The organism is Enterococcus sp. DIV0970a (assembly GCF_051711265.1).
Classification (GTDB): Bacteria; Bacillota; Bacilli; order Lactobacillales; family Enterococcaceae; genus Enterococcus_D; species Enterococcus_D casseliflavus.
This window is the reverse complement of record NZ_JBIOMF010000001.1, coordinates 2,119,737-2,177,407: the sequence shown is the minus strand read 5'-3', so window position 1 is coordinate 2,177,407 and position 57,671 is coordinate 2,119,737. Positions and strand designations below refer to the sequence as shown.

Sequence of the window (57,671 nt, the reverse complement as noted above, 5' to 3'; positions counted from 1 at the left end):
CCAGTTTTGTCATAATCCAGATACATGGAAGATTGGCACTGGTGTCGAACGAACGACTGATGACGTCTTAGAAGAGGCATTGAAATATCGTGAATTCTGGGGACAAAAAGGTGGGATCACCGTCAGTGGTGGGGAACCATTGCTTCAAATGGACTTTCTGATCGATCTGTTTCGCAAAGCCAAAGCAGAAGGGGTCAGCACGACATTAGATACTTGTGGAAAACCATTTACACGGGAAGAACCATTTTTTAGCAAGTTTCAAGAGCTGATGACCGTTACTGACTTGTTATTGTTTGATATCAAGCACATCGATAACAAAGCCCATAAAGAGCTAACTACTCAATCCAATGATAATATTTTGGATATGGCGAATTATCTTTCAGAGATCAATCAACCTGTCTGGATTCGTCACGTGTTGGTTCCTTTTAGAAGCGACTATGATGAATTTTTGATCCGTTTGGATGAGTTTATCAAAACACTGAAGAATGTCGACAAAGTAGAGATCTTGCCTTATCACACGATGGGGAAATACAAGTGGGATGAGCTTGGTTTGAAATATCCCCTTGAAGGGATCGAACCACCAACAGAAGATCGGGTGAAAAATGCCAAGCGTTTGCTTCATGTAGACGACTATAAAGGTTACTTAACCCGTTGATCAAAACAGGAAAGAAGAGATTGCTATTGCTTCTTTCCTGTTTTTTTACTATGATTAGAAAGTGAATATCAATTGAAATAGGAGCGATGAAGAAATGTCGAAAATATTAGTATTCGGTCATCAAAATCCTGATACCGACGCCATTGGTGCAGCAATTGCCTTTGCAAATTTACAAAATCAACTTGGAAAAGATTGTGAAGCAGTAGCGCTTGGTACACCGAATGAAGAGACACAATTTGCGTTAGATACCTTTGGCCTAACTGCCCCTCGGGTGATCGATTCAGTGGCAAAGGAAACCCAAGAAGTAATGTTAGTGGATCATAATGAATTTCAACAAAGTGCAGCGGATATTACGTATGTCACTGTATTGGCAGTAGTTGATCATCATCGTATCGCTAACTTTGAAACGGCAAATCCACTGTATTATCGTGCAGAGCCGGTCGGTTGTACAAGTACGATCGTGTTGAAATTATACAAAGAAAATCAAGTTGAAATTCCAAAAGCGATCGCAGGAATCATGCTCTCAGCGATCATCTCTGATACATTGTTGTTTAAATCACCAACAGGTACCGACGAAGACGTAACAGCAGCCAAAGAACTAGCCGTTATAGCAGATGTAGAACTGGAAGTCTATGGATTAGATATGTTAAAAGCTGGTACGAATCTTGGAACGAAATCAGCAGCAGAATTGCTGGACCTAGATGCCAAAAGCTTCCCAATGGGCGGGAAAAACATCCGTATCGGGCAAGTCAATACGGTCGATTTAAAAGAAGTCTTTGACCGTCAAGCAGAGTTGGAAGCGGCTATGAAGGATTCAATGGCAGCAAATGGCTATGATCTGTTCTTGCTGGTTGCCACTGATATCTTAGATAGTAATTCTGAGCTGCTAGTCATTGGTGAACCAACTGCCCCAGTAGAAGCAGCCTTTAAAACGACATTAACCAACAATCGTGCGTTTTTACCTGGTGTCGTTTCTCGTAAAAAACAAATCGTACCTCAATTAACAGAGGTTTTTGAAGGATAATTAAGCTAACTGTCTGAATGCTGGTGAGATCTGTTTTGGTAGATCAAACCAGCATTTTTCATGATTGTTTGGATAAGGAGTACACGCAGTGAAATTTTTTTATAGTCCCCACTTTCGCTCATTGCAACCGATACTGGAATCTTCGAAATTCCATGAATTGGTAGAGGAGCTATTAAATAGCCAAGAGCCGCCAACGCTACGAGCATTAAAAGCGAAGTTTACAGATGGTTCATTTGATAAAATTCTTGACCTCTTGATCGCAGAAAAGTTAATCGTCCGTCAAGAACGACGCTATTATTTAGGCTTCCCCATCTATACTGAACATGATCAACAGCAGATACAAGTAAGTGATGATTTCTATCAAGCAGCGTGCCATTGGTCAACACAAGAAATCGCTGGTTTTATCAAAAGCTTTGCTGCGTCAAGTGTTGAAAATAAATACTTTTATGGTTGTCAGAAAGGGGTTGAACAAGGAGCTGTCTATGCATTGAGCCATGAACAATTTCAGTTGATCTCTTACTCAGAAACACAGTGGCCACCAACACTGCCTGCTTTTTTTGAAGCGAATGAACAGTTGCGCACCCTTGCGATCTTTGATGAATTAATGGATTTGATCGGTGATGTCGATCCAGTCTATTACTTAGACCAAGTGAGTGTGATCCTTGAACGCATTCGTAAAAACAAAAAAGTCCGTCCGAGTATTTTTCTGGAATCACTTCAACGGGTCGAGATCATAAGTCCTGAGCTACATTTGTTGCTGGAAGAAATAAATTGTGATAATCTAAAAAACGAACGTTATCTGTCTTCTGAAAAGGATCTGTTCGTCCAACGCCTTGTGATCGCTCACTTGGCAAACAAATCAGGTTCATACAATACACTTTATTTCAATAATAATTAAAATTTCTAATAATTATGTTATTTGTTTTAAACTTTCTGACTATTCAAAAGCTGCTAGATTCGATTCTAGCAGCTTTTTTTCTTATTTCTTCAAATGATAATTTGATGAATAAAAATTAAAAAACAACAATCGTTTTGTTTGGAGTTTTGATTTCTTGATGATATGATGATTCTAGAACTTTGAAAGGGGATATAAAAATGGAAGGATATAAAACGGTTGATTTTGAACAGTTGGAACAAAACAAAACGAAAGCAGAAATGATCACGTTCGTATCAATGTCAGAAATAGAAGCTGCTCGGCAAGCAATTACAAAAGCGGGGATCGATGAAACGCGTTTTTCTGATGGCGATCTCATTCTTGCGTTAAAACAACAGGAACGGTTTGGGGCAAATACGATCGTTTCCGTGATCATTGATTGGCTCATCAATCAAAACTATCTGGTGAATCCAGCTCATGCCATGCGTTACTTAGCAAAGAAAATGGCAAATGGGCCAGTGACGAGTTACAAATTATTAAGTGAGGGTGAGTTTGATTGTGACGGGAACTATTACTTGATTGCTCGAACAAACACATCCTCATCGGCAAATAAAGTCTATAAAGTTTACACGGATGGACAAGTAAAAGAGCTTTGGCAGGCAAAATAAGTACAGATGATTTCGGCTCTAGTGAATAAGGAAAACGGCTGTGTAAGCAGTAGTTAGCGGAAAAAGGATTTTTTTAGATTGAAGGTTGTGAAAGACGCGTGAAACTAAACATTCGAATCGGCTTAGCTGGCAGTCATCTTCTGATTGGTGCATTCAGCTTGCTCGGCGCTCTGCTGACGCTTTATAAAGTACCGACAAGTTTTGGTGCGATCCAAGCCTTGTTAGGTGAAATTTATTATACCGATACGGTATTTGACCGATTTACTCAGCTCTTCTTGTTGGGGATCATCAGTCTTTATACCGTGGTGACCAGTTTTTATGGGTTTCGATTTTGGTGTTTTTGCTCCGCCTCTTCTGCATTTGGGACACTGTTGGCATATTTTGAATTAACTGAAACACTTCCAGTGATGGTAGTTTTCATTCTTGTTTTAGCAAGTTTGTTTCAGTTATGGGTAGTCACATACTTCATTTTCCAAAAGCTAAAAAGTAGAGCTGAAACAGGTTGAACAGATACGTTCAAGCTGTTTTTTTCTGTCAAAGATTATTTGCTGGCAACTAAGGTTATTGCGTTACTAGCGCAGTGTTTTATGCTATGCTAGATATAGAGATGTAGTTGATTTTGAAACGATTTCTAAAAGATGAAAGAGCGTAACAAGTTCGTTGGCATTTCAGTCAACGATCAAAATGAATTTGAGGAGGACTGATGAGAGAGTGGTTACCAAACAACAGGTACTGACTGCGGAAAAAGACTTTCTGAGTGGTGAAAATTTTTATGTACAGCATTTCTTAGGCGCCCATCAAGTAGATGATGGCTACGTGTTTCGCGTTTGGGCACCAAATGCTCAGCAAGTTTGGCTTGTTGGCGACTTCAACCAATGGACGGATACCTTGCCGATGAACAAAAGGACGGAATCCGGTGTTTGGGAAATTGAGACCAACCAAGTAAAAGAAGGACAGCTTTACAAATACAAAGTAAAACAATCAAATGGACGAGAAGTATTGAAGATCGATCCTTTTGCTGTCCATTTTGAAGCTCGACCAGGAACTGCTGCCGTGTTGCATTCGATCCCACAAAAAAAATGGCGGGATGGGTTATGGCAAGGACGGAAAAAAAGACAAAAAACATTTAATCGACCTCTTAATATTTATGAAGTTCATGCCAGCTCCTGGAAGCACCACGAAGATGGCACCCCTTATCGCTTCTCCGAATTAAAAGATGAACTTATTCCTTACGTGAAAAAAATGGGCTACACCCATATCGAATTTATGCCTTTGATGGAACATCCCTTAGGAACCTCCTGGGGCTATCAATTGACTGGTTACTTTGCACTTAGCTCCTATTATGGGACACCAGAAGAATTTCAAGACTTTGTAGAGGCTTGTCATTTGGAAAATATAGGTGTCTTCGTTGATTGGGTGCCAGGACATTTTTGTGTCAATGATGACAGTCTTGCCTATTATGATGGCACGCCGACCTTTGAATACATGGATGAAAACCGTGCGAAAAATGTTCGCTGGGGTGCGATCAACTTTGATCTAGGCAAACCGCAAGTCCAAAGCTTTCTGATCTCAAGTGCATTGTTCTGGATCGAATTTTACCACATTGATGGTATTCGGGTAGATGCCGTTTCCAACATGATCTATCGCGATTATGATGAAGGTCCATGGGAACCGAATCACGAAGGGGGCAATCGGAATTTTGAAGGGTACTATTTCTTACAAAAGCTCAATTCAGTCATCAAGTTAGCCCATCCTGCAGTTGTCATGATTGCAGAGGAAAGTACTTCCGAGACCAAAATAACAGGAATGGTCGAAGGAGGCGCTCTCGGGTTTGACTACAAATGGAATATGGGCTGGATGAATGATGTCCTGCGTTTTTACGAAATGGACCCGATTTTCCGTAAAGATCATCTAAGCCTTTTATCTTTTTCTTTCATGTATCGGATGCAAGAAAATTATATCTTGCCACTCTCCCATGACGAAGTGGTTCATGGCAAAAAAAGTTTGATGCACAAAATGTGGGGAGACCGCTACAAACAGTTTTCACAACTACGAAATCTCTTTACGTACATGATGATGCATCCAGGGAAAAAACTGTTATTCATGGGTAGTGAATGGGGACAGTTTTTAGAATGGAAATATGATCATGGTCTTGAATGGGTCGATTTAAACGACGCATTCAATGCAAAAATGCAGTTCTTCACCCAGACCTTGAATGAATTATACAAAGAAGAACGAGCCCTTTGGGAATTGGATGATCAAGAAGATTCATTGATGGTGATCGATGCAGACAACTTAGATGAAACGACATTGACTTTCTTACGACAAGGAAAAACGAAAAAAGATTTCTTGATCGTGGTTGTCAATCTGACACCAGTGGAGCGTCACGATTTTGCGATCGGCGTGCCATACGAAGGAACGTATCGCGAGATTTTAAACACGGAACGGGATGTATTTGGTGGAACTTGGGTGGCGAATAACCCAGACTGCCAGACCAGTAATACCCCTTTTAAGCAATACGACTATCAAATCAAAACAATTTTGCCTGCACTTGGGGCTTTAATCATCAAACCAGAAAAAATCAAAATGACTCGAAAAAAAGCAGTAAAGAAAGCACAAAAAAAAGAGTAGAGGGGGAACGGTGAGTAGATCACCAAACAAAATGAAAACAGAGATGTTAGCAATGATCCTCGCAGGGGGACAAGGGACTCGATTAGGGAAATTAACAAAGAATATTGCTAAACCAGCGGTTCCATTTGGTGGCAGATATCGGATCATCGATTTCACGTTGAGTAATTGTGTCAATTCAGGAATCAAAAATGTGGGTGTTGTCACTCAGTACCAGCCATTAGCACTAAACAACCATATCGGAAATGGTGCAAGCTGGGGATTGGATGGAATTAGTACCGGTGTGACGATCTTACAGCCATATTCAAATTCAGAAGGCGAAAAATGGTTTGAAGGAACCGCCCATGCGATCTATCAAAACATCGCTTATATCGATGAGATGGACCCGCAATATGTCTTGATTTTATCAGGGGACCATATCTACAAAATGGATTATGAAGAAATGCTGGAAAAACACAAAGAAAATGATGCTTCATTGACGGTTGCAGTTCTCGAAGTACCGATGAAAGATGCCTCGCGTTTCGGAATCATGAACACCGATAAAAATGACCGTATCATCGAATTTGATGAAAAACCAGCCGAACCAAAAAGCAATCTCGCTTCAATGGGGATCTATATTTTCGATTGGAGTCGTCTGCGCAGTATGCTGTTGAGTAACTATACAAAAGACGGCGAAATGGTCGATTTTGGGAAACATGTCATTCCTTCTTATCTCGAAAGCGGCGACAACGTTTTTGCCTATCGCTTCTCTGGCTATTGGAAAGACGTAGGAACGATCGATTCATTGTGGGAAGCCAATATGGAATTTATTGATCCAGCAATGGAGTTGAATATTCGGGATAAAAGTTGGCAAGTATTTTCTAAAAACCCAATCGCACCACCACATTTTGTGACTGAGACCGGGGCTGCGAGAAACTCTCTCGTGATGGATGGCTGTTATGTTGCAGGGGAAATCGAGCACAGTATTTTATCAGAAAATGTGCAGGTGAAAGAAGGATCGACGATCAAGGACAGCGTGATCATGCCTGGAGCGGTGATCGGTAGAAATGTTAAATTAAACCGAGTGATCGTTGGGGAAAATGCAGTGATTGGTGACGATGCAGAGATCGATGGAACAGACGAAATTGCCGTAGTCGGCTATTCTGAAATTTTAGGGGTGACGATTGATGAGAACTAATAAAATGTGTGCGATTTTAGGGAATCTGCAACGATACCAAGACTTGATGCCATTAACAGAAAACCGTCCGCTGTCGACTTTATTGTTTGACTGCAAATATCGCTTGTTAGATTTTAATCTTTCAAGTATCGAAAATGCCAATATCAAACAAGTCTATATGATTTTCAATGAAGGAGAAACGCAGTCGGTCTTCGATCATATCGGTGGCGGAAAAGAGTGGAACTTGGACGGCGTACAAAACCGTTTCTTTATTCACCTGTTCCAAGACTCATTGAAAAAGCAAGCAGAAGGACAAGAGTATTATTGTAATGTCATCGACTATTTGGAAAAATCCAAATCGGATCATACCGTATTTATGGGCAGCAAAGTCTTATGCAACATTGATTTGCGTGCCTTGCTGAAAATCCATCAGCTACAAGGCAATGAAATGACCGTCGTATACAAACGCATCAGCAGTGACAATGTTTGCGAAAGTGATCTGTTGTTCAATGTAGACAGTGAAGGTCACTTAGAAGAAGCGATCCAAGCGAAAAAAGGTGAGGTCAGTGACCTTGTCAACTTATGTACGGATATTTTTATCATTCAAACAGATCGTCTGATCGCTGCGCTAAAAGAGGGGCAAAAAGTTGGCGCAACGGCAGACCTCGGTCAATTTTTACGAGAAATGATCGCTGTTGAAAATACAGGTCTATATGAGTACACTGGTTACTTAAGTAACATTTATGACATCTCTTCTTACTATCAAACAAATATGGATATGCTCGATGTGCATAAATTTATGTCGTTGCTTTATTCGAATCAAAAGATCTATACCAAACTGAAAAACGAAGTGCCAACGTATTATTCAGAAACATCTGACGTGAAAAATAGCCACTTTGCTTCTGGCTGCATCGTGGAAGGAACGGTCGAACAGTCACTCGTTGCCCGCCGCACGAAGATCCATCCTGAAGCAAAAGTCAAAGGAGCGATCATCTTCGGAAATAATGAGATCAAAGCAGGTGCCGAAGTCTCTTATGCGATCCTAGATAAAAATGTGACCATCGCAGAAGGTGTCAAAGTGCAAGGAACCAAAGAAACGCCAATCGTCATTAAGAAAAATTCTCATGTCACCCAAGACGTTATTGGAGGGGCAAGCGCATGAAGGTTCTGTTTACAGCAGCGGAATGCGCCCCATTTTTTAAAACAGGCGGATTAGGGGATGTTGCAGGGGCATTACCAAAAGAATTGGTCAAAAAAGGCGTCGAGACGATTGTGGTCTTACCCTATTTCACGAAAATGCCTGCTGAATACCAGGAGCAAATGGAAGATTGTTTTTCCTTTGAAGTGGCGGTCGGTTGGCGCAAGCAATATTGTGGGATCAAAAAATTAGTTCTAGGCTCTGTGACCTATTATTTCATAGACAATCTCTACTATTTTGGCCGCGAACGGCTCTATGATTTTTATGATGATGGGGAACGCTTTGCTTTCTTCCAATTAGCCGTGATCGAAATGATGGAACGCATTGAATTTATTCCAGACATCGTTCATGTCAATGATTACCATACGGCGATGATTCCCTTCTTGATCAAAGAAAAATATCATTGGATTCAAGCGTATCAAAACATACGCACCGTTTTGACGATCCATAACATTGGGTTTCAAGGGTGGTATAGTCGCGATATTTTACCAGATCTTTTTGGTATGGGGACTGAGAGATACGATGATGGCACACTACGTTTAAACGATTGCTTGAACTTTATGAAAGCAGGAATCTTGTATGCGGACCGCATCACGACGGTCAGTCCTTCCTATAGTGAAGAAATCAAAACCTCTGAGTTCGGCTGTGGGCTTGAAGTGATTTTACGTATGGAAAGCGGCAAACTCAGCGGTATTTTAAACGGAATTGATTACGAAATGAACGATCCAGAAACCGATCCTCATTTGGACTATCCTTTCAGTGTCGAAGATTTATCAGGAAAAGCTAAAAACAAGCGAGCGCTACAAGAACAATTTGGTTTGCCTACCCGTAAAGATGTCCCATTGATTTCTGTTGTTAGCCGTTTGACCACTCAAAAAGGGTTCCATTTGGTCCTTGAAGAAATGGAAAATCTCTTGCAATTTGATGTTCAGTTCATCTTACTAGGGACTGGCGAACATGATTTTGAAGAAGGCTTTCGCTATTTTGCTCAGAGATATCCTGACAAATGTGCTGCCGCGATTTCTTTTGATATTGCATTGGCGCAAAAGTTATACGCAGCAGCGGATCTTTTCTTGATGCCTTCCGCCTTCGAACCATGCGGACTGTCACAGATGATCGCGATGCGTTATGGTACATTACCGGTCGTTCACGAAATCGGTGGCTTGAAAGATACGGTAGATTCCTATAATCCGATCACGAAACAAGGTACCGGCTTTGGCTTTCAAGAGTTTTCACCATTTTACTTGATGAATGCCTTGAAGCAAGGGGTCGAATTGTATCAATCTGATCAGGCAACGTGGAACGTATTGGTCAAGCAAGCAATGGCAAAAGATTTCAGCTGGAATCAAAGTTCCGATCTTTATATCCAGTTGTATAATACTATCAAAGTTTGATTGTTTTAAGACAGAAGAATCCTTGTCTGCAACAGAACTGCTAGTTGTATGACTAGCAATTTTGGCGGCAAGGATTCTTCTTTTTTATAAATTGAATGCAAAAAGGAGTGTAACCCTATGACAAAAGAACGACTGCGTGAACTGCTAGAAATCAGTGTTCATGAACTCTTTGCGATTGAAGTGGATGAAGCTTCACCGCAGGAATTGTTTCAAGCACTAGCCAATGTGGTGAAGCAAATGTATTCAGAAGACTGGCGTCAAACCAGAAAAAATCTCTTGCTGGAGGATCAAAAACAAGCGTACTATTTTTCAATCGAATTTTTGCCTGGCAAAATGCTAAAAAGCAATTTGTTGAATATGCAGCTGTTGGAGCAAGCGGAAGCCGTTTTTGAAGAGTTAGGCGTTTCCCTTGATGACGTTGCGGATACAGAAAAAGACATGGCTTTAGGAAACGGGGGCCTCGGTCGTTTGGCCTCTTGTTTTATGGACTCGCTGGCTTCATTAAGCTTGCCGGGAAATGGGAACGGGATTCGCTATCGCTATGGATTATTTAAACAAAAATTTATTGACGGCCATCAAGTAGAATTACCAGATGATTGGTTACGTTCTGGGAATGTCTGGGAAGTCCGCAAAGAAAGCAAAGCGGTGCCTATTCGATTTGGTGGGCAGGTCTATCTCGTTACGGGAGAGGACGGAAAACTAGCGCCAGTCTATGAAGGCGGCTTTACCTGGCGGGCAGTTCCGTATGACACCGCGATGGTTGGCTATCAGAATCAACACATCAACACACTGCGCTTGTGGAGTGTCGAAGTGCCTGCTGAAGATGAGGCGCATTATGCGACATTGGAATCACGGCAAGCCTTAGAAAATTTGACTGCTGTTTTATATCCAGATGACTCAAACGAGATCGGCAAACGCACACGATTGATGCAAGAATACTTTTTTGTTTCTGCAGGCATTCAAAGTATCATTCGCTATTATAAAAAATCGAATCTGCCTTTAGCGATGCTCAGTGAACGAGTAGCAATCCATATCAACGACACGCACCCAGCGCTTTGTGTCCCAGAACTGATGCGTATTTTAGTTGATGAAGAAGGCCTTGCTTGGGAACAAGCGTGGGCGATCACCGTGAAAGTCATGAGTTATACGAACCATACGATCATGGCGGAAGCCTTAGAAAAATGGCCAGTTCGCATGATTGAAGAAGTGTTGCCGAGAATGGATCAGATCATCAAAGAAATTGATCGGCGCTTTGTCGAAGGAATGCAAGGGGTCCATCCGCAAGCCTTACTGGATCGGACGCGAATCATTATTGATGATCAAGTCCATATGGCACATCTAGCCATCATCGGCAGCCATAGTGTCAATGGGGTAGCCAAGCTCCATTCTGATTTACTAAAATCAGTGGTACTCCATGACTTCTATCTCATTTATCCTGCCCGTTTCAACAATAAAACCAACGGCATCGCACAACGGCGTTGGCTTCAGCTAGCCAATCAACCATTAGCCAAAGTGCTGGATCAGTCGATCGGTACGAGTTGGCGCAATGACCCCTTGGATCTGCAGCTGCTCAAAAATTATTATGATGACGAAACCGTTCTGCAACAAATTGCCGACGCAAAAATGAGTAACAAGCGTGCACTGGCACAGTACATTCAAAAAGCAACGGGCATTACAGTAGATCCAACGGCAATTTTTGATGTGCAGATCAAACGCCTGCATGCGTACAAACGACAACTGCTGAATCTAATGTATATCTTGAAGCTCTACTTTGAGGTTAAAGAAGATCCGACTGCAGCGTTTCATCCAAGAGTCTTTATTTTTGGTGCCAAAGCAGCACCAAGCTATCACTACGCAAAATCGATCATTAAAGTAATCAATGAAGTGGCGAATCTGATCAATCATGATGAAACCATCAATGATAAAATCAAGGTTGTATTTTTAGAAAATTACAACGTTTCATTAGCAGAAAAAATCATTCCAGCAGCGGATGTCAGTGAACAAATTTCGTTGGCTTCAAAAGAAGCGTCGGGAACAAGTAATATGAAATTAATGCTGAATGGGGCAGTAACGATCGCCACTTTAGATGGTGCGAATATTGAGATTCGAGATGCGATCGGTGATGAAAACATTGCGATCTTTGGGCTAACGGAAGAAGAAGTGTATCAGTATTACGCCCAGCGTAATTATTCTGCCTATGCGTATTATGAGTCAGATCCAGTACTTCAACGGGTAGTCAATGCCTTTATAGATGGGACGATCCCGAATATCCAAGTAGAAGGTCGCGAGATCTTTGATTCACTTTTGAAATACAATGATGAGTACTTTTTATTAAGAGATTTCCACGCCTATTGTGACGCGCAGCATCGGGTAGATAGTGCCTATCAGGATACGCAGCGCTGGCGTAAAGTCAGCCTAATGAATATCGCGAATGCAGGCAAATTTTCGGCAGATGAAACGGTGCGAAATTATGCTGCAGATATTTGGCAGATCGATCCATTATTTGCACATGTCAAAGAACCGAATGCAGCAAGCTTGACTGAGACGGTGCCTCCAGCCGAATTTAGCTGAAGTGTCCTCATCTGAAATGGTGTAGTCTTTCGTGAAATTCTCCTTAATTTATGGTATGATGAAAAAAATGCATGTAAGAGGATGAGTACAGTGGCAAATTATTTAGATGTGAAACGAAAACACTTCCGTTTTCCTGCTTATGATGATACAGATGGTGTGAAGCTGCAATCCGAGCATCGCCCCGCATTCAGTAAAGCAGATGATTGGATTTTAACCGAAATCAAAGATTCCGTGAGTCATTCTCACAAGGAAGAAAATCACTCTTTGCAGCGTAAAGTGCAGTCCAGCCAACGCGATCGGGGGCACAATGTTCGTCAAAAAGAAGAGCTTGCCAATCACCGTGCCAACTTGCCTCAGTACGGAAAACGTCCGGTGAAAGAACAGATGCCAACAGGAAAAACCAATTTTTTTGGCAAAGAGGCGAACCATTCTTCTTATCAAGTGACCAGTAAGAAGGAAAAAGCTGAGGTTCCTGTTTCTTCGAAAAAAGAATATTCGGGGCGCTCTTACTTCGTACCTAAATATATTCCTGCATCAATTATTCCAGATGAGCAAAAACCTGAAATTACGCCGAACGATTTGATGGATGCAATGGCAAAAAAACAAGAAAGTTATTTGTTGTTTGATACGGAACCAGCAGCTTATCAAGTCAAAGAAGAAAATGATCCAACCGTCAAAAAATTCAATCGCCATCCCTCTGTTGGGATGACGCGCAGTGAGTTTCGCGCCAATAACAAAAAAAATGGTGAGAAAAAACGTTCCGTTTTAGATCGATCATTAAAAGGAATGATTGAAGACGATCAACAAGAAGAATCTTCAAATGGCTATTTTCGTTCTAAATAGTAGTGACAGTTACTCTTAATAGAAGTGGTCCTTTGATCATAACGATGAATGATTTCAGCTAGATGGCTAACATCTAGCTGTTTTTTTTGTGTGCCGAAACTGCCGATTTCACAAAATGCTTAGTCGAATTACATTTTTCACCGGCTGAGGAATATTCTGATTTTACTAAGCGATAGCGTGGGCTATAGAATAAAGTGAAACGATCAAAACCATCGTTATTTATAATGTTTGTTATTTTAATTGGCGATTTCTTTTGTCATTTAAAATCGATGGCAGGTCAAACGGTAACAGGATTGTGGTTTTCTAATCAGCTGTAATTGAAAAAGGGAAGCAAGCGTCCTGATGGCTAAAGCTGCTCTTTGGGAAGGACTGATCCATGATCGATTTCAAGGGAAAGATACGCTGAAAGGTGGGGCATCAACAAATGAACAAGAAAAAGAGAAAGGTATATTTCACTATCATTATTGGCTTACTTGGAGGACTCTACTTTTTTTCAACCATGAGTGTGTTTTCTTCAAACATTTTCTTTGCTGCTCAGCTGGAGGAAGAAATGGTTGCGAGTGAAGCATTTGAACTGATACGAGAGAAAGAAGCCGAGGAAAGAGTTGCCATTTATTTTGATGAATCAACGAAAGCTGGGACTGTAGGAGACATGTTGCTAGTCGCATTTCATACGGACCGTCCCATTAGTGAAATAGCGATCCGATTGCCGCAATCTGCGGTTATTGCTGAAGAGGAGTTGCCAAAGGGAGTCAAAATTACACCAACCACTGAAGAGAATGGGTGGAAACTAACGACCGATACCCCTAGAAGTGATTTCTTGGTTCCAGTGGTAGTTGATACAGCAGGGTCGTTTCCATTTGAGGTAGCAGAATCAATGATAATACTTGAGATAAAAGAAGCACGGGAGACAAACCCTACGGATACACAAGAGGATGACCAAACTGATTCGAGTGACTCCACTGATCAATTGGATCAAGAGGATCAAGTAGCAGAAGAGAAGGAAATAGAAAGCCAGCTTCCTGAGGCATCAGATTCTGATCCTGGCAATCTGTATCTTTTAGGCGACGACGTAAAAAAGAGAGGGGTTGCTAACTGGGTCGAATTTATGGCTGCAATGGTCGATCCGACGGTCAATTATATTTATTTGACAGCCAGTTTTCAAACGAACGATAATCCTCGTTTAGGTATTACGGGAATTGACGGCTGGAGCAGCAGCGCCAATCCTAATGGCGGATTAGCCTATGTTTATATCAATGCCTCGAGAGTTTCAAGAACGTTAATCATTGATGGTCTCGACACCTATCAGATGGATCTTAGAGCCGTTGCGATCTGTTTCCGCGATTCGAGTGTCAATCCTGATTCCCCATGGGACATTACCTTGCAAAATTTGGAACTCTACCATGGAAACTTTTGGGGGGCAATTGAATACCATGATTTGAACATGACAAATCAGCAGCGTTCAATCATTCGGTACCACAATCTCAACCATACTGGCAATCAGTTGTTTTACGGTTTGCACTCTCGAGCAAGCTTTTCTGGACATTCGGTTTCACACCAAACGCCTAGATATACATCAGACTTCAATGCTTCTTGGATGATTCACTCGAACATCCAAGCGAATTTTGAAATCAACCAAATAGAGCTTCGTGAGGGAGCAAACGTCGAAATGTCGACGATCAGCTCAGGAAATCTTGATTTTTATAATACGAATGCGCGTCTCGTACTAGGGGATAATGCTCGACTCTCATTAAATGCCAACGGTTCAGCTGGTGAAGCAGGTGGTGCCAATATTCGCTTTATCGCTGGCAATGGACGCATTGAGTTAGGAAAAGGTGCGGAATTGGCATTAAATACACAAAACAACAGTCCGGCAGTCATCACATCAGGCACGCCTCATGATATTCGCTTAATGGAAAAAAGTCGCTTGTCGGTTACTGCTGCAAACCGAACATTGTATAGTCATATTTTCTGGTTGAGTGCCAATACTCATGTAACCTTAGAAGACAGCAGCACCTTAGAGGTTGAAGCAACAAATCAAAATACAACCGCAAATATCTTCCACTTCTCTGGCACGACTGGCAATCTCAATGTTGGCAAAGATGCTACCTTAGATATTCGTTCGGACAGCCCTCAACCTGTCCAACGCCTACTTTTCTTTAGCGGTGCCAACAATCCCGCAAGATTGACGATCGACGATGCCAAGCGTGTCAATTTGCAAAGAACCCGCCCGATAACGACCACAACAAATGGTCTAATTGAAGGGGGAGGAATCACTGCAAAGAACCAGGCGATTCGCCAGTGGCGGCATGGAAATACAGGAGACCCATCTGATTTTCAGTGGCAACCGATTCTGTCCATGACTGCGGCGATTTCAGGAACCAATACCAATGTGACCAATGTATCTTCACTGAATGAGGAAACAAGTCGAGGGGTTGCCGCGCAGTTTGCTTCTCGTTCACAACGTCTATTATTTGAGAGAATACCAGACATCACGGTGACCATCGATCCTTTGACAGAAGATAGAACCTTACCTAATGCCTATACGATTTCGGGAACTGCCAATCCTGGTAGCTACCTTCGATTTCAAAGAGAGGGGCTGATGCCAGAACCGACGCTTGAAACGACAGTCGATAGTGCTGGCAATAGCGGGTATTTTCACACACAAGCGGATGAAAACGGGCACTATCTACTTGATCTATCTGATTTAGAACCTTTCCAGTATTTTACACAAGGTGAGGTGGTCACCGCACAGGCATTTCTTGATGGTAAATGGGCAGAAGCATCAACCACTGTGGAACCCATTGGTGACGTTGACCCAAAAGATCCCCTTGATCCTGATCAACCGATTCTTCCTGAAAATCCACCATTGATACCAGAAAATCGCGGGTTTGTCAGCATAGACTTTGTTTCACAATTCGATTTTGGTACAGTACCGATTCGCTCGTCGACAAGCCGCTATCCGGCGCGTTCGCAACGAATTTCTTCAATGGATGATCATGAATCAACCGAACGACCAAACTATATTCAGGTTTTCGATCGTCGATTTCTCCCAAATGGCTGGACCTTGAGTGCCCGTTTATCTGAGGAAGGGTTCGTTAGCACGGATGCGTTTAAGCACAACTTAAAAGGAGCGAGTGTGCATTTGAATAATATTGAAATGGTTACCTCTAGAGAAAATCCCTCTGAAGCACCAGACTACTTTGAAGCAATTGAGCTGGGACCGCAGAACCAAGTGATTGCACGTGCCAATGAAAAGCAAGGGGCGGGAACTTGGATTCAACGCTATGGAAACGAGCATACCATGCAAAAAAGTGTCGAGCTGGAAATCCCTATTGGCGCGAGGCCACAAGCAACAAGTTATCAAGGAACCATCCATTGGGAGCTGAGTTTCGTACCTGGTGCTGACGAATAACCCCTTGGAAAACAAGTAAGCATGTTCTGCAATCGTGAATATGATCGAACACTGTAAAAGTTGATCGGACAAAAAGAAGTCCATTTGCCATTGGGCTTCTTTTTTGTCTGAAACAGACGAGTGGTTGTTTATACTGTTTCCCCAACTTTGGTGGATACGCTTTTCAATCAATAGAAGGGAGTGAAACCACAGGCAATGGATCGATGAGCAAAATCATGACACAGTAGTCATCAACGAAATCACCTAAGCACTTTGCCTTCTGCAGAATAAATTTAATTTAGTTATTTTAGTAATTAAATCCTGCTCAAATATTTTAATTTTCGCTTGCGTTTTGATATGCTAAGAACAAGGGGGAATCAAAGATGGAAGTTGATCTACAAATGCTGGCGATGATTTTCTTTATCAATCTCGCCTATGTTACATTGAACACACTGCGATTTTTATTGACAATGAAAGGGTATCGCGTGATTGCCCCATTAGTGAGTATGATCGAAATCACGATCTATATTTTAGGCTTATCTATGGTATTGGATCGTTTGGATAACCCACTGAATCTCTTGTTCTATGCATTAGGTTATGCTGCAGGAGTCAGTATTGGTATCAAAATCGAAGATAAGCTGGCTCTGGGCTATACAATGGTCACAGTGATCCTACCTAGTAATACAGATGAAGAAAAGAGTTTGCCGAAGATTTTGCGACAAGAGGGCTATGGTGTGACACAAAGCTTTGGTGAAGGATTGGAAGGCCCGCGACTGATTTTAGAGATTCTTTCCCAAAGAAAAAGTGAGAAAAAGCTCTATCAAACGATCAAAGCGGTGGAAGAGCGAGCGTTTATCATCAGCTATGAACCCAAGTATATCTCGGGTGGTTTTTGGACCAAAAAAATCAGTCGTAGAGAGGCGAAGTTGAAAAAGCAAGCACCTGTTGATTGAGGAACTAGAGGCAGCTTGATTCATTCGTGAAGAATAGTTGCATAATAAGCAGGGAGTTTATTGATGAGAGGAAGCGTTAGGTGTGGAAAAGAAAGCAAATGGCATGATGGCGGTCATCGCTGCACTGATCTCAAACATTTTGGTGGCGATCAGTAAGTTTGTCGGTTATGCCTTGAGCGGTAGTGCGGCCATGCTGAATGAAAGCATTCATAGTGTCGTGGATTGCAGCAATCAGATCTTTTTATTGATCGGTGATAAACGGGCAACAAAGGGACAAAGTGAACTGCATCAGTTTGGTGAAGGTCGGGCGAAATATTTTTTCAGCACGATCGTTGCGATGATGCTCTTCTTTGGTGGGGGCGCACTAGGCGTGATGGAAGCAGTGGAAAAGCTGCTGCATCCCGCCCATGAAGTCGGCAATACCTGGTTAGTGATCGCTATCTTGATTTTCGGGATGATCGTTGAAGGAAGTTCGTTGTGGATCGCAATCAAGGAGATCCGCGAGCTAAACGTGGAACATCAACCAATCTATCGTTTTTTGAAAGAAAGTCGGCATAGTGAGATTTTGATCATTTTCACAGAAGACTTTTGTGCGGTGATCGGTCTGATGATCGCACTGATCGGAACGGTTTTAACAATGATTACCGGGAACGCATTTTTTGATGCCTTCAGCGGCTTATTGATTGGTCTTTTATTGATGGTAGCAGCGATCTTCTTAGCCCGCGAATTTTACAGTCTACTGATTGGGGAAAGTGTTACCAAACGTGATTTAGCGGTGATCAAACAAGCGTTTGAACGTCCCGATGTTGATCGCTTGATCGATGTGAAAACAGTCCATTTAGGGCCAGCAGAAATTTTGATTGCAGCGAAAGTCGATATTGCCGCAAAACAAGAAGAGGTCGGCTATGAGATCATTAATGAGATCGAAGCCGAGATCCGACATCAAATGGCAGATAAAAAAGTCTATATTTATATTGAAACGGATGAGTACGATCCTCACTACATGGAGAAGCGGCGCAAACTTGTGCGACCTCCCCACTGATTTAGCTAGAATAAAGCTGTTTTTTTTGATACAATAGACAAGGATTATCACATAGTGAAGGAGATTTCAAAATTATGATCAATGCAAGTGAATTAAGAGCTGGAATGACGTTTGTTCAAGACGGCAAACTTATCAAAGTATTAGATGCCAGCCACCACAAACCAGGTAAAGGAAATACGGTTATGCGTATGAAATTACGTGACGTTCGGACTGGTTCGACTTACGATACAACCTTCCGTCCAGAAGAAAAATTTGAAAAAGCGCATATCGATACGAAAGCTGTACAATACCTATATACAATGGACGATACCGCATTCTTTATGGATCTGGAAACCTATGAACAATATGAAATTCCAGTTGAAGTGGTTGAAGAAGAAATGAAGTTCATTCTAGAAAACATGGAAGTAAAAATCCAATTCTTCGGCAGCGAAGTGATTGGCGTGCAATTACCTTCAAGCGTAATCTTGAAAGTTGTTGAAACACAGCCATCGATCAAAGGGGCAACTGTGACTGGTTCTGGTAAGCCAGCAACGATGGAAACGGGCTTAGTTGTCAATGTTCCTGACTTTGTTGAAGAAGGCGAAATGCTAGAAATCAATACAGCTGAAGGTACCTATTTAAAACGTGCAAAATAGCAAAAAACCGCGACTTGTTCGCGGTTTTTTCTTTGCTCTTGTTGTGTTCAGAAGTGGCTCATTGTCCCATTGCCGATGTTTTTTGTAAAGGATAGATACTATAAGGTTTACTGATAAAGTAGGCGACGGAGCAGACGATCACAAAGAAGGGTAGATTTTGAAAGCCAAAGACTTCTCCACCAATAAAGATCGGTGCAAATAAGGTGCTAGTGGCGCTGCCAAAAACACTGGCATAGCCTAGTGCTGCTACCAGTTCGATAGGCAGTCCGAACAGTGGCGCCAACACGACCCCCAAAGAAGAGCCAATCGCAAACAAAGGGGTGACTTCTCCACCCAAAAAACCAATGCTGATGGTCAATACGGTCAACACCAACTTAAGCAGCCAATCATAAGAATAGATCGGTTGATTCGTGAAACTCGCGCTGATCAAATTTGTTCCTAAGCCTGAATAACGCCCTTGATACAACAAAACAAAAAGCAAGACTAACGCCAATGCGCCAATCCCAATACGCCACAGTGGATTCGGGAAGCGCCGCTTCATGATGCGTTTCATCGTTTCTAAACAGCCCGCAAAGCTACCGCCAACCATACCAAAAATCAACCCAATCACAAGTAATTTCAGAAAAACAGGTATCGTCAAATCGACGGATTGAGGCAACATAAGACTAAATTTTTCTAAGCCTAACCATTGAGAAGTCGTACTAGCAGTGAAAGCAGCCACCAAAGCAGGTAAGAGGGCATGATGACTGAATTTACCGATGATAAGCACTTCCAATGCAAAGAACGTCGCAGCGATGGGGGTTTCAAATAAACCAGCAAATCCCGCAGCCATCCCAATCATGATCAGGGTGCTGGCGTACTTTTCTAGTCGCAGCCAATTTCCTAAACGATTGGCGATGGTGGCACCTAACTGAACCGCAACTCCTTCTCTGCCTGCGCTTCCTCCAAATAAATGCGTCAGCCAGGTTCCCACCATTACAAAAGGAATCAAACGCAACGGAATATCTTTTTCTTCCTCCTGCCCAACTAAAAACACTAAGTTCATTCCTTGAGGACTCCGATCGCCATACTTTTGGAAAAGGTAAGTAAAGCAAATACCGATAATTGGTAAGAAGAGAATCAATGGCAAAAAATGACTTTCACGGAAGGCACTTAAGAACAGCAAAATTTTACCAAAGAAAGTGTCAACAGCTCCAGCAAGCACCCCAATCACCAGACTGAGCAAACCTAATGCAGTCAGTTCAAAATACGTTGTTTCTTGTTTCTTCATTTCTATCACGATCCTTTAAAAAAGATAGGAATAATGCTCTTGCAACTATGACGAACGAGTGAAAATAAAAAATGACTACTACACACTAAAAAAAGTGGTAGAAGTCATTAGCAAAATTGCGGTTTCAGTAAGAACTGAGGGAGACATTCATTCCCTATTAGCATCAATATTATCTGATAAAACCCTCGTTTTGTCAATGGATGCTGGTCGCGAAAAGCAATCCAACGAATACTTATCTTTTATACATACTTATGGTAAAATTAATTTCATAAGATTTACATGTGAATTGAGCGTCGGAAGAGTCAATGGCAAGAAAAGGGATGAAAGGACGATCCTTCTACTGGTTGACCAAGGGAAAAACAGTAGGTAGTGAGGAATCGAAGGGGAAGAAAGAATGATTGCATTTATGACAATCGAAAAATGGCTGCAAAGTGAGCGTTTTTACTATGTGATCCTACCAATTCTCATGGTGGTTGGTCTGATCGCATTATTAGGGTTTCTAATGGTTCTGCTTTATCGAGAAAACCGTAACCCGAAAGTGACGCTATTACTTGGCGGCATAGTCGTTGCGTGTCTGCTAGGCTTTTTTATTGGAGATCAAGTGTATGGTGAATTCAAAACGTATAATGCGCTGATCACACCGAATATCCGAGACCGCGAAAAAATGTTTTTAGGCTATAAATATTACGAATCTGATACTACAGCAGTTTATCAGCGCATCCAAAGCAATGAAGCGATTGAAACTTTAGGGATCTATCAAGCAGTACCAGTGGAACGGGCGATTGAATTTCTTGGATCTGCTCATAACTCCGTATATTTTAAAATGGGCGCCCAGGTTTACTATGCTCGCTATCAACAGACATTTGTGGAAGAGAAAACAACTGCTAAGCTGCAGGGGATTCAATACCATTTGACTGATCCTTCCTTTGAAACGATCGGCTTCTATTCCGAAACCAACAACTATTTAACGGCAATTACGATTCCAAAGACCCAAGAAACCCTCGAATATCAATCCGTTGATTCTGTGATTCCGAAAGAATTTGGGAAAAGTCAAACCCAATGGGCGTTACCGAATAGGAATGAATAACCATAAAAGAAAACTACCTAAGTAACGAAAGAAAGTTCTCTCAATAGGGAATCTTCCGTGCGCAGGTAGTTTTTTTGTATGTTTAGTCAGATAACATTGCTTTTCCTATGACTGATCAGGTAGTCCTCTTTCTTTTTGCGAGACAATTTTTTGAAGGCGGCTTCTGCTTGAGTGGCTTCACTGCGAGTGGAAAAGCTTTCTGCATGAATCATTTGCAAAGGTCTGCGACTAGCAGGACGGGTATATTTTGCCCCGATCCCTTTGTTGTGCTCAAATAAGCGGCGACTCAAATCTGTGGTATAGCCACCGTAGAAGGACTGATCGTTGCAACGCAAGACATAAAAATAATGATTCTCAGCAGCCATAGAGCATCGCCTTCACTTCTGGACTATAGGCACCCGTTTCATCATAGGTAATAAGCGGCGAGTCAATTTTAAAGCCATCCGCCTTGCCGTCCTTGATTCCTTCAATCAATAAAATATTGGCCTCTTTGCCCGCTTTCGGATAGACGAAGCGGACGCGTTTTGGGGCGATTCGATGGGTGCGCATATGGTCCAAAATATCGAGAAAGCGATCCGGGCGATGAACCATCGCAAACCGTCCATTCATTTTTAACGCTTTACTGGCGGTTTGGATCACTTCATCTAAAGTTGTGGTGATCTCGTGACGGGCGATCGCTAAATAGGGATTCGGGTTTTTGATCGCCGTAGGTACATTTTTAAAATAAGGCGGATTGCAGACCAAAAGATCGACGGAATCAGGTTTGATTTTTTGAAAGAGATTCTTCAAGTCCATAGGATAGACCGTCAGCTGGTCTTGCAAGTCGTTTAATTCGATACTGCGTTGCGCCATATCCGCTAAGCGTTCCTGCAATTCGACCTGATAAATATGAGCAGTCGTTTTTTTGCTGATAAATAAACCGACTGCGCCATTCCCTGCACAAAGGTCAACGATCACACCTCTTTTTGGCACTCTAGCGTAATTGGCTAATAAGACAGCATCTAATGAAAAAGAAAAAACTTCGGAACTCTGAATGATCTTGATGTCATCGGCATACAATTGGTCGATGCGTTCGTTCGGTTGCAACATGAAGCATACTCCTGTTCTAAATTCATTTCAATGTATTATACTACGATTAAGAATAATGGGAAACGCTAAAAAATGCTTGTCATTTAAACCGTTTTTTTGCATACTTGAATAGGAGAGAAATAGAAAGGAAAATGAGTATGTTTTTTCGCTTTATGCGCGGTGTGGTTCGCGTAGTATTATTTTTGATCAACGGCAATGCTCGTTATCAAAACAAAGAGGTTTTACCTAAAAATGAAAACTATATTTTAGTGGCTCCTCACCGAACCTGGTGGGATCCATTGTACCTAGCAGTGGCTGCTCGGCCAAAGAAATTTAGTTTTATGGCGAAAGAAGAGCTGTTCAAAAACCCGATTTTACGGTTCATTTTGATCCATGCCAATGCTTTTCCAGTCAAACGGGACAAACCAGGACCGAGTGCGGTAAAGACGCCAGTCAAAATCTTGAAGGAAACCGATCTTAGCTTGATCATGTTTCCAAGTGGTACGAGACACGCAACGGCTTTAAAAGGCGGCATGGCGTTGATCGCAAAAATGGCTAAGGTCAAGATCGTTCCCTCTGTTTATCAAGGACCGCTGACATTAAAGGATTTATTTAAACGCAAGCGAGTAACCGTCCTCTTTGGGGAGCCAATCGATATCAGTGACATCAAAAAGATGGACAAAGAGGGCTTGGCGGAAGTCGAACGGCGCATCCAAGGTGCATTTGACACACTGGATCAAGCGATCGATCCGTCATTTGTTTATCAAATCGATGAGTCCAAAAGAGAAGATTAATACCTAAGAAAAGCCGCGGATCCTTTTGTGATCAGCGGCTTTTTTCTAACGATTTAATTCAACAATTCGAAAGCAAATTTGGTCCATGGTTTCAAATATTCCAACAAAGGCAACTCCTCTTTGGGGATAGTGCCGACTTTGTTTTTTCGCACGTCTTGGTGAGGGGTCAAAACGATCTGCAATTCGTTTTTGTACTGACCAAAGGTATCATTGCCGATAACGATGTCCCCATAAGCAAACGGTTCTTGGTTTGTATGAGGGAGGTTTTCGATGGGACGGTATTTCACCCGTGACTGTGTGGAACGAGCAACTAACGCATTACTATCACCGCGACGAAAATGATTGGTTTCAGCTAATATCCTCCGTTCGATTTCGCTGGCGTCTGCTTCTACGAAAACGCCAAAGGTCAGCTTGTAGCGATCGATCGCCGCCAGAGCTTTCAGTTCTGCATCCGACGCATAGGCATTGCCAATAATCACCGTATCGATCAACCCAGAAGCAAAAAGCAGCTTCCCTTGCAGCGCCAATGGTAAATCTCGACAAGATTCTAAGGTCGGTAAGCCATCATTGACTTCCCAAGGGCCAATTTTGGCTGATTGACTAGTGATGAAGGCGGCTGTTTTCAACCCATATTTTTTAAAACGTTGACTGCAGCTGCGGAAAAAAGCCTCCGTTAAGCCTGTGCCTCGTTGGGGGTAAAAATTGTGGCAGCCATATAAAAAAGGTTCATTTGCTTGATAAGAAAGGATATTTTCTAAATAATTCACATCATTACTCATATTCAATTCAATCGCCAAGCCAAATGGATTAAAGGTCAGCTGGGCTTCTTTATTGCCATCAAATCCTTGATCCAAGCGGATACCGTCCGCACCTAATTCTGCAAAGAAGCTAAGATCGTCATAAGAGATCGCCAAATCACTAAAAACAGCTGGCGAAATATCTAATATCGTTTCAAAGCCAAGGTTCTTGGCAAAGCCGATAATCGAAGAGAATTTTTTTCTGACGGTCTCTTTGCCTTCACTGACTTCCAGCATACTTATAAATAAGCGAGAGTAACCAAGGGCAGCAGCTTTTTTTAAATAGTCTTGATCCAGTAAAGGATCGCTATGGTCGGGGTAAATCGAAAGGCCAATTTCTCGTTTCAATGGTTTTCCTTCTTTCTAAAAAACCGCACGAAGCACCTCTTGGCATTGGAAAAAGCTGCTGAGTAAGGCTTCTTCTGTTTGTCTTGGTGGGTGCTTCGTCCGACCTTTATAAACAAATTATTGTGCGACTGGTTGATTTTCTTTTTCTAATTCGTTTTTGTCATAGATTTTTACGAATGGGTAATAGATCAGGATCGATAAAAGAATCAAAAGAACATTCAGCACGATGGCACGCCAATCGCCGCCAGTTGCTAAGAAAGCACCAATTGGTCCAGGCAATGTCCAAGGGGCATTGACCGTGACGGCATTGACTAAACCTGCTGAGGTGGCGACCCATGCAATGACACCATTGATTAAAGGCGCAATGATGAATGGTGGGATCAAGATTGGATTCAAGACGATCGGTGTACCGAAAATCAGTGGTTCATTGATGTTGAAAATTGCTGGAATTAAGGCTGTTTTTCCTAGTTTTGAACCGAATTCTGATTTGGTGCGAAACGCTAGCAAAATCGCCAAACCAATCGTTGAACCAGCCCCACCAATCCAGATAAACCATTGATAAAATGGTTCGGCTGCGATATTGGGAATCATATCTCCTGAAGCAAGCGCAGTTGTATTCCCTTCTAACAACTGCAACCATAATGGTCGAGCCAATGATCCAACGATAGAAGCACCATGGATCCCGAATGACCAGAAGAAGGTCGTCAAGAAGGTGATCAATAGCACACTTGGCAAGGTGTCTGCGGCACTGACTAAAGGATCGACGACTTTTGCCACGATCGTGTGCCAGTCAAAGCCGATATAGTAAGTGATCGCGCCCATTCCTAAAATAATGACTAAGGTAGGGGTCAAGGCTTCGAAAGAGCGAGCGACTGCAGGTGGGACTTGTTCTGGCATCGTGATTTTAAATTTCGATTTGTCCGTTAACCGATAGATTTCAACGGCAAGAATCGAGGTGATGATCGCCACGAACATACCAGCACTCCCTAAGTTGGCCATTGGCAAGACAAAGCCGACCGTTCCAGCAGCATCCAAGGCTTCTGCTGGGATATTGACCGGGGTGAAGGTCAGTAAGAATGCGGTCGTAGCTAGGATCCCGCCAGAAAGACCATCAAGCTTATAAGAGCGAGAAAGACTGTATCCAATCCCGAATGCCGCATACAAGCTCATAATGTACATCGTCATTCGATAAGGCAATAAGATCGTTGTGGCATTACTAGACAAGAATTGATAGATGCCCCAACTTTGAGGCAGCGGTGGAAAGGCTAAAATCATAAAGAACGAACTGACGATGATCAATGGCAAGGTTGAGACGATTCCGTCACGAACCGCCCGCAAGTGACGCTGGCTGCCAAGTTTTTCCATCGGTCCTGCCAAATGGCGCTCGATGAATTGAGTGAATTTATCTAACATGGTTTATTCTCCTAAGGTGTTTTACATTTTTGCTTCCCATGGATTCGGAATGATTTTCCCTAAAATCACGCCTTGGGCTGCCCCGGTTGCTGCAGGGGCATTGTTGACATGGCTGTGAAGGGTTTCATTTCCTAAGATGGCAAAAGCCACCGCTTCTTTGGCATCGTTGGAACCGCCAATGTCATCTTGTGTTCCAACGGCTACTGATTCTGGTAAATAGCCTTGGATCATCTCAATCAGCAGATGATTGTGGGCACCGCCGCCCGAGAGAATCACTTCCATATCGTTTGTTCCCAACTGAGGAAAAATGAACCGTTGGTAACTGTCAGCAATGGAAAAAGCGGTGAAATCGGTTAAAGTCTTCACCAAGTCTTCAGGTGCTGCTTCGGGATACTTGGTCAATAACTGCTGCACGAAATGTTTTCCAAAAAGCTCACGCCCGGTGCTTTTCGGCGGTTGCTGGGACAAATAAAAATGAGTTCTTAATTCCTTTTGCAAGGTGGGTATAATTGCTCCCGCACGGGCTGTTTCACCAAACGCATCATAAGGCTGGCCGAATAACTGAACCATTAATTCATCGATGACCATGTTTCCTGGACCTGTATCAAAGGCATACAGCTCGTTTAAGCTGCCACTTTTTGGTAGTACAGTAACATTGCCGATGCCGCCAATATTTTGCAGCAAACGATTTTTGCTGTCTGATTGATAGAGCAGATAATCTGTATAAGGAACAAGAGGGGCGCCTTGACCGCCAGCAGCCATATCCATCACTCGAAAATCGGCGACGACTTTCGTTTGTAAGCCATAAGCGATAATCGAAGGTTCGCCAATTTGCAAGGTGCTGTTTTTCACTGGATCAGAATCGGGGGAGTGCCAGATCGTTTGTCCGTGGCTGGCAACAAAATCAATGCTTTTTTCTTCAATACCAGCTTTTTGGCAGAGGATTTGACACGCTTTCAAAAATTGATACCCTAGTTCAGTATTTAATTGGCAGATGAGGGGAACATTTGATTCCACCGGATCACAAGCGGTTTTTATTTGTTCCTTCAATTCTTCACCAATGGGTAGTGTGATCATTTCCAACAGCTGTACGTCTGTTTCGGTGCCGTAGCCATTGATTTTTACTAAAGCAGCGTCGATCCCATCCAAACTGGTTCCTGACATGAGTCCTATTGCAAGCATAGCGTTTCTCCTTTCTTTTAGAATAGTGGTGAAAGCGATTGTTGAATTCGATTTCACACTCATTGTAAATGAAGTGTAATTATATTTCAAGATATAAATTTATAATTGAAAAAACATTTCAACATAATGATGTCAGGTGTTCACTCTTTTTATCAAAAATGGGTGGTAAGTGAAATTTCGCTGGCAGAGAGATGTCTAACGATCAGGGAAAGTGGTATAATGATTGGAAGGATATTTTTTAAGAAGGTGAAGAAATGCGCTTTATACATACAGCTGATTGGCACATCGGAAAAAAACTACATGGCTATGATTTGCTGGAGGACCAGCGAGCAATTATCGATCAAATCATTGCGATCGCTTTAGAAGAAAAAGTCGCTGCCATCGTCATTGCAGGTGATCTGTATGATCGTTCCGTTCCCGCTGTCGATGCAGTCAAATTATTGAATGAAAAAATCGCAGAAATCAATCTAACGAATGAACTGCCTTTATTGGCTATCTCAGGAAACCATGATAGCCCAACGCGGCTAGAAACCGGTAGTCAGTGGTTTCAACAAACACGCTTTTACCTGTCCACCAGCATCGAACAAAGTTTGCACCCGGTTGAGTTTGACGATACACAGTTCTTTTTACTGCCTTATCTTGAACCGATCGAGGCGCGCTTGTTTTTTGATGAACCATTAATGAAGATTTCTGATAGTGTCCAAAGAGTCATTGAGGAGATGACCAAGAACTTTGACTCGTCCAAAAAGCAAGTGCTAGTGACCCATTTTTTTGTGGCGGGTTCTAGCCAAACAGATTCAGAAACAAAAATTCAAGTTGGCGGATTGGACAGCGTACCGACCACCGCTTTTGCGCCATTTGATCGAGTCGTTTTGGGGCATTTACATGCCAATACCGCCCTGAAACATCCGAAAATCGGGTACAGTGGCTCTCCGCTGAAATTTTCCCTTTCTGAACGGACGAACCAAAAAGGGGTCTATCTTGTGGATACTGTAAAAGACACCAATGAATTTATTCCCCTCACACCAAAAAGGGATATCCAGCAACTGACGGCTTCCTTTGAGGAGTTGATCGATCCGGTTTTTTACCGTGATCTAAATCGTGAGGCGTTTTGGCATTTTCTGCTGACGGATCGTGCTGTGATTCCAAATATGATGAATCAGTTGCGAAAAATCTATCCATTTATTTTGTCTGTCGAACGGTTGAATGGACGAGAACAGACGAAAAAAAGACAGCTAACCACACGAGAAACCGACCCGCAGACCTTGATCAGTCATTTTTTTCAAGAAATGACGGGAGATTCATTGCTCGATGCACAAACCAAATGGATCGAACAAGGATTAAATGAAGCATTTGTCGTGGAAAAGAGGGAATAGCCATGCAACCGAAGTCTTTACAAATGAAAAATTTTGGTCCATTTATTGATGAAAAATTGGATTTTAGTCAGCTGCAAGCTGGCGGTTTGTTTTTGATCAGCGGCAAAACGGGTGCAGGAAAAACGACGATTTTCGATGGCATGACGTTTGCCTTGTTCGGTGAAACATCGGGGAATCTGCGCTCAGGCAAAGAAATGCGCTCGATGTTTGCTTCACCAACCGAAGAGACCAGCGTCACGTTTACTTTTGAACATCAGCGTTTTACCTACCAGATCCAACGGAAACCGGAACAGACGTTAGCAAAAAAACGTGGTGACGGGGTCACCAACCAAACGGCAAAAGTCCAGTTGACGATTTTTGACGCCGAGGGCAAAGAGAAAAAGCAAATCAGTAAACGGACAGAAGTTGATGCGTTTATCAAAGATCTGCTGCAGCTGGATGCCAAACAGTTTTTTCAAATCATGATGTTGCCGCAAGGAGAATTTCGTAATTTTTTGATTGCCAGCAGCAATGAGAAAGAACGCGTTTTACGGAATTTATTTGGCACGGAAATGTATCAACAATTTAATGAATGGTTGAAAGAGCAAGTCAAAGCACAAAGTAAAAAGCTTGAGCATCAGCAGCTGCTCGCCTCACAAATCATGGAGCGCTTTGAATGGGAAGAAGCGCAGGAGGTTTTAACGGTTGCGGAAGGTCTGACTTTGTGGACGCAGGATTTAGAAAAACAACAAGCGCAGCTTCAGCAATTATTGCACAAAAAAGACCAAGCGATCCAAGAAATGAAAGCTGCGCAAGATGCTTTTTACCGTGCAAAAGAAATTGAAAATGCACGGATCGAATGGCAAGGTCTACAAGAAAAAGCCCGAGAGCTGCATGCTAAAAAAACCGAGATTGCTCAGAAAAAAGCACAGTTGAACCAGTTGGTGTGGGCGCTTGAACATCAAGAAATCATGCAGCAAAAAGAAGAACGAGTGAAAGAAGCACAGCAAGCTGCTCAGCAAATCAACGAAACAAAGCAACAGCTGCAAGAAATTCAGCAGCAACAAGTAAGCTGGCAAGACCAACGAGCGTTGATCGACGGCATCAAGAAAAAACAGGAAGCTGCTAGTCAAAAAGTTCAACGAATCCAGCAGCAGATCCCGCTAGCACAGCGTACACAAGCGCAGCAAGAAGAAGTGGCGCAACTTGAAAAAGCCGCACAACAACAGACCACCGAATTAACGAAGATAAACCAAGCGCAAGCAAGTGCCAAAGCGCAAGCGCAGCATCTGGTAGAAGAAATCGAAACCTTGCGAGGGTTTCAAACAGAAGCGGTGAAATTGGTAGAAACGCAGGCTCTGGTCGAAAAATGGCAGCAAGCAAAAGCGCAGTTTCGTGAAGCTGAGCAAAAAGCAGGGGAACAGCAACAAATTCATTCGGAGTTAGTTCTTGAACAACAGCAATTAGCAGCATCCTTGCTGGAGCTGCAAAAAACGTTAAAACAAGAAACCAGTCAAAATGCTCGAATGCAAATTGCTCGGCTTCGTCTTTTGCTGGAAGAAAATGAACCCTGTCCGGTTTGCGGATCCTTGGATCATCCGAATACACAAGAGCACACGACCTATCGCATCGAAGACATCATTGCCAGTGAACAAAGACTTGAGCAAACACAAGAAAAATTGACGAAGATCCAGCAGCAAGTATCGGCAAATCAAACGCTGCAGGAGCAAGCCACATTGCGAATCAGCGAATGGCAAGCCACCAGTGCTGCTGCGCAGAAGCAAGTGGAATTCGCTTGGACTACAGTTCAACAGGCATTTGCTACCTTGCAGCCGTTAGAACACCAAGAGGCGATTACCGAGGAAACGACGGTAGCGGAATTAAAGAAACGGCAATCTTTCAATCAACAAAAAGCCGCATCTTATGAAGACGCACAGACGAAACATCAGGCAGTAAATGAGAAATTAGCAACGTTAAATGAGTCCTATCAGCAAGTCAGTGAGCAAGCGAAAAAAGCCCAAGAAGCGCGCCAGCTTGCTGAGGGGAAATTGGCTTCTTTACAGGAACAACTTGCAGGCGCAACTTATGAACAATTACAAGCCGATTTAACAAAAACCAATGGTTTACTGATGGAATATACGCAACAAATTGAGGCTGATACCCGACAAGAAGCGCAGCTAAAAGAACAGCAAGCGATTCTTTCAGAGAAGCTGAAAAATCTGCAGCAATTTTTTGAAGAAAAGCAAGCGGCTAAGACAAAAGCAGAACAACGACTGACGCAGCGACTCCAAGAAGTTGGTATGACTGAAGAAACGATGCGGGAATTGATTGCCCAAGCCGCTCAAACAACCGTTCTCTCAGAAGAAATCAAAACCTATGAGCAAGAAAAGGTGTTTGTTCAGCAACGGCTAGCATTGTTAGATGCACAGTTAAAAGAGCAAGCAGCGATCGATTTAAACCAATTGGAAGCTGACTACCTTCAGTTGCAGACTGTGATGGAGGAACTACAGCAAGAAACAATTCGCAAACAGGAGAAAGTCAACGGCAATCAACGGTTGTTTGACGAGCTGCAGGTCATTTATCAGCAAAATGTCGAAGAACTCGCCCAATTAGGCCAACTTCAGCAGTTGGCAGAAACCATCAACGGTGAAAACGTCAAAAAAACCAGCTTGGAACGGTATGTACTGCAGCAATTTCTGACAGAGATCTTAGAAGTCGCCAATGAACGCTTGGCTCGGTTGACTCGTGGCCGCTATCAATTTGAATTAGCGGATAAAGTCGGGAGCTATCGAAGCTCAACAGGCTTAGAAATTGACATATATGACGATAATGCGGGACAAGTCAGAAGAGCTCATACACTTTCAGGCGGCGAAAGCTTTATTGCTGCCTTAGCGTTGGCGATCTCTTTGGCGGATGTGATCCAGCAACGAGCTGGTGGGATCGAGATCGAAGCCCTCTTTATTGATGAGGGCTTTGGATCGCTTGATGAAGAATCATTGGAAATGGCGATGGAAGCATTAGAAATGATCGAAAATGAAGGGCGCATGATTGGGATCATCAGTCATGTTCGAGAACTGCGGGCAAGAATCCTGCAGCAAGTTTTCGTAGAAACTAACGGCAGCGGGCAAAGCCGGATCCGAATAAAAGAATAAGGAGAGGAGGGCTCTTATGAAGTGGAGTATTCCAGAAAAAGTAATTGAGCGTGGCAGAACGTATGTCAACGAAGATCGCGTCTTATCTGTCACACCAGACAAAGAAAAAAATGTGTGGCACGCAGAAGTATTGGGGACAGAATTGTATTTAGTGACCTTAGATGCTACAGCCAAAGAGGTAGATTATTGCCAATGTCCGTACTGGGAAGAGCATCATTATTGCAAACACACGGTGGCAGTCGAACTTTATCTACGCAAACAAGGGAAAACACGAAAAATCAATGAGCAAACCCCCATCAAAAAAGCCTTTTCTGCTTCAGAGATGTTTTCCAACGGCTTTGCCCGCTTAGGGAGCGAAAAAGAAACCAGCCAACCCTTACAGGTTGAATTTCGGATAGATACCATCGCCACCAATCCTTACCATCAAGAAATGGATATCTTAGGGATTTCCCTCAAAGTCGGCCATCGTGGCACCGCACGGACCTATGTCGTTAAAAACATTTATAAATTTTTGCAGATGTACCAAGAAAACAAGCAGTACGCAGCGAATAAGCAGCAGACCTTCTTTCTATCTGCGGATGCCTTTGATGAGAAAAATCGAGCCTTGTTGAATCGATTGGCAGGAATCGCGCAAACGCAACAGTTAATCGGGCAAGCAGGCATTCAGATCAGTGGTAAACTTGACAAAAAGTATTTGCTGCTACCAGTTGAGTTCGGCAAAGAATTGTTGTTACAGTTAAACGAAGTCTATACGCAAATAACCATTGGTGAAACAAAAGTCAATGAAGCCGATTTTCGGATCGGTGAACCTTTGTCGTTTTCAGTCACAAAACAGGAGGATCATTTTCCGCTGGAATTCGTGAAAGATTTTGACCATTTACTTAGCTATTATAATTGGGGTCTGCTGGATGGAACCTTTTATGAACTGACTGTCGAACAAAAGGAAATCTATGTCACGATGCAGCAGCTGTTTAAACGATTTGAACAGCCAGTCATCGACTATCCGAAAGAAGAACTAGCGAATCTTTTTATGAAAGTATTGCCTTATTTGCGAAAAATCGGGCGTGTCCAAGTAGCACCTGAAGTTCAAAATGAAATCGAAGAGTCTGAATTGAAAGCTGTCTTTTCGTTACGGAAAATCAAAGGACAAGTCGATTTACAAGTAGACTTCACTTATGGAGAAGTCGTTTTTTCAAGTGATGAAAAACATCACTATATGCCAGAAAATCATCCCGAGATTTTACGTGATTTTCAACAAGAAGCACGAATTGAAGCGATTATTGAAACCTTTGGCTATCAAGCGAGCACTAAAAATTGGCAAAAAAGCTTACCTGCGGGGGAACAACTTTATACCTTTTTTACAAGGGAGATCCCTGTTTTAAGGCAATTAGGTGAAGTCCGTATCGGCAAGAAGCTGCGGGAACTTTACCTTGACGCCCAACACCATCGACCAGAAATCGTTATCGAAGAAAATGGTTCTTGGTTGGATATCAAGTTTGATGTCAGCGGCATTCAAGAGTCAGAGATCAATGAGGTCTTGCGCAGCCTGTTACAGTCTGCACAATTTTATACCACTGAAAATGGGCAAGTCCTTTCATTGGAATCGGAAGAGTTTCAAGAAGCAAGTGCTGCCCTGAAAAAATTGCGTCTTTCACTAGAAGCGAAGGATGGGGCGATCCAAGTTCCTTTGAATCAAGGGCTGCTCCTGCAAGAGCAGTTTGCTGATCAAGCCAGCTTTAGTGCCGGTTTTCAGCAAATGACGGAAGACTTGATCCATCCAGAAAACTTTGAGGCGCAACTGCCAGAAAACTTGCATGCTGAGTTGCGGCAATACCAAGAAGTTGGCTTCCGTTGGTTAAAAATGTTGAGCCATTATCAATTTGGCGGTATCCTTGCCGATGAAATGGGGTTAGGGAAGACCGTTCAGACGATCAGCTACTTACTTTCAGAAAAACAAGAGAAACAAAAATTGAATGCATTGATCGTGGCACCGGCGAGTCTAACATTCAACTGGCAACAAGAAATCAAACGGTTTGCACCGACGATTTCCGCGTCTGTCATCAGCGGAACGAAAGAAGAGCGCGAAGGGCAGATGGCGCAACTAGCGGACGTCCGAATCACTTCTTATGCAAGCTTGCGGCAAGACATTGATGCCTATCAAGCACTAGATCTGACTTGTTTGATTTTAGATGAAGCGCAAATGGTCAAAAACAGTGCAACCAAAACGGCACAGGCCTTGCGCTCCTTGGAAGTTCCGCAGCGGTTCGCCCTCAGTGGCACACCGATCGAGAACAATTTGGAAGAGTTGTGGTCTTTGTTCCAAATGATCATGCCGGGCTTTTTCCCAAACAAGCAGAAATTTAAGGAACTGTCCACGCAAGAAATTGCGAAAATGATCAAACCCTTTATTTTGCGAAGAGACAAAAAATCCGTGCTGCATGATTTGCCGCAAAAATTGGAGACAAATTATTACAGTGTTCTTACAGAAGAACAAAAGAAAATCTATTTGGCGTACTTGCGGCAAATGCGTGAAGAAATCGCGCAAATGGATTCTACGTCTTTCCGTAAAAATCGAATCAGTATCTTAGCTGGTTTGACTCGATTGCGGCAAATCTGTTGTGACCCACGATTATTCGTGGAGGACTATGAAGGGTCTTCTGGGAAACTTGAACAGGTCAAAGATTTACTCTTAGCAGCCAAAGAAAATGGCCGTCGTGTCCTACTATTTTCTCAGTTTACTAGCATGCTTTCGATCATTGAAGAAGAATTAGCACAAGAAGGGTTTGAGTCCTTTTATTTGCGAGGCAGCACACCGCCGCAAGATCGTTTGACGATGGTCGATGCCTTCAATAGCGGAGAAAAGGACGTTTTCTTGATCTCGTTAAAAGCAGGAGGAACTGGACTGAATCTGACCGGCGCAGACACCGTGATCTTATACGATTTGTGGTGGAACCCGGCGGTGGAAGAACAAGCCGCTGGACGAGCCCATCGGATCGGTCAAAAAAATGTTGTCGAAGTCTGGCGAATGATTGCTGAAGGAACCATTGAAGAACGAATGGATGCGTTGCAACAAGAAAAACGTGAGCTATTCCAAAAAGTGATCCAAGGCAATGAAACACAGCTTCAACAAATGACGGAAGAAGATATTCGCTTGATTTTGAGTATCGGCGAAGAAAGTTAGCCAATCAAAAAGATGGACCTGCCGCAGGAGCGAAGGTCCATCTTTTTTTAGTTATACATGTATGCAGGCACTTGCATCAGTGTGTCAATACTGTCTTGCAGCTGTGAAAAAGCAGTGATCGATGCATCTGGTAAGTCTTCCAATCCACTAGGCGCTTGACGGAGACGATGATTGAACCACAAGGCTTGCCAACCGGCTTTCTTACAGCCAACCACGTCATTATCAAAATTATCACCGACGTACAATGTGGTTTCCGGATCAAGAGTAAAGGCGGTTTCTGCCAATTGAAAGATTTCAAGTTGGGGCTTTTGATAACCAGTTGCTTGTGAAATGATCATATGCTCTGGTTTGATCCATCGAGTCAGTTGCAACTGATCCAATTTCTTTTGCTGGTGGTCGGTGGGACCATTGGTAATAATTCCTAGTTTGACTGGCAATGTGGACAAATAGTTCAAAGTTGACTCAACTTCAGGATGTAGCGTGATGGCATCTAGTTCTTGTTCATAACACAGCTGAAATTTACAGCTTTCTTCCATTGTAATAGGTAAGTACCCTAAATCCGTTAATGAATGCGTCAGTCGAAAATAGCGAAAATGATCTAGCGTCCATTCATTTGCCAATACCCGTCCAAACTGCTCATCACTGTGCACCCGAAACCGTAAGTAAAGAGCAGTTAAATCTTTGTGGGCTAATTGTGGGAAACATGAGGTTACGGCATTACGAAAAGGTTGTTGCTGGTCATATAAGGTATCATCGACATCAAAAAGAATACTAGTGATCAAAAAAGACACGCCTTTCAGAGTTAGTGAAAATTTTCAGTTTGTTTTCGAATCAATCATAAGCCATTATTCCTGTAAAAAAAAGAGGGAAATCCCTGTAAAATAAAGGTTTTATTTACTGTTTTTAGAAATCCGCGTCTTTATAGGTTTTCAAAATTATAGTGAATTTTACCCATTTTCACATGTTTCTCATTTTGCATTTCTACTGAGAGTTGCTTATAATGAAAGCTATTGAGGAGGGGGAAATGTGTTAAAAAGGTTTTTTCGTTATTATCGACCGTATCGGTCACTATTTATACTCGACTTTACTTGTGCGGTATTTGCTGGTTTATTGGAACTAGCCTTTCCAGTTGCCGTCAACCAAGTAATCGATAAGATCATGCCCCAGAACAACTTTCGCCTAATACTGTTGGCATGCTTAGGATTGTTCTTGTTTTATGTGATCAATACTGTGTTGCAATATATCGTGGTTTTTTATGGTCATAAACTTGGGGTCAATATTGAAACTGATATGCGTCAAGAGTTATTTCGACATCTGCAAACGCAATCTTTTGAATATTATGATAATCAAAAGACTGGCAAGCTGATCAGTCGTTTGACTACGGATCTCTTTGAGATTTCTGAAGTCGCTCACCATGGGCCAGAAGATGTTTTTATTACCATCATGACTTTGGTCGGTTCATTCCTATTGATGTTAAATATGCATGTTCAATTAGCTGTGGCAACATTTGCGTTGATTCCCTTGATCACGATCGCCTTGGTTTTTTTCAATAAGAAAATGACCAAAGTCAACACACAGATCTATGATAATATCGGTGAGTTCAACGCCGGAGTGGAAGCATCTGTCAGTGGCATTCGAGTGACACAATCATTTGCCAATGAAACGTTTGAACATAAACGCTTTGACGGGTTAAGTGAGATTTATCGACAGTCTAAGATCCTTTTTTATAAGGTAATGGCAATCAGTTCAGCGTACAATTATTTCTTGATTCGGTTGATCAACTTGTTTGCTCTGATCTTTGGTGCCTACTACGTGATTCGTGGTGAACTGACGAACGGTCAGTTCGTAGGGTTTATTTTATTGTCAAATGTCTTTGTTAGACCAATCGAGAAGGTTAATACGATGATCGAAAGCTATCCGAAAGGAATCGCTGGCTTCAAACGCTTGACCGAAGAGTTGGATAAAGAACCGACGATCAAAGACAAGCCAGGCGCACGGGCAGTAACTTCCTTAAAGGGAGACATCGTCTACCATGATGTTTCTTTTTCCTATGCGGATGCGACGAAAGTCTTGAATCACATCGACTTGTCGATCAAAGCGGGTGAGACGATCGCCTTCGTTGGGCAAAGTGGTTCAGGGAAAACAACGTAATGCAACTTGTTGCCGCGGTTTTATGAAGTCACGGAAGGCGCCATTACGATTGATGGCATCAATATTCAGGAGATGACCTTGGCATCTTTACGTCAGCAGATTGGTACGGTGCAGCAAGATGTTTTTCTTTTCCCAGGAACGATTCGAGAAAATATTGCTTATGGCAAACTTGATGCAACAGAAGAGGAGATTTTAAAGGCAGTCAAATTGGCACACTTAGAAAAAGTCATTGATCAAATGACGGATGGCTTGGATACGGTCATCGGTGAACGAGGCGTCAAATTATCCGGTGGCCAAAAGCAGCGAGTAGCGATTGCTCGGATGTTCTTGAAAAACCCGCCGATTTTGATTCTAGATGAAGCAACTTCAGCGTTAGATACCGAAACGGAACAAGTGATCCAAGAATCATTGAATTCTTTGGCAGATGGGCGTACAACCTTGATCATTGCCCATCGCCTCGCGACGATCAAACATGCGACACGAATCATTGTCGTTAGTGAGAAGGGGATCTTAGAAGAAGGAACCCATGAAGAGTTGATGGCGAGAAAAGGGCATTATCGTGCATTGCATGATGCTCAATTCGCTCGTGACCGAGACCCAGCACTTGCTTAGAAGAAAGACATAGTAAACGATCAGTTCAAGAATAGTACAGTCTATTATGCTTTGTCAGTGACCAAGCAACAAATTGGCTGGCTTCTTGGATTGATCGTTTTTTACTGAGTTTTTTGTGAGAAACCCTTTTCATTTATAAGCAGATGTTCATTTCTGCTGCTGTTTTATAGCAGATTATGACAGAAATGCTTCTATGGTTTTCTGATTAAAAAGGAATGTGATACAATAAAACAAAGAAGAAAGAGAGTGGTTGCGATTACTCGTACAAAAAAATAACATCCATTTTCATTGTAGCGCGATCGTTTCTCGGCTAAGGAAGGATCGTGAAAAAGTTCTTTTGAAAACGATTGAGCGATGGCCTTGGTTTTTCTCTCATTTTTTGATTACATCTGTAATTGTCGAAGGGAAATTAAAAAACGTTGCCTTCTGTTAAAAGAATATTTTAATATTCTGACATCTTTTTGATACACCTTTGACACACTGTTGTATAAAAGGAGTAATATTAAAAAAAAATTTGAGTTTTCTCATTTAAAAACAAACTTTTTGAAGGAAACCTTTTGCCTTAAAGGTTTCGCTTTTAATATAACTTTCGAGTTTTATTAAAAAATATGAGATTTAGACTAGATTTTTTTTAGTTAAACCTGTATAATTGAAATCAAGCGAGGGAACAGGACTTGCTTGATTGAAAATTAAAAAGGAGAGATGCACGTTGTTGACACTATACACTTCCCCAAGTTGCACATCTTGTCGCAAAGCTCGTGCGTGGTTACAAGAGCACGAAATCCCTTTTGTTGAAAGAAATATTTTTTCAGAACCGTTAAATATTTCTGAGCTTAAGGCAATTCTACAAATGACAGAAGATGGCACAGAAGAAATTATTTCCACCAGATCCAAAGTATTCCAAAAGTTGAATATGGATCTAGATGACCTGCCCCTAAAAGATTTATTGACACTTGTTCAAGAAAACCCAGGATTATTGCGTCGTCCGATCATGATTGATGAAAAACGATTGCAAGTTGGGTTCAACGAAGATGAAATTCGTCGGTTCTTACCTAGGGATGTTCGCCAACTCGAACTAAGACAAGCGCAATTAATGGCAGGATTATAAATTTGACTTCATCGACTCGCTTTCTCTTTGAAAGTGAGTCTTTTTTTGAGTTTTTACGTTTTTCTTAAGAGGATATTCGTTTTCTCTTTACTTTTTATCAGGTTTCGATACAATGAACCTATAGTGAGTAGCAAAAGTGAGGTGTAGCTAATATGGAAATGGAACATATCAATGAGAACACCATTCGTGTATTGATCAAAAGTGAAGACTTAGCTGCGAGAGGCATCACTTTTCTTGACCTTCTAGGAAATCACAATGAAATTGAAAACTTCTTTTACAGTATTCTTGAAGAAGTTGATATTGACGAAGAATTTAAGGGCAGTGAAGCTGTAACTTTCCAAGTCTTGCCTAAAGGCGATGGGTTAGAATTGTTTATTAGCAAAAATCTTCCACCAGAAGGAATGGAAAATTTTGATGAGATGAACGATGAAGCGAATGAAGACATTACCGACATGTTGAAAAAGCATGTGGCGGCTCAATTACAAGAGTCAGAGCAAGCAGAAGACATCGGCAATCGTTTTGTATTCGAGTTGTTGCGATTCGAAGATTTGATTCAATTGGCATCCGAAGTATATTTGGATTCCGTTGCAACCAATCTTTACCAAATGGGTAACCATTATTATATTGAAATTCGATTCATGGATGCAGAGGTTACTGATATTGAAGTGGAGAACGCACTTTCTTATTTGATGGAATTTGCCCAACGGACATCAGTGACGCCAGAGGTTTTATCTGAATATGGTCAGTTGATCATGGAAAACGATGCACTTGAATTGACTCGTTTCTACTTCAAGAATGATTAATGAATGAAATTCATTTCCAGCCAAGAACATGTTGCTAATGTTCTTGGCTTTTTCAATTGTGTTTGATGAAAATGGCGTATCTTTTATTGAGGTGAGTTAGATGCTGAAAGCATTGAACCAAAGAAAAGAAGTCATTGCAGCGAAAGGGAGAAAGAAAGCATCAGGCCCTTTTTATTGCCCAGGGTGTCACCAAGAAGTGACTTTGCGGCAAGGAACCAAACGACAGCCCCACTTTGCCCATCAAGCAACTGCTGATTGTCAGACTTACAGCGAAGGGGAGACGAAGGAACACTTGGAAGCCAAACAACTATTGTTTGAATGGTTTCAAGATACAGGGATTGAGATCGAAGCTTTTTTGCCTAAACTCCAACAGCGTCCTGACCTTTGTTATAAGAATATCGCCATTGAAGTACAGTGTTCTTCCCTCAAGTTTTCACGATTTCTTGAAAGAACCAGCACGTATTTAGCAAACAGCTATCGACCATGGTGGATCTTAGGGGAGAAATTGCATCCGAAACGCCAATGGTCACTTTTGACAAAAGCCTGCTGTAGTTATCAGGCAACTGGTTTTTGTTTGTGGCTGATTGATACGCAAAATCAATCCTTAATGAAGTTAGAACATATCAACTGGCACTATCAAGAAGGAGTCAGCAGTCAACAAAGCGATGCTCGAAAAGGGGCGCCTTACCATAAAGAAACACTTCGCCCTTTGTGCAAAGGACAAAGATCAAACGACCACCGTCCCCCTGAGTGGCTTGCTGCAGACTATCAGGTGTGGTTGATACAAAAACTGCGAAAGAACCAACCCAAAATCCGTGAGATTCAAGAAATATTGTATCCGTTAAAAGGCAATGTCTCCCAGCTGCCTATGTGGTGCTATTGTGCAAGCAGCTTTGGCATTTTATTTGAGCATCGAATATTGGTTTTTCGCTTTCTTTATTTAAGTGACTGTCCACTTCGTTTTGATCAATGGGTGGCACGGCTGCGGCAGCTGGATTGGCAATGGCAATTCCCGTTACTGGATCAACGGGAAATTTTGCGCGGACTCTTTCAAGAATGCCAATATTTAGAAAATTCGGTTTCTTTTTAAGCCAATGATTTGGTTTCACTGAAAAGTATGATAAGATATTTTTAACCAATGAACAAGGAGTGAAGGGAATGTCAGAAACAAAACAATTACCAGCACGTGAATCGATTCCAGTCGAAAAAACGTGGGACTTAACGAAAATCTATGCCGATGATGCGGCTTTTGACATAGAATTTCAAGAGATCCAAGCACAAGTCAAAGAAGCAAGTCGTTACCAAGGCACTTTAGCCGATGGGCCGCAAGCCTTTTTAGCAGCTTTAGAATTTGTCTTAGATCTTTCTCGCCGTTTGGAGAAGCTGTATGTTTACAGTCATTTGAAAAACGATCAAGATACCGCTAATACGACTTATCAAGGCTTATATGCGAAAGCTAGCAGTTTAGTTGCGCAAGTAAGTGAAGCCGTTGCTTGGTTTGATCCTGAGCTATTGACAATGTCTGATGAAACGATTTGGGGCTATTTCGATCAAGAGCCGAAACTAGCTGTTTATCGTCATATGATCGAAAAAACCATCAACGAGCGTCCACATGTCTTGCCAGCGGAGCAAGAAGCGTTATTAGCTGGTGCTGGCGAAATTTTTGGGGCACCTGGCAACATTTTTTCTGTTTTAAACAATGCTGATTTGGATTTTCCAGTAGTTGAAGACGAAAACGGGGAAAAAGTACAGTTATCTCATGGTGTATACGGTGAGTTGATGGAAAGCACGGATCGATCTGTCCGTGAAGCAGCCTTTAAAGGTCTTTATGGTGTCTATGAGCAATTCCGCAATACCTTTGCCCAAACATTAAGCACCAATATCAAAGCCCATAACTTTAAAGCAAAAGCCCGCAAATTTGATTCGGCACGGCAAGCCGCTTTGAGTGCCAACCATATTCCTGAAAGTGTCTACGATACATTAGTGGACGTCGTCAACCAGCACCTGCCATTGTTGCATCGTTATATGGCATTAAGAAAACGCCTATTGGCTGTCGATACGTTGCATATGTATGATGTTTATACGCCAATTTTAGGGGAAGCGCCTATTCGTTATACCTATGAAGAAGCTGTCGAAAAAGCGAAAGAAGCGTTAAAACCATTAGGTGAAGAATACCTTGCAGTGGTTGAAGAAGCCTTCAGCAATCGGTGGATCGATGTCGTTGAAAACAAAGGCAAACGCAGTGGCGCGTATTCTTCTGGTGCCTATGATACGCTGCCATATATCCTGATGAACTGGAATGATCGATTGGATCAACTCTTTACTCTTGTTCATGAAATGGGACACAGTGTGCATAGTTACTTTACACGCAATAACCAGCCTTATGCCTATGGCGATTATTCGATCTTTTTAGCGGAAATCGCTTCAACCACCAATGAAAATATTTTGACAGAGTATATGCTGCAGACTGAAACAGATCCACGGGTCAAAGCTTATGTCTTGAATCATTTTCTCGATGGCTTCAAAGGAACGATTTTCCGTCAAACGCAATTTGCCGAGTTTGAACACTTCATGCACGTGGAAGATGCGAAAGGAACACCGTTGACCAGTGAATTCTTAAGCGAGAACTATGCCGAGTTAAATGCAAAATACTACGGACCTTCTGTTGAAAAAGATCCTGAGATTCGTCTTGAGTGGTCACGCATTCCGCATTTCTATTACAATTACTATGTTTACCAGTATTCAACTGGATTTTCGGCAGCTTCAGCTTTAGCGAAGAAAATCTTAGCAGGTGAACCAGATGCCTTAACTAACTATTTGAACTATTTGAAAGCTGGACGCAGTGATTATCCAATCGAAGTCATGAAAAAAGCGGGCGTCGATATGACAAAAGCAGATTATATTGAAGACGCGATGAAAGTATTTGAACAACGCTTGAATGAATTGGAAGAACTTGTCAAAGAAATTGAAGCATAATTGAAAAGCGAACCAATCCGTAAAGGATTGGTTTGTTTTTTTGTTCGTCCACAATAAAAAACGCTGCGCAGCGAGCCAAACACAAGATCATCGTTTGGCTCGCTGCGCAGCGTCGCTATTGAATAGGGTTTCATAAAAGAATCAACCCGCGATCAATTTCATGAATAGTGGAAAGTTTTGGTGCTTTCAAAGACTGAGCTTTTTGCAAAAATGTATCGAGTTCTGTTGCTGTACCACAGACGAGCGGAAGACTTCTCAGTTCCTCTGATCCTTCTAAAAGGACCCCATATTCTTCTTCACTTGAAAAATCATACACCACAGCAGAGGGTGTGATCGTGATGCCCATATCTTTGGCTACACACTGATCGGTGGCAAAGTTCTTTTTCACTAGCTCAGAGGATCGATCTTCTAGGAACATCTCTAAATCACCATTCGTTTCAGAAAATAATTCTTTCACTAAGGCATCGCTATATTCTTGTCTTTCGATCCCTATCCGTTGTTGCAGTTTCAACAAGAAATCCCGAGCAATTTTTTTTCCTTGCAACTGAGCTGCCTTATAGTCCAGTGATGCAGCATAGATTTGGTTGGTCTGTTCATTTCGCAAGACCAAATCCGCCTTATTCATGGACAAATAGTCCATTGAGACACCTACGGAAAACAAGTTAACGAAAGGTAGAATCTGCAAATGGATTTTTTTGCGGCTCGTGTTTAATTTATTGAGAATCTCTTTTTCGATATCATAACAAATAGGCCCAATCGGATTAATAAATAAAAACAGTTCGATCATTTGAATCTCTCCCCAATTAAGATTCTTTTGTACCTTGAAAAACAAAATAAGTATGTTTTATTAAATATAGCAAAAAAACGCGAAAAAAGTAAGCAAAAGGACAGCTTACTATGATTTTTCTTCAACGGCACGGATGATCTTGTTTTTCGCTGGTCGGTAAGGAACGCCAAAGGAACGTAACAAGGAGTAAAAGGCATCTTTTCCTTTAATCGGCTCGTTGACTTCTAACTCCAACTCATAATCATGCTGTTGACCATACCAGCTTTCATCTAACGCGAGCAATCCTGCTTCAACCGGAAATTCCGCCCGTTTCGTTTTTAATACTGCGATCATACATAACGTGTCAGGCTCGATACCTGCCGCTCTTAGGCGCTGAGCAACGATACCCGTAGGTAGAATTTTTTCTGAAGCAATTAATGAAGCTGCGGACGTTATCGTTAAAGGATCAGTCGTCTCTAATAACCCGTGCTCAATGGGGGTTTTTAGCGTTAATTCCGCATTGGTAGCAGTCGTGCGAATGCGCAAGCCGAATTGCTTTTCCCGCAGCTTATGATCTACCGTATCATAATAGTAGTTGGTTTGTATCTTAAATGCTTCTTCTGACAAATTGTAATAAGCAAGCAGCTGGTGGTATTCTTTTTCCGTCAACATTGTTTTATATTCAATCTCTACTTGTTCAACCATCGTTTCTCACTCTCTTTCTATTGCAACCATAGTGTACGATGTTTCAGCTATTCCGTCAAAGAAACCAAACAAAGAAAAGCAGAGATGTTGGGGGAGAGACAAAAAATCTTTTGTTTCTGCTCTTCTGTTCATTCAGTTTTATTTCAAGAGTATGGTAGAATAAGAGGTATGTTATGAACAGAATCGAGGGAGAAGAATGATTCGAGATTGGGAAGAATTCTTAGCGCCTTATGAACAGGCGGTTTCAGAATTAAAAGTAAAATTAAGAGGCATACGAAAACAATATCGGGAACAAAACAAGCATGTTCCCATTGAATTTGTCACTGGGCGGGTCAAGCCAGTGGATAGCATTTTAACGAAAAGTAAATTACGTGGGATTGCTTTGGATCGGCTTGAAGAAGAGATGTCTGATATCGCTGGCTTGCGAATCATGTGTCAATTTGTGGAAGACATTCACCAAGTCGTTGAACTGTTGCGTACACGTAAAGACATGAAAGTGATCATTGAACGGGACTATATCACCAATAAAAAAGCCAGTGGTTACCGTTCGTACCATCTAGTGATCGAATATCCCGTTCAACTGATCGACGGGGAAAAAATTATTTTAGCTGAGATTCAAATTCGGACACTAGCGATGAATTTTTGGGCAACGATCGAACATTCATTAAACTACAAATACCAAGGGGAATTTCCCGCTGAAATCAGTGAACGGCTACGTCGGTCGGCAGAAGCCGCCTATCAGCTAGATGAAGAAATGTCCAATATCCGTGAAGAGATCCAAGAGGCACAACGGTTATTTTCACATGGGAAAGGCAAGCGAGGCGGACATGATCAGAACCCGTTGCCAAAGGGGGAAACGGAATGAAAGGTATCCGCGTGGCAATCGTCCATAATCAAGAAAGCAAGTCGGTAGAAGTGACAAAGCGTTTGACTAAGCTTTTAGAACAATCAGAAAATATGATCGATCAAGAAAATCCTGAATTAGTGATTTCTGTTGGTGGAGATGGCACGCTCCTTTCTGCTTTTCACTTGTACAATCATAAGTTGGATCAAGTGCAGTTTTTAGGCGTCCATACGGGTCATCTCGGCTTTTACACGGACTGGCGAGATTATGAATTGGAAGAACTAGTCAAGTCATTATGCAATGACCATCAAAAAAGCGTCAGCTATCCGTTATTAGATGTCCGTATCACGTATGCGAATGGAAAATCAGACAAGCATTTCCTAGCATTGAATGAATCAACGATCAAGCGCGGCAATCGCACGATGGTTGCCGATATTTCTATTAAAGAAGACCTCTTTGAAAAGTTTCGCGGCGATGGCTTATCGATCTCAACGCCCACCGGCTCCACTGCTTATAACAAGAGTGTTGGTGGGGCAGTCTTGCACCCAAGTATCAATGCCTTTCAATTGGCAGAGATTGCTTCGTTGAACAATCGTGTCTTTCGGACCCTTGGTTCGCCGATCGTCGTGGGTCACCATGAATGGGTCAAAGTACAACTGCAGCAAAGCACCGACTATTTAGTGACGATCGATCAGTTTACCATCGAACAAGAAGAAATCGATGCTATCTATTACCGTATTGCCGATGAACGGATTCATTTTGCGTCTTATCGGCATATGCATTTTTGGAATCGGGTCAAAGATTCCTTTATTGGAGAAGAATAAACCCATGGAATTTACGTATCACTATACTGGACAAGGACAGCAAGTCAAATACTTTTTGAAGGAACAAGGGGTGTCCAAAGGACTGTTAGCAAAAATCAAATTTCAAGGCGGAAAGATATTTGTCAACGATCACGAGCAAAACGTCTTGTTTTCTTTGGCGCAAAATGATAGGGTAACTATTGTAATTCCTCCTGAAGGGGAACATGAGACGATGCTGGCTGACCCGACATCGATTGAGATCGTGTATGAAGATGCCCATCTGTTAGTCGTGAATAAGCCAGCAGGCATCTCATCGATCCCTGCGCAATATCATCCGACTGGCACGATGGCCAATCGCGTCAAGGCCTACTATCAAGCGCAGCACTATGAAGATCAAGTGATTCATGTAGTCACGCGGTTAGACCGTGACACATCAGGACTGATGCTTTTTGCAAAACATGGGTTTGCCCATGCGAAGCTGGATAGCCAGTTGCGAAAGAAGCAGGTCGTAAAAAAATATCAAGCCCTCGTTGCTGGTGAACTGCCCGCACTTTCTGCCCATGGTGAGATTGAGCTGCCGATTGCTAGGGACCTGACGTCACTATTGAAACGCAAGGTCAGTGACGAAGGAAAAGAAGCACGGACGGAGTATTGGCTAAAACAACGTAATTCAGATTGCGCTTTAGTTGATATTCAGTTACACACAGGCAGGACACATCAAATAAGGGTCCATTTTTCTGCAATCGGTTGTCCCTTATTAGGAGACGAGATGTATGGCGGTACAATGGCTCTTGGGATCAAACGACAAGCATTACACTGCTGTCAGCTGCAATTTCAGCATCCCTTTACGAATGAACCGTTGGCTTTTAAGCTGCCCTTAACAGCAGACATGGCCGCTGTTTGCTCAGCCATGGATAGGTAATAACAAATGAGGTGAAGAGATTGGATGAAAATCAAGAATTAACTGAACGGTTTGATCAACTGAATCAAGCATTAAAAGACAATGATATCCAGGGATTTCGTGAGGCGTTCTTGGATCTGCATATCTACGAGCAGGGTCAGTTCTACCAATCTCTAGAAGCAGCCGATCGACAAATCGTCTATACGTATCTTTCCCCGAAAGAATTGGCAGACATGTTTGACGTCATTGAAGAAGATGATGAACACATGGTGGATTATCTTTCAGAGATGCGCCCCGCCTATGCGGCTGATATGTTGGCGCAAATGTATACCGATAATGCGGTTGACCTGCTGAATACTCTGGATAAAAAACAAACAGCAAAATATTTGAGTTTGATGACCGCTGAAGCTGCTAGCGAAATCAAAGAGCTGCTGCACTATGAAGATGAAACTGCTGGATCGCTGATGACTACCGAGTTTGTTTCCATTGTTGCCAACCAAACGGTTCGTTCAGCGATGTATGTCTTAAAAAATGCCGCAGATGTTGCCGAGACGATTTACTATATTTACGTCGTGGATACTGATAATAAGCTTGTGGGCGTTATTTCTTTAAGAGACTTGATCATCAATGATGAAGATACCATGATCGCTGATATTTTGAACGAGCGGGTGATGTCGGTCCATGTTGGAGATGACCAAGAGGATGTCGCTCAGACCTTCCGAGATTATGACTTTCTCGCATTGCCAGTCACCGATTATGACGATCACCTATTAGGGATCGTGACCGTCGATGATATCATCGACGTTATCGATGATGAAGCAGCCAGTGACTACTCTGGTTTGGCAGGGGTCAATGTGGAAGAAGTCAGTGAGAACCCGATCAAAGCGTCTTCGAGACGCTTGCCTTGGCTTATCACCTTACTCTTTCTCGGAATGGCCACCGCCAGTCTGATCAGTCATTATGAAGAGTTGGTCAGCGAAGCAAGTATTCTCGCTGTTTTTATCTCACTGATCACTGGGACCGCCGGTAATGCTGGTACCCAATCCTTAGCCGTAGCCGTTCGTCGTCTGGCGATCAATGACGACAAAGAAAACAGCTTTATGAAGACGGTGGTCGGTGAAGTGCTGACGGGACTGTTCACAGGTGCCATCACGGGATTGACGATTTTTGCTATCGTAGCTGTCTGGAAACAAAATCCGATTCTAGGGTTTGTGATTGGGATGGCGATGATGTGTGCCATCACAGTAGCCAACTTAGCGGGAAGTTTGATCCCGACGCTGATGGACAAGCTGGGTTTTGATCCAGCAGTGGCAAGTGGTCCGTTTATCACGACCCTTAGCGATTTGACCAGTGTTTTGATCTACTTCAACATTGCCAGTCTTTTTATGAACTATTTTATTCAATGAACAAAAAAGAGCAAGCCGATGATTCTTCATTCGAAGGAAGGTCATCGGCTTGCTCTTTAATTTTTTGGTTTTGGCAATACCCCAGAAGGAGAGACACCATAAAGTTTTTTAAAAGACTTGCTAAAGTGATAAGCATCCTGATAGCCCACAGCAGAGGCGACTTCTTTGATCGTGAGGTTTTCATTTTTTAACATGTCTTTGGCACGCTTTAAGCGAATCTCAATCAAGTAGTTGATGGGACTGACACCCGTCGCCTCTTTAAAAATCTTTGAAAGGTACGTTGGGCTGAGAAATTGATCCTGTGCGAGCTTCTCTAACGTGATTTCTTCTTTGTAATGATTTTCCAAGTAATAGACCGTATAGTTGACGATCTGTTGTTGTCGTCGTTGGCTTTTGGAAAGGTAAGGCACGACATTGATATGGTCTTCATTTAGTCCACGTAAAATGTAGACGAGCATCTCCATCAAAACAGCCTTTTGCATCAATTGAAACTCATCCCGCTCTTCACTGCTTTCTCTCACCAACTGCCAGGCTTTTTCCAAAACTTGATGATGGTATTTGCCTAGCTCCAACAAGGGGTGTTTGTTAGGGAAAAAATTCCGTTTAAACCCTTCCAAAGAAATATTTTTTAAACCAATATGCAGCTGATGGGAGCGAGTGCCCTTAGGCTGCAATTCGCAGTGATCGACGCCAGGATTGAAAAGCATGACGCTGCCAGCACGGATTTTTTTCGCTGGTTCTTTTTCAAAATAATAGGTACTTTCTCCTTCTAATAAGACGCTGATTTCTAAAAAGTCATGATGGTGCATTTCTCCATGACTTTCTGATTGCGTCCATGGGTCAAAGAGATAGATGATTTCTGGATTAAACGTGCGAGGGTTAACTAAATTCATGGCTGATTCACTCCAATTGGGTGCTTATTTCCTGTAAAAAAAGGGAATGGTGCTTCTTACTAATATTTTACATCAAAATGAGTAAGAAAAACCATTCAAATCGCTTTTCAAAACGCTAAGCTTAACAACGAGAGGGGGAATTAGATGAGTAATACACAATGGATCTGGCGCTATGCCAAAAAGAACCGGGGAAAAATCATATTGGCAGTCCTGTTTTTAGTGATCAATGCAGCGCTGATCATTGTTAATCCGTACTTGGGAGGAATGGTGATCGATGATGTCATCAATCAGCAAAAAACGCACTTATTGATTCCATTATTGTTGATCATGATCGCAACGACCGTCATTCGTACCATTGTCCGCTACAGTTATCAAATTTTATTTGAACGGGTCGGGCAAAATACGCTATACGATTTACGGGAAGATTTGTATCAGAAGCTGCAAGAATTGGATTTCGACTTTTTCAATCATACTCGTGTGGGAGATATTATGGCACGGATGACTGGTGATACCGATGCCATTCGCCACTTTGTTTCTTGGGTGACCTACAATATCGCTGAATGTATCTTGTGGTTCTTTTCAGCGGTGGTGGTTATGAGCTTTATTGATTGGAAATTGATGTTGGCGCTGGTGGCTGTCACACCGATCATATTTCTGTTGACCAATCGCATGTCTAAGAAAGCACATCCGTTGTTTTTTGACATTCGTGAGAGCTTTTCGCGCTTGAACTCAATGGTAGAAGAAAATATTGGCGGCAATCGGGTCGTAAAAGCCTTCGCTCGTGAAAATTTTGAGATCGAAAAATTTCGCTCCTACAACGAAGATTTTAAGACCCGCAACATGGCATCTGCCAAAGTTTCCCGTACCTATCTGCCATGGCTTGACGGCTTAGCAGGAAGCTTGTCAGTCATTGCCTTGATTTTGGGTGGGATCTTCGTTATCAACGGCGAGATGACATTAGGGGATCTTGTTGCGTTTAATGGCTATCTTTGGATGTTGAATAATCCTATGCGCATGAGTGGTTGGTTGATCAACGATGTTCAGCGATTTTCTGCAGCCTGTATCAAAATTCGGCAAATGTTGGCGCAAGAATCGAAAATTCCTGTTCATCAACAAGAAAAATTAGAGCCAATCAAAGGATTTGTAGAGTTTAAAGATGTTTCCTTCCACTTTTCGGATGATCCGAATCAAAATGTGTTGGAAAACATCAACTTCAAAATTGGCCCTGGCCAAACGTTAGGGATCTTAGGGGAAACTGGGTCAGGGAAAACGACGTTAGTGAATTTGGTTGGACGCTTTTATGATCCCACTGAAGGGGAAGTATTGATTGATGGAAAAAACGCCAAAGAGTATCCCGTGCGCCAAATGCGGGAAAACATTTCAATGGTGATGCAAGATGTTTTCTTGTTTTCCAATACCATCTCCGACAACATTGCTTTTGGAAATCCTTTAGCTGATGAAGGCTTTATTCGGCAAATGGCGGTAGTCGCTGATGCAGATACCTTTATTTCTCGGATGCCTCAAGGCTATGAAACGATCGTGGGCGAGCGAGGTGTGGGGCTTTCTGGCGGACAAAAACAACGGATCTCCCTAGCACGGGCCTTAGCCAAAGATCCATCGATCTTGATTTTGGATGATACGACGTCTGCCGTCGATATGGAGACAGAATCGAAGATCCAACAGGAGCTGACAAAATTAACAGGAGAGAAAACGACGTTTATCATTGCGCATCGGATCTCCTCTGTTCGAGAAGCCGATCAGATTCTGATGATGGAAAAAGGACGAGTCGTTGAACAAGGGACCCATGAAGAACTTGTCAGTCTGCGGGGCAAATACTACGAAGTGTATCAAAAACAATTAGGCTTGTCAGGAGGTGAAGACGATGGCGAGAAATAAATTTGATGTGGATGAGGAATTAGACCAGGAGTTTAGCTGGAAGGATTTCAAACGCTTGTCACAATATGTCGTTCCTTATAAAAGAAGTATTGCGAAAGTACTATTTACGATCATTCTGGCAAACTTAGCAGGAATGTTGGCGCCCGTGTTTACAAAGATCGCGATCGATTCATCGATTCCTGAGAAAAATGTCAACCAATTGCTGCTTCTAGGAGCTGCCTTTCTAGTGACCTTAATCGTTATCGGCGTCTGCATGCGTTACCGTATCTACCATATTACGAATATTGGTCAAGACGTATTGAAGGATATGCGCTTTGATATTTTTGAACATCTGCAGCGACTGCCTTTTTCTTATTTTGATACAAGGCCCCACGGCAAGATCTTGATTCGCATCGTAAACTATATCAATACACTGAGTGACCTATTGAGCAACGGCCTGATCAATTTGATCTCGGATGTTTTCAACGTCATCATCACCTTGATCTTTATGTTTGCGATCGACTTCAAATTGACCTTGTATTCCCTTGCGTTGCTGCCAATTTTGTTCATCATGGTGATGGTGATCAAGAATAACCAGCGCAAAGCCTATCAGGTGTTGAGTAATAAACAATCCAATCTAAATGCTTACATTCATGAAAGTATTGCTGGTATCAAGATTACTCAATCCTTTGCGCGAGAAGAAGAAAATGCTGAGATCTTCCAAGAAGTCAGCAATGATTACCGGACTTCATGGATGAAAGCTGTCAAAATTCAGTTTCTGATGTGGCCAGGGGTGCAAAACATTTCAGTCATTACGACTTGTTTGATTTATTTTGTCGGCATTCGTCAGATCGGTGTCGATGTCAGCACAGGTACTCTGATCGCTTTTATCAGTTATATCAATAATTTCTGGAATCCAGTCATCAATATCGGGAATTTTTATAATTCTTTGATTACAGCAACAGCCTATCTTGAACGGATTTTTGAAACGATGGATGAAGTCCCAGATATCGAAGACAAACCTGATGCAAACGTATTGCCGACGATGAAAGGGACCGTTGATTTTGAACACGTGACCTTCCGATACGAAGAAGGCAAAAACATTCTTTTTGATGTTAACTTCCACATTGAACCTGGGGAAAGTATTGCTTTGGTTGGTCCTACTGGTGCAGGGAAAACCACGATCATCAACTTGCTGAGCCGCTTTTATGATGTCAATGAAGGCAGTGTTAAAGTGGATGGGATGGACGTTCGTGACGTGACGCTGGAATCGCTGCGCTCACAAATGGGTGTCATGCTGCAAGATACCTTTATTTTCTCAGGAACGATCATAGAGAATATTCGCTATGGAAAATTAGATGCGACAGAAGAAGAGATCATCGAAGCAGCGAAGATCGTCCGTGCCCACGACTTTATCACGGAGTTGAAAGACGGCTATCAAACCGTCGTCGAAGAACGAGGAAGTACTTTATCTGCAGGGCAACGGCAACTGATTTCCTTTGCCCGAGCGTTGTTGGCTGATCCAAAAATTTTGATCTTAGATGAAGCGACCTCAAGTATCGATACGAAGACAGAAGAATTGCTGCAAGAAGGATTGTTGAAGCTGTTAGAAGGCAGAACCTCATTTATCATCGCTCACCGACTGTCCACGATCAAAAATTCTGATCGAATCTTTTACGTGGCAGGGGGGACAATCGCTGAATCGGGTAACCATGATCAGCTAATGGCACAAAAAGGCTTGTATCACCATTTGTATCAATCACAATACGACTTATTGCAAGCGATCTAAAAGAATCCCCACAAACGATAGAAACGCATCGTTTGTGGGGATTTCTTTGTGTCCTTCAAGCTCAATCGTTAAGGTCAACGATTCTGGTTCCATGAACTTCTTTTACACCTAGTGTATCGGCAACTTTTTGGGCATTTTCAAAGGAAATGCCACCGCCAGGTAAAATCGTTAAACGCTCACCAGCATAGGCGATCAATTCTTTCAGACGATCGAAATTTGCTTCGATTGGAGTGCCTGCAGCACCACCATGGGTCAAAATCCGCTGTACCCCATGCTCAGCTAACCAATCGATCGCCTTGAATTGGCGCGCTGCAGGAATCGCGTCGAATGCCATGTGAAAAGTAACCTGCAAGCCTTCTGCGGTTTCTAACAGTAGCTCCAATGCTTCTTCGTCCAACCAGCCGCTAGGTGTTAAGCAACCTAGAACAACGCCGTCTGTTCCTAATTTTTTTGCTTCGATCAAGTCGGTATGCATGATTTTCAATTCTGTATCATTGTAAACAAAATCACCGCCCCGAGGTCGAATGATCGTCATAACGGGTATTCCTTTTTCGCCAGCATATTGCAGAACTTCTTCTTGCACGCCGGTACTTGGTGTTGTTCCGCCGACTGCTAAATTATCACAGAGTTCGATGCGCTTTGCACCTCGGGCGATTGCTAAGGGAATATTGGTATAGTTTTCTGCACAAAATTCTTTTAACATGATTTACCTCCATTTGATGGGTGTTCAATTGATTTGTTATTCTATCCACTAGCATTCTACCACAAGAATATGCTAAAGTAGAGCAGAGATGAGGGAAGTTGAATGTTAAAAAAAATCGATCGCGGGCGCCTATTTTTAAACGCCCATTATCACTTGTTTGAATGTCCATTGTGCCGCCAAGCATTTTTCCCGACCGAAAATGGCTTGGTTTGTCCAAATCGTCATCGATTTGACTTATCAAAGAAAGGCACACTTTTCTTTTTGGATCATCAAGTCAAAGCAGATTATGATCAAGCACTGTTTTTGCCGCGTCAACGAATGATCGCTAGCGGCATGTATGCACCAGTCCTTGAGACCATCAAAGCAGCTTTGGGAGATGCTAAGAATCTTTTAGATGTTGGCTGCGGGGAAGGCAGTTTTCTGGCTCAGCTGGTCAATGAAAAGACTCAGGCGGCTGTCGGCTTTGATATTGCCAAGGACGGAGTCTATCTAGCAACCAATCAAAACGTACCAGCTTTTTGGTGTGTGGCGGATCTGACCAACCTGCCGTTTGCTGAAGCGAGCTTTGATACGATTTTCAATCTATTTTCGCCGTCAAATTATGGGGAGTTTAACCGCATTCTAAGAAAAGGCGGACAGCTGATCAAAGTGGTTCCTGCGGCGGACTATTTAAAAGAACTACGAGCCGCTTTTTATCCTGATAACGAAACAAAACAGCAGTATTCGAATGAACGGGTCGTTAGCAAATTTTTTGAACACTATCCCAACGCATCCCGTCAAAGAGTGACGCATGTTTTTGCGATCCCTGAAGAAAATCGTCAAGATTTACTTGCCATGTCCCCGTTAGAGTGGGGGGCTTCGGAGGAACGCAAAGAAAAGCTGCGACAAACCCCTTTGACACAGATTACGGTTGATGTTGAGGTGTTGATTGCGAAAATTTCCTGAAAATATTTTGAACTTTTTTGTTATTTACTCTTGCAATCATGCCATGGGAGTGATATATTGTTCTCAAGTCATTTTTCATTGGTTTTTATCAGGTTCCTGTTCTGATAAAAGTTAGTGAAAAGAGCTTCACTAACGTAACGACTCGCAGTGATCGACACCGAGTTGGTACGTTTTTTTTATGCCCAAAAAAGCGCCCAAAAAATGTTGTTTCTAGAAAAACAAGCGCGCCAAAATATGGTACTATAGAAGTTATTGAAGTAGTTATTGAGCATGCAATGGAAAACGTAACGTTTAACGACACAAATCAATGCGAGAACCGATCGGCAATATCCGATCGAAAGGAGTTTTTATCTATGAATCACATCGTTCTTTTTGAACCTCAGATCCCAGCCAATACGGGGAATATTGCACGGACGTGTGCAGCAACAAATACTCATTTACACTTAATCGAGCCTTTAGGCTTTTCAACGGATGACAAGCAATTGAAGCGTGCTGGGCTTGATTATTGGCATGATGTCAATATTACCTATTATAAAGATTTAGCTGCTTTTATGGACTTTTTAGGAGCGCGTCCGTTGTACCTGATCTCGAAATTTGCCAATCGCGTGTATTCTGATGTCGATTACACCGCAGATGACGATCAGTTCTTCATTTTTGGGAAAGAAACGACGGGGCTTCCAGAAAGCTTTATGCGAGAGCATGCCGAAAAATGCTTGCGGATCCCGATGAATGATGAGCACGTTCGTTCCCTTAATCTTTCAAATACGGCTGCGTTGATCATTTATGAAGTTTTGCGGCAGCAAGGCTTCCCAAAGTTGGAATTGACGCATCATTACGAGAACGACAAATTAGACTAAGAAGCGAGGCTTTTTCGATGCAATTATACTTTACCCGTCACGGAAAAACAGAGTGGAACCAAGCACGCCGCTTTCAAGGAATGCTGGGGGATTCGCCGTTATTGCCAGAAAGTTATGACGAGATCAAATTACTCGGTGATTATCTGGCAGCTATTCCTTTTGAGAAGATTTACTCAAGTACATCTTTGCGAGCAAAAGTGACTGCCCAAGAGATCCAAGCAAGACTCCAACACCCTGTTGAAATCATTTATAATGAGAACCTGCGAGAAATCGGACTCGGTGAATTGGAAGGTCGGTCCATCGATGAAATGCATGAGAAGTATCCCCAACAACTGACTGATTTGCGTAATCACCTGGATCGATACGATCCCAGTGCCTTTAAAGGTGAGCCGATCCAAGAAACATTGAGCCGAATCGAGACCGTCGTCATGGATGCGGTGATGCAGCATGAAGGCCCATTATTGTTCGTCGGTCATGGAGCATCCTTTACGGCTGCTATACAGTGGCTTGCAGGCAAACCATTAGCCGAATTAAGAGAGCAAGGTGGATTAGTCAATAACAGCGTTAGCTTATTAGAGACGAATGAACAAAAAGTATTGCCTTTTGAACTAAAACTTTGGAATGAAGCAAGCTTTTTAAGCAATCAGGCAGGATTAGACGCTTTATTGTAAACCATGAAAGGAGCGGCACCATGATTCCAGAAAGAACGTTTTTTGTCGGCCATGTTGCCGCCATCTTTTTCCAGAATCCCAGCAATTTTTATAAAGTACTATTAGTTAAAGTCACTGAGAATAATGCCGACTACAAAGACTCGGAGATCGTCGTTACTGGTAGTTTCGGCGATATCCAAGAAGAGGAAAAGTATCGGTTTTTTGGTGAGCTGGTCAATCACCCCAAGTATGGCGTCCAGTTGAAGGCCGAAAGCTACCAACAAGAACAACCGACCTCTGAACAAGGGTTGATCGCCTATCTTTCTGGAGAAAAATTTCCTGGGATCGGTAAGAAGACCGCTGAAAAAATCGTTGATCTTTTAGGAGAAGAAGCGATCGATCGGATGCTGGAAGAACCAACATTGTTGGAGCAGATTCCAGGATTGAATGAAAGTAAGCAAAAAATGATTTTAGATACCGTTCGGCAAAATCATGGGATGGATCAAGTGATCGTTGGTTTGAGCCGTTATGGTTTTGGTAGTCAGCTTTCTTTTGCAATCTACCAAGCCTACAAAAATGAAGCATTAGCAATTATCGAAGAAAATCCTTACCAGCTGGTGGAAGACATTGAAGGCATTGGCTTTAAACGCGCAGATGGCATCGCTGAGCAGCTAGGGATCGAAGCTTCGTCACCACAACGGTTTCGAGCGGCAGTCTTGCATCAGATCTTTGCCCAATCCTTGCAGACGGGTAATACCTTTATCCACGCCCAGGACTTGTTAGAGCAGACACTGCGTTTATTAGAGACGAGTCGACCTATTGAGATCGCGCCAGACGACCTGGCATCAACGATCATTCAATTAGTGGAAGAAGGAAAAATCCAGCAAGAAGAAACTCGTTTATACGAAAACAGTTTGTACTTTTCTGAGTGGGGAATCGCTAGTTCCATCGAACGCTTGCTTTCCCGCAAAAAAGAGATCGTGTATCCTGAGAAAAAAATCAGCAAAACGCTGCGAAAAATTGAGAAGCATTTAGGCATCACCTATGGGTCTTCGCAAGAAGAAGCAATCAAAGAAGCCATTCGTTCGCCATTGTTTATTTTGACAGGAGGACCTGGTACTGGGAAAACGACGGTGATCAATGGGATCGTACAATTGTTTGCTGAATTGAATGATTTGGACTTAGAGCCATCAAAATACAGCGACGAAACCTTTCCGATTCTCTTGGCAGCACCGACTGGTCGAGCCGCCAAACGAATGAACGAAACGACTGGCTTGCCAAGTGGTACGATTCATCGTTTGTTAGGCTTGAACGGACGTGAAAAAGCGCCATCGATCAGTCCAAAAGAATTAGAAGGCGGCTTACTGATCGTCGATGAGATGTCTATGGTGGATACATGGCTGGCGAATACCCTCTTTAAGTCGATTCCTACGAACATGCAAGTGATTTTTGTGGGGGATAAAGATCAGCTTCCTTCTGTGGGACCAGGGCAAGTCCTTCATGACTTGCTAGCGATCGATGCGATCCCGAAACAAGAATTGACGGAAATCTATCGTCAAGGAGACGGGTCAAGTATTATTCCACTCGCCCATGCCATAAAAAACGGGCAGCTGCCTGCTGATTTTACACAAAACCAAAAAGATCGTTCTTTCTTTGCGTGTGATGCTTACAAAATCGAACCGTTGATCGCTCAAATCGTGAAACGGGCAAAAGACAAAGGCTATACGCCGCAAGATATTCAAGTGTTGGCACCGATGTATCGTGGGGCAGCGGGTATCGATGCTCTTAATAAAATGATGCAAGAGATTTTTAACCCCAATGATGGGACCAAAAAAGAGGTGACCTTCAATGATACGGTGTATCGTATCGGCGATAAGGTTTTGCAGTTGGTAAACTCTCCTGAAGATAACGTGTTTAATGGCGATATGGGTCAAATCGTTGGGATCACTCTAGCCAAACAGTCGGAAGACAAGATCGACGAGCTGGTCATTCAATTTGATGCCAACGAAGTGACCTATAAGCGGAATGAATGGAACAAGATCACGTTATCCTACTGTTGTTCGATCCATAAATCTCAAGGCAGTGAATTTCAAATGGTTATTTTGCCGATGGTTCATCAATACCAACGTATGCTGCAGCGCAATTTGCTATATACTGCTGTGACCCGCAGCAAAGAGATGCTGATTTTACTTGGTGAACCAC

Annotated in this window: 44 protein-coding genes, 3 pseudogenes and 1 riboswitch (2 of these 48 cut by a window edge); of the genes and pseudogenes, 36 read left to right on the top strand and 11 right to left on the bottom strand. The window is 42.4% G+C overall.

Going from position 1 to position 57,671, the window contains the following annotated elements; all coding sequences use genetic code 11:
- The 15 genes from pflA to efp form a co-directional block, all read left to right on the top strand.
- Positions 1-655 carry the 3' portion of a pyruvate formate-lyase-activating protein gene (pflA, locus tag IGK14_RS10405; protein ID WP_010749400.1) on the top strand. The gene continues 101 nt to the left of window position 1, outside the view, so 655 of the gene's 756 nt are visible here — the last part of the coding sequence; its start codon lies beyond the left edge, outside the window; its stop codon occupies positions 653-655.
- Positions 656-749: 94 nt separating this feature from the next.
- Complete coding sequence (locus IGK14_RS10400; RefSeq protein ID WP_010749401.1) at positions 750-1,679, top strand: manganese-dependent inorganic pyrophosphatase; 930 nt, start codon at positions 750-752, stop codon at positions 1,677-1,679.
- Between the two features lie 88 nt (positions 1,680-1,767).
- On the top strand, positions 1,768-2,577 hold the full coding sequence (locus tag IGK14_RS10395) for a DUF1803 domain-containing protein (RefSeq protein WP_010749402.1): 810 nt from the start codon (positions 1,768-1,770) through the stop codon (positions 2,575-2,577).
- Positions 2,578-2,774: 197 nt separating this feature from the next.
- Complete coding sequence (locus tag IGK14_RS10390; protein ID WP_005229648.1) at positions 2,775-3,221, top strand: hypothetical protein; 447 nt, start codon at positions 2,775-2,777, stop codon at positions 3,219-3,221.
- Between the two features lie 98 nt (positions 3,222-3,319).
- Complete coding sequence (locus tag IGK14_RS10385) at positions 3,320-3,727, top strand: hypothetical protein (RefSeq protein ID WP_005229650.1); 408 nt, start codon at positions 3,320-3,322, stop codon at positions 3,725-3,727.
- A 178-nt stretch (positions 3,728-3,905) separates the two neighbouring features.
- Positions 3,906-5,852 (top strand): 1,4-alpha-glucan branching protein GlgB, encoded by a 1,947-nt coding sequence (gene glgB / locus IGK14_RS10380; RefSeq protein ID WP_051095394.1) that lies wholly within the window; start codon positions 3,906-3,908, stop codon positions 5,850-5,852.
- A 31-nt stretch (positions 5,853-5,883) separates the two neighbouring features.
- Positions 5,884-7,026, top strand: coding sequence for a glucose-1-phosphate adenylyltransferase (locus IGK14_RS10375; protein WP_016610807.1), 1,143 nt, complete (start codon positions 5,884-5,886; stop codon positions 7,024-7,026).
- Entirely contained in the window at positions 7,016-8,167 is a 1,152-nt protein-coding gene (gene glgD, locus IGK14_RS10370) for a glucose-1-phosphate adenylyltransferase subunit GlgD (RefSeq protein WP_438712190.1), read from the top strand. Before IGK14_RS10375 ends, glgD begins: the two co-directional genes overlap by 11 nt.
- A complete protein-coding gene (gene glgA, locus IGK14_RS10365) occupies positions 8,164-9,597 on the top strand; it encodes a glycogen synthase GlgA (RefSeq protein ID WP_010749405.1) in 1,434 nt (477 codons plus the stop codon). Before glgD ends, glgA begins: the two co-directional genes overlap by 4 nt.
- 117 nt (positions 9,598-9,714) lie before the next feature.
- Complete coding sequence (locus IGK14_RS10360; RefSeq protein ID WP_438712188.1) at positions 9,715-12,168, top strand: glycogen/starch/alpha-glucan phosphorylase; 2,454 nt, start codon at positions 9,715-9,717, stop codon at positions 12,166-12,168.
- Between the two features lie 81 nt (positions 12,169-12,249).
- Positions 12,250-13,011, top strand: coding sequence for a hypothetical protein (locus tag IGK14_RS10355; protein ID WP_034695957.1), 762 nt, complete (start codon positions 12,250-12,252; stop codon positions 13,009-13,011).
- 424 nt (positions 13,012-13,435) lie between these two features.
- Positions 13,436-16,426: a WxL domain-containing protein gene (locus IGK14_RS10350; protein WP_438712186.1), complete on the top strand. Its 2,991-nt coding sequence runs from the start codon at positions 13,436-13,438 to the stop codon at positions 16,424-16,426.
- Positions 16,427-16,788: 362 nt separating this feature from the next.
- A complete protein-coding gene (locus tag IGK14_RS10345) occupies positions 16,789-17,358 on the top strand; it encodes a DUF2179 domain-containing protein (RefSeq protein WP_005229664.1) in 570 nt (189 codons plus the stop codon).
- Between the two features lie 103 nt (positions 17,359-17,461).
- A complete protein-coding gene (locus tag IGK14_RS10340; RefSeq protein ID WP_034696062.1) occupies positions 17,462-18,400 on the top strand; it encodes a cation diffusion facilitator family transporter in 939 nt (312 codons plus the stop codon).
- A gap of 74 nt (positions 18,401-18,474) precedes the next feature.
- Positions 18,475-19,035 (top strand): elongation factor P, encoded by a 561-nt coding sequence (gene efp / locus IGK14_RS10335; RefSeq protein ID WP_010749410.1) that lies wholly within the window; start codon positions 18,475-18,477, stop codon positions 19,033-19,035.
- Between the two features lie 58 nt (positions 19,036-19,093).
- Here efp and IGK14_RS10330 read toward each other — a convergent pair whose 3' ends face one another.
- Positions 19,094-20,305 carry a chloride channel protein gene (locus tag IGK14_RS10330; RefSeq protein WP_010749411.1) on the bottom strand — a complete coding sequence of 404 codons (1,212 nt, stop codon included), beginning with the start codon at positions 20,303-20,305 and terminating at the stop codon, positions 19,094-19,096.
- Positions 20,306-20,396: 91 nt separating this feature from the next.
- Positions 20,397-20,469, bottom strand: a riboswitch (Fluoride riboswitch).
- Positions 20,470-20,699: 230 nt separating this feature from the next.
- On the opposite strand from IGK14_RS10330, the gene IGK14_RS10325 reads away from it, so the two are divergent.
- A complete protein-coding gene (locus IGK14_RS10325; RefSeq protein WP_438712183.1) occupies positions 20,700-21,392 on the top strand; it encodes a hypothetical protein in 693 nt (230 codons plus the stop codon).
- An 86-nt stretch (positions 21,393-21,478) separates the two neighbouring features.
- Here IGK14_RS10325 and IGK14_RS10320 read toward each other — a convergent pair whose 3' ends face one another.
- The gene (locus IGK14_RS10320; protein WP_010749413.1) at positions 21,479-21,757 is read right to left on the bottom strand and encodes a GIY-YIG nuclease family protein; all 279 of its coding nucleotides are present in this window, start codon (positions 21,755-21,757) and stop codon (positions 21,479-21,481) included.
- The gene (locus IGK14_RS10315; RefSeq protein ID WP_010749414.1) at positions 21,747-22,481 is read right to left on the bottom strand and encodes a tRNA1(Val) (adenine(37)-N6)-methyltransferase; all 735 of its coding nucleotides are present in this window, start codon (positions 22,479-22,481) and stop codon (positions 21,747-21,749) included. The genes IGK14_RS10320 and IGK14_RS10315 overlap by 11 nt, the downstream gene beginning before the upstream one ends.
- A 137-nt stretch (positions 22,482-22,618) precedes the next feature.
- Between IGK14_RS10315 and IGK14_RS10310 the strand changes: the two genes are divergently transcribed.
- On the top strand, positions 22,619-23,254 hold the full coding sequence (locus IGK14_RS10310) for a lysophospholipid acyltransferase family protein (protein ID WP_010749415.1): 636 nt from the start codon (positions 22,619-22,621) through the stop codon (positions 23,252-23,254).
- 53 nt (positions 23,255-23,307) lie between these two features.
- Here IGK14_RS10310 and IGK14_RS10305 read toward each other — a convergent pair whose 3' ends face one another.
- The 3 genes from IGK14_RS10305 to anmK form a co-directional block, all read right to left on the bottom strand.
- A complete protein-coding gene (locus tag IGK14_RS10305) occupies positions 23,308-24,399 on the bottom strand; it encodes a DUF871 domain-containing protein (protein ID WP_010749416.1) in 1,092 nt (363 codons plus the stop codon).
- A gap of 117 nt (positions 24,400-24,516) precedes the next feature.
- On the bottom strand, positions 24,517-25,812 hold the full coding sequence (locus IGK14_RS10300; RefSeq protein ID WP_005229683.1) for a PTS sugar transporter subunit IIC: 1,296 nt from the start codon (positions 25,810-25,812) through the stop codon (positions 24,517-24,519).
- Positions 25,813-25,833: 21 nt separating this feature from the next.
- Positions 25,834-26,994 carry an anhydro-N-acetylmuramic acid kinase AnmK gene (anmK, locus tag IGK14_RS10295; protein WP_010749417.1) on the bottom strand — a complete coding sequence of 387 codons (1,161 nt, stop codon included), beginning with the start codon at positions 26,992-26,994 and terminating at the stop codon, positions 25,834-25,836.
- A 254-nt stretch (positions 26,995-27,248) separates the two neighbouring features.
- Here anmK and IGK14_RS10290 point away from each other — a divergent pair, with 254 nt between their 5' ends.
- From IGK14_RS10290 to IGK14_RS10275, 4 genes and pseudogenes are all read left to right on the top strand, one after another.
- Positions 27,249-28,370 carry an exonuclease SbcCD subunit D gene (locus IGK14_RS10290; protein ID WP_010749418.1) on the top strand — a complete coding sequence of 374 codons (1,122 nt, stop codon included), beginning with the start codon at positions 27,249-27,251 and terminating at the stop codon, positions 28,368-28,370.
- Positions 28,371-28,372: 2 nt separating this feature from the next.
- Positions 28,373-29,158 (top strand): annotated as a pseudogene (locus IGK14_RS10285) (AAA family ATPase); the annotation flags it as partial.
- Positions 29,159-30,955: 1,797 nt separating this feature from the next.
- Positions 30,956-31,501, top strand: a pseudogene (locus IGK14_RS10280) (SbcC/MukB-like Walker B domain-containing protein); the annotation flags it as partial.
- A gap of 16 nt (positions 31,502-31,517) precedes the next feature.
- Positions 31,518-34,682: a DEAD/DEAH box helicase gene (locus tag IGK14_RS10275; RefSeq protein ID WP_010749420.1), complete on the top strand. Its 3,165-nt coding sequence runs from the start codon at positions 31,518-31,520 to the stop codon at positions 34,680-34,682.
- A 47-nt stretch (positions 34,683-34,729) separates the two neighbouring features.
- Here the strand turns inward: IGK14_RS10275 and IGK14_RS10270 are convergent, their stop codons facing one another.
- Positions 34,730-35,464 carry an HAD family hydrolase gene (locus IGK14_RS10270; protein WP_010749421.1) on the bottom strand — a complete coding sequence of 245 codons (735 nt, stop codon included), beginning with the start codon at positions 35,462-35,464 and terminating at the stop codon, positions 34,730-34,732.
- A 244-nt stretch (positions 35,465-35,708) separates the two neighbouring features.
- Here IGK14_RS10270 and IGK14_RS10265 point away from each other — a divergent pair.
- From IGK14_RS10265 to pepF, 5 genes and pseudogenes are all read left to right on the top strand, one after another.
- Positions 35,709-37,445: pseudogene (locus IGK14_RS10265) on the top strand (ABC transporter ATP-binding protein).
- 709 nt (positions 37,446-38,154) lie between these two features.
- Positions 38,155-38,553, top strand: coding sequence for a transcriptional regulator SpxA (spxA, locus tag IGK14_RS10260; protein ID WP_003127030.1), 399 nt, complete (start codon positions 38,155-38,157; stop codon positions 38,551-38,553).
- Between the two features lie 152 nt (positions 38,554-38,705).
- Entirely contained in the window at positions 38,706-39,356 is a 651-nt protein-coding gene (locus IGK14_RS10255) for an adaptor protein MecA (RefSeq protein ID WP_010749423.1), read from the top strand.
- Between the two features lie 100 nt (positions 39,357-39,456).
- Positions 39,457-40,446, top strand: a complete 990-nt coding sequence (locus IGK14_RS10250; RefSeq protein WP_010749424.1) for a competence protein CoiA — start codon at positions 39,457-39,459, stop codon at positions 40,444-40,446.
- 68 nt (positions 40,447-40,514) lie between these two features.
- On the top strand, positions 40,515-42,332 hold the full coding sequence (pepF, locus tag IGK14_RS10245) for an oligoendopeptidase F (protein WP_154694520.1): 1,818 nt from the start codon (positions 40,515-40,517) through the stop codon (positions 42,330-42,332).
- 130 nt (positions 42,333-42,462) lie between these two features.
- On the opposite strand, the gene IGK14_RS10240 is transcribed toward pepF, so the two are convergent.
- Positions 42,463-43,119 (bottom strand): ClpXP adapter SpxH family protein, encoded by a 657-nt coding sequence (locus IGK14_RS10240; RefSeq protein ID WP_010749426.1) that lies wholly within the window; start codon positions 43,117-43,119, stop codon positions 42,463-42,465.
- 108 nt (positions 43,120-43,227) lie between these two features.
- Positions 43,228-43,803, bottom strand: a complete 576-nt coding sequence (locus IGK14_RS10235; RefSeq protein ID WP_010749427.1) for a CYTH domain-containing protein — start codon at positions 43,801-43,803, stop codon at positions 43,228-43,230.
- Positions 43,804-43,999: 196 nt separating this feature from the next.
- On the opposite strand from IGK14_RS10235, the gene IGK14_RS10230 reads away from it, so the two are divergent.
- Genes IGK14_RS10230 through mgtE form a run of 4 tightly spaced genes read left to right on the top strand, consistent with a single transcriptional unit; the run spans position 44,000 to position 47,757 of the window.
- Positions 44,000-44,668: a GTP pyrophosphokinase gene (locus IGK14_RS10230; RefSeq protein ID WP_005229708.1), complete on the top strand. Its 669-nt coding sequence runs from the start codon at positions 44,000-44,002 to the stop codon at positions 44,666-44,668.
- 5 nt (positions 44,669-44,673) lie between these two features.
- Positions 44,674-45,471, top strand: a complete 798-nt coding sequence (locus IGK14_RS10225) for an NAD kinase (RefSeq protein ID WP_174273007.1) — start codon at positions 44,674-44,676, stop codon at positions 45,469-45,471.
- A 4-nt stretch (positions 45,472-45,475) separates the two neighbouring features.
- Entirely contained in the window at positions 45,476-46,372 is an 897-nt protein-coding gene (locus IGK14_RS10220; RefSeq protein WP_010749429.1) for an RluA family pseudouridine synthase, read from the top strand.
- 20 nt (positions 46,373-46,392) lie between these two features.
- Positions 46,393-47,757: a magnesium transporter gene (mgtE, locus tag IGK14_RS10215; RefSeq protein WP_438712176.1), complete on the top strand. Its 1,365-nt coding sequence runs from the start codon at positions 46,393-46,395 to the stop codon at positions 47,755-47,757.
- A gap of 56 nt (positions 47,758-47,813) precedes the next feature.
- Here mgtE and IGK14_RS10210 read toward each other — a convergent pair whose 3' ends face one another.
- Positions 47,814-48,650 (bottom strand): AraC family transcriptional regulator, encoded by an 837-nt coding sequence (locus tag IGK14_RS10210; RefSeq protein WP_010749431.1) that lies wholly within the window; start codon positions 48,648-48,650, stop codon positions 47,814-47,816.
- A gap of 144 nt (positions 48,651-48,794) precedes the next feature.
- Between IGK14_RS10210 and IGK14_RS10205 the strand changes: the two genes are divergently transcribed.
- A complete protein-coding gene (locus IGK14_RS10205) occupies positions 48,795-50,546 on the top strand; it encodes an ABC transporter ATP-binding protein (RefSeq protein ID WP_010749432.1) in 1,752 nt (583 codons plus the stop codon).
- A complete protein-coding gene (locus tag IGK14_RS10200; RefSeq protein WP_010749433.1) occupies positions 50,533-52,314 on the top strand; it encodes an ABC transporter ATP-binding protein in 1,782 nt (593 codons plus the stop codon). The genes IGK14_RS10205 and IGK14_RS10200 overlap by 14 nt, the downstream gene beginning before the upstream one ends.
- Positions 52,315-52,375: 61 nt before the next feature.
- Here the strand turns inward: IGK14_RS10200 and IGK14_RS10195 are convergent, their stop codons facing one another.
- Positions 52,376-53,017 (bottom strand): copper homeostasis protein CutC, encoded by a 642-nt coding sequence (locus IGK14_RS10195; protein WP_010749434.1) that lies wholly within the window; start codon positions 53,015-53,017, stop codon positions 52,376-52,378.
- Between the two features lie 102 nt (positions 53,018-53,119).
- Between IGK14_RS10195 and IGK14_RS10190 the strand changes: the two genes are divergently transcribed.
- The 4 genes from IGK14_RS10190 to recD2 all read left to right on the top strand — a co-directional run.
- Positions 53,120-53,962 carry a methyltransferase domain-containing protein gene (locus tag IGK14_RS10190; protein ID WP_010749435.1) on the top strand — a complete coding sequence of 281 codons (843 nt, stop codon included), beginning with the start codon at positions 53,120-53,122 and terminating at the stop codon, positions 53,960-53,962.
- Between the two features lie 353 nt (positions 53,963-54,315).
- Complete coding sequence (gene trmL / locus IGK14_RS10185) at positions 54,316-54,819, top strand: tRNA (uridine(34)/cytosine(34)/5-carboxymethylaminomethyluridine(34)-2'-O)-methyltransferase TrmL (protein ID WP_010749436.1); 504 nt, start codon at positions 54,316-54,318, stop codon at positions 54,817-54,819.
- Between the two features lie 17 nt (positions 54,820-54,836).
- Positions 54,837-55,490, top strand: a complete 654-nt coding sequence (locus IGK14_RS10180; RefSeq protein ID WP_005229730.1) for a histidine phosphatase family protein — start codon at positions 54,837-54,839, stop codon at positions 55,488-55,490.
- Between the two features lie 20 nt (positions 55,491-55,510).
- A protein-coding gene (recD2, locus tag IGK14_RS10175; protein WP_010749437.1) for an SF1B family DNA helicase RecD2 crosses the window boundary here: on the top strand, positions 55,511-57,671 show its 5' portion. 494 nt of this gene lie beyond the right edge of the window; the window shows 2,161 of its 2,655 coding nt (coding positions 1-2,161); it begins with the start codon at positions 55,511-55,513; its stop codon lies beyond the right edge, outside the window.

Excerpts from the sequence above, each read along its gene's own strand:
- IGK14_RS10190 (WP_010749435.1), top strand. The coding sequence starts at position 53,120 with ATGTTAAAAAAAATCGATCGCGGGCGCCTATTTTTAAACGCCCATTAT.
- IGK14_RS10240 (WP_010749426.1), bottom strand. The coding sequence starts at position 43,119 with ATGATCGAACTGTTTTTATTTATTAATCCGATTGGGCCTATTTGTTAT.
- IGK14_RS10300 (WP_005229683.1), bottom strand. The coding sequence starts at position 25,812 with ATGTTAGATAAATTCACTCAATTCATCGAGCGCCATTTGGCAGGACCG.
- IGK14_RS10275 (WP_010749420.1), top strand. The coding sequence starts at position 31,518 with ATGAAGTGGAGTATTCCAGAAAAAGTAATTGAGCGTGGCAGAACGTAT.
- IGK14_RS10320 (WP_010749413.1), bottom strand. The coding sequence starts at position 21,757 with ATGGCTGCTGAGAATCATTATTTTTATGTCTTGCGTTGCAACGATCAG.
- anmK (WP_010749417.1), bottom strand. The coding sequence starts at position 26,994 with ATGCTTGCAATAGGACTCATGTCAGGAACCAGTTTGGATGGGATCGAC.
- IGK14_RS10230 (WP_005229708.1), top strand. The coding sequence starts at position 44,000 with ATGATTCGAGATTGGGAAGAATTCTTAGCGCCTTATGAACAGGCGGTT.
- IGK14_RS10255 (WP_010749423.1), top strand. The coding sequence starts at position 38,706 with ATGGAAATGGAACATATCAATGAGAACACCATTCGTGTATTGATCAAA.
- IGK14_RS10400 (WP_010749401.1), top strand. The coding sequence starts at position 750 with ATGTCGAAAATATTAGTATTCGGTCATCAAAATCCTGATACCGACGCC.
- IGK14_RS10235 (WP_010749427.1), bottom strand. The coding sequence starts at position 43,803 with ATGGTTGAACAAGTAGAGATTGAATATAAAACAATGTTGACGGAAAAA.
- IGK14_RS10390 (WP_005229648.1), top strand. The coding sequence starts at position 2,775 with ATGGAAGGATATAAAACGGTTGATTTTGAACAGTTGGAACAAAACAAA.
- IGK14_RS10200 (WP_010749433.1), top strand. The coding sequence starts at position 50,533 with ATGGCGAGAAATAAATTTGATGTGGATGAGGAATTAGACCAGGAGTTT.
- glgD (WP_438712190.1), top strand. The coding sequence starts at position 7,016 with ATGAGAACTAATAAAATGTGTGCGATTTTAGGGAATCTGCAACGATAC.
- IGK14_RS10220 (WP_010749429.1), top strand. The coding sequence starts at position 45,476 with ATGGAATTTACGTATCACTATACTGGACAAGGACAGCAAGTCAAATAC.
- glgB (WP_051095394.1), top strand. The coding sequence starts at position 3,906 with ATGAATTTGAGGAGGACTGATGAGAGAGTGGTTACCAAACAACAGGTA.
- glgA (WP_010749405.1), top strand. The coding sequence starts at position 8,164 with ATGAAGGTTCTGTTTACAGCAGCGGAATGCGCCCCATTTTTTAAAACA.
- IGK14_RS10345 (WP_005229664.1), top strand. The coding sequence starts at position 16,789 with ATGGAAGTTGATCTACAAATGCTGGCGATGATTTTCTTTATCAATCTC.
- IGK14_RS10210 (WP_010749431.1), bottom strand. The coding sequence starts at position 48,650 with ATGAATTTAGTTAACCCTCGCACGTTTAATCCAGAAATCATCTATCTC.
- IGK14_RS10330 (WP_010749411.1), bottom strand. The coding sequence starts at position 20,305 with ATGAAGAAACAAGAAACAACGTATTTTGAACTGACTGCATTAGGTTTG.
- IGK14_RS10340 (WP_034696062.1), top strand. The coding sequence starts at position 17,462 with ATGATGGCGGTCATCGCTGCACTGATCTCAAACATTTTGGTGGCGATC.
- trmL (WP_010749436.1), top strand. The coding sequence starts at position 54,316 with ATGAATCACATCGTTCTTTTTGAACCTCAGATCCCAGCCAATACGGGG.
- IGK14_RS10290 (WP_010749418.1), top strand. The coding sequence starts at position 27,249 with ATGCGCTTTATACATACAGCTGATTGGCACATCGGAAAAAAACTACAT.
- IGK14_RS10325 (WP_438712183.1), top strand. The coding sequence starts at position 20,700 with ATGATTGCATTTATGACAATCGAAAAATGGCTGCAAAGTGAGCGTTTT.
- IGK14_RS10205 (WP_010749432.1), top strand. The coding sequence starts at position 48,795 with ATGAGTAATACACAATGGATCTGGCGCTATGCCAAAAAGAACCGGGGA.
- IGK14_RS10350 (WP_438712186.1), top strand. The coding sequence starts at position 13,436 with ATGAACAAGAAAAAGAGAAAGGTATATTTCACTATCATTATTGGCTTA.
- IGK14_RS10195 (WP_010749434.1), bottom strand. The coding sequence starts at position 53,017 with ATGTTAAAAGAATTTTGTGCAGAAAACTATACCAATATTCCCTTAGCA.
- IGK14_RS10360 (WP_438712188.1), top strand. The coding sequence starts at position 9,715 with ATGACAAAAGAACGACTGCGTGAACTGCTAGAAATCAGTGTTCATGAA.
- IGK14_RS10250 (WP_010749424.1), top strand. The coding sequence starts at position 39,457 with ATGCTGAAAGCATTGAACCAAAGAAAAGAAGTCATTGCAGCGAAAGGG.
- IGK14_RS10315 (WP_010749414.1), bottom strand. The coding sequence starts at position 22,481 with ATGTTGCAACCGAACGAACGCATCGACCAATTGTATGCCGATGACATC.
- efp (WP_010749410.1), top strand. The coding sequence starts at position 18,475 with ATGATCAATGCAAGTGAATTAAGAGCTGGAATGACGTTTGTTCAAGAC.
- IGK14_RS10375 (WP_016610807.1), top strand. The coding sequence starts at position 5,884 with ATGAAAACAGAGATGTTAGCAATGATCCTCGCAGGGGGACAAGGGACT.
- pepF (WP_154694520.1), top strand. The coding sequence starts at position 40,515 with ATGTCAGAAACAAAACAATTACCAGCACGTGAATCGATTCCAGTCGAA.
- IGK14_RS10310 (WP_010749415.1), top strand. The coding sequence starts at position 22,619 with ATGTTTTTTCGCTTTATGCGCGGTGTGGTTCGCGTAGTATTATTTTTG.
- IGK14_RS10180 (WP_005229730.1), top strand. The coding sequence starts at position 54,837 with ATGCAATTATACTTTACCCGTCACGGAAAAACAGAGTGGAACCAAGCA.
- IGK14_RS10355 (WP_034695957.1), top strand. The coding sequence starts at position 12,250 with ATGAGTACAGTGGCAAATTATTTAGATGTGAAACGAAAACACTTCCGT.